The sequence below is a fragment of the Catenulispora pinistramenti genome (genome assembly GCF_018274385.1).
Taxonomy (GTDB): Bacteria; Actinomycetota; Actinomycetes; order Streptomycetales; family Catenulisporaceae; genus Catenulispora; species Catenulispora pinistramenti.
Genome location: NZ_JAAFYZ010000061.1, coordinates 1 through 49,536, shown reverse-complemented (window position 1 = coordinate 49,536; position 49,536 = coordinate 1). Strand labels below are relative to the sequence as shown.

The following is a 49,536-nucleotide window of genomic DNA, read 5'->3' as shown; positions in this document are numbered from 1 at the left end:
ACGCTGATCCCATGCCCGCAACCCCGCCCGGCCCCGAAGCGGACCGCCACCGCCTCGACACCGCGACCGCCGCCCTGGAGCCGCCGTTCGCCGCGGTCGATCTGGACGCGTTCCACGCCAACGCCGCGGACCTGACCCGGCGGGCCGCCGGCAAGCCGATCCGGGTGGCCAGCAAGTCGGTGCGGTGCCGGTCGCTGCTGGCCGAGGTGCTGAGCCTGCCCGGGTACCGGGGCGTCCTGGGGTTCACGCTGCCGGAGGCGCTGTGGCTGGCCGGGAACGGCTTCGACGACATCGTCGTCGCCTACCCCTCCACCGATCGCGCCGCCTACGCCGAGCTGGCCGGGGACCCGGCCGCGCTGGCCGCGGTCACGGTCATGGTGGACAGCCCCGATCACCTGGACCTGATCGAGAAGGCCGTGGCCGGGGCGCCGGACGGGCCGGCCGCGCCGATCCGGGTCTGCATCGACATCGACGCCGCCTTCCACGCCGCCGGCGGCCGGGTCCGCATCGGCGCGCGCCGCTCCCCGCTGCACACCCCGGCGCAGGTCGCGGCCATGGCCCGGGAGATCCTGCGGCGTGACGGGTTCAAGCTGACGGGCCTGATGGCCTACGAGTCGCAGATCGCCGGCGTCGGCGACGCCCCTCCCGGGCGTCCGCTGCGCGGCGCGGCGATCCGCGCGATGCAGAGCCGGTCGGCGCGGGAGTTGGCGGCGCGGCGCGCGGCGATCGTGGACGCGGTCCAGGCGCTGGCGCCGCTGGAGTTCGTCAACGGCGGCGGCACCGGCAGCATCGAGCGCACCACGGCCGAGGAGGCCGTCACCGAGATCGCCGCCGGCTCCGGGCTCTACCAGCCGTGGCTGTTCGACTCCTACCGTGCCTTCCGCGGCCGTCCCGCGGCGCTGTTCGCGCTGCCGGTGGTGCGGCGTCCCGGTCCGGAGACCGCGACCGCGCTCGGCGGCGGCTACCCGGCCTCCGGCGTGGCGGGCAAGGACCGGCTGCCGCAGCCCTACCTGCCGCCGGGGCTGTCCTACGACCCGAACGAAGCGGCCGGCGAGGTGCAGACGCCGCTGCTCGGGAAGGTCGCCGCGACGCTGCGGGTCGGCGACCGGGTGTGGTTCCGGCACACCAAGGCCGGCGAGCTGTGCGAGCGGTTCGACACGCTGCACCTCATCTCCGGCGACGAGGTCGTCCGCTCCGTCCCGACGTACCGGGGCGAGGGTAAAACCTTCCTGTGACCGCGGAACCAGAGCCTTTCCATCGCAAGATCGTCATGATCTCCGGCGCCCCCGGGGTCGGGAAGACGACGATCGCGCGGCCACTGGCCCGGGCCCTGGGGATGCCGCTGTTCGCGAAGGACAGCATCAAGGAACGGATCCACGACGTGCTCGCGGACAACGGTCCGGTCGAGGTGGAGTGGTCCCGGCGGCTCGGGGCGGCGGCGATGGAGCTGCTGTGGCTGTTGGCCGCCGATGCGCCGGAGTGCGTGCTGGAGGCCAACTTCTGGCCGGGGCACGATCGACAGAACGACTCGCTACGGGTGCTGAGCGCGGGCGGGACACTGATCGAGGTCTTCTGCACGGCCCCGCGCGAGGAGATCCTGCGGCGGTTCCACGCGCGCAACGCCGCCGGAGAGCGGCACGCGGTGCATCCGGACCACGCGTTCACCCTCGACCGCTGGGAGAAGAGCTTCGGCGGGCCGATCGCGATCGGGCAGGTGCTGGAGGTCGACACCTCGGCGCCGGTGGACGTGCCGAAGGTCGCCGCCGAAGTACGAGCGCTACTCGGCTGACAGGGGCTGGGGAATCGCGGCCGCCACCGAGTCCAGGTGCGCGGCGATGATCTCCTCGAACGCGGCCTGCCGGTCGACACCGAGCGGCCGGACGTCGCGCGCGAAGTGGGCCAGGGCGGGGAACCGCTCGGGGTCGGCGCCCAGCACCGCGACGCGGAACAGCTCCATGCCCCGGTCGAACTCCTCCGACGTCAGGGTGCTCATCCCCGCCTCGGAGGCGATCAGCGAGGCGACCAGGATCGCCATCCGGTGGTAGCGCGCCGGGATCTCCTCATCGGGCAGGCCCGACATCCGCAGCGCCTGAAGCACCTCTTCCATCAGCAGCCGCGAGCCGGTACCGCTTGAGGCGTAACGCCCCCAGACCGCGGCGAGCTGGGGCTGGCTGCCGAAGGCCGCCCGCAGGCGCAGCGCCACGGCGGTGATGCGCTGCCGCCAGTCACCCTCGGGCTGGTAGCCGTCCATGGCGGCCAGCAGTATCCGGTCGGCGACCGCGCGCAGCAGTTCGGTCTTGTCGCGGAAGTGCCGGTACAGGCTGGAGGAGTCGGTGCCGAGCGCCGCGGCCAGCTTGCGCACGCTGAACGACTCGGCGTCCTCGCTCGTGCTCAGCAGCTCGGTGGCGGTCTCCAGGATCTCCTCGGTCGTCCAGCGCCTTCGGCCTGCCATCCCGCTCCTCTCGTCGAGCTCCAGCCTAACCTATGCATTTTCCGTTGCACTTGTTGTTGCGCTTCTCGTTGCGCTTGTCGTTGCACGCACCGCGTGCATAATGGGTGGCATGACTGAGACCACCGCCGTCCAGCGGCCACCGGCACCCGATTTCACGACACTGACGCACGAGGAGCTGATCACTTGGCGCACCGCGGAGAACCGGTTCCGGGCATCCGACGCGGCCCGGGCGATGCTCGGGGAACCCGATCCCGACGCGACCATCGGGTGGGAACAGATAGCGCTGCCCGGACGCGAGGTGCCGGTGCGGGTCTACCGACCGGCTTCCGGTACGGCATCTGAGGAGGCCGGCGCGGCAGCCCTGCCGCTCGTGCTGCACGTCCACGGCGGCGGCTTCGTGGGCACGGCCACGCAGTGCGACTGGGCCAACAGCCACCTCGCCGCGCACCTGCCCGCGGTCGTCGTCTCAGTCGAGCACCGGCTCCTGGCCCCGGACACGCCGCTGTCCGACGCCGTCGCCGACGCTTGGGACGTCCTCGAACTCGTGTTGCGCGAGCCCGCCCGCTGGGGTGTCGACCCGGAGCGGGTCGCGGTCTTCGGCGAGAGCTGCGGCGCGTTGATCAGCGCCCTGACGGCGATCCGGGCCGGACGCACCGGACTGCGGCTGCGGGCTCAGGTGCTGGTCAACCCGGCCGTCGACGTCACGGAGTCAGCGTTCGACTACCCTTCGATGACGGAGTACGCCGACACGGCGACGGCCGGCGTCGAGCAGATCCGCCTCGTTCAGCGGTTCTCCGCTCCACCGGGAACCGATCCGCGCGAGCTGTCGCCGCTGTCTGCGGAGTTGGCGAGCGGCCTGGCCCCGGCCCTGGTGGTGGTGCCGACCGCCGATCCGCTGGCCGATCACGGACGCCGCTACGCCGACCGGCTCTGGACCGCCGGGGTGGACACACAACTCACCGAGTACCCCGACGCCCCGCACGCGTTCCTCACCCTTCCGGGGCTGGTGCCGCAGGCCCTGGCGGCGCGGACAGAGATCTTCGATTTCCTGCGCTTGAGCTTGACGTAACGGCAACCTCTAGCCTCGGTCGGCTCAGCTGGGGGTTGGTCGGCGGAGTGGTTCAATCAGCCGCCGGTCAGCCGCCCATCCCCGTGGCCCCGTCGATCGTCTCCCGGATGATGTCCGCGTGCCCGGCATGCCGGGCCGTCTCCTCGATCATGTGCGTCATCACGTACCGCAGATCCCGCTCAGCCACCTCCGGGTGGTCGCACTTCTGCCCCAACGGGAACGTCGCACAGATCTCGCGCGAGGCCTCGATCTGCTCCCGGTAGTAGGCCACCCACTGCTGGATCGCGTCCCGCTCGTCCACGCGGAAGTCCTCGACGTCGGTCGGCGGCAGCCCCGGCTCCGGCCACTCCCCCGGGAACCTGCGCCCGGCGAAGATCACCTGGAACCAGCGGCGTTCCCACAGGGCCGAGTGCTTGACCAGCCCGAGCAGCGACAGCGAGCTGGCCGTCGGGGCGCGCCGGGCGTCGTGGTCGGAGAGCGCCTCGAGCTTGCGGATCAGGCCCTCGCGTTGCAGGTCCAGGAAGGCGCCCAGGGAAGCGCGCTCGGGATCCGCCGTCTCGCCCGCCATCTCGCCCGCCGTCTCGCCCGCCATCTCGCCCGCCGTCTCGTCCGTCATCTCGCCCAGAGTCTCGCCCACCCGATCAGCGGTCGGCATCAGAAGTCCCCGTAGTCCACCTGCCAGCACGTCAGCCCCAGCCGCCGCCACAGCGCCACCACCCGCGACCGGTCGTCCAGCACCACGCGGACGGCGAAGCGGTTCCGCACATGCGCGTCGAACAGCTCGCTCTTCACGATGTCGTCCGCGCGCGTGTCCTTCGCCGCCCGCATCCACAGCTCGTCGTACGCCACACCGTGCTTGGCCAGCCAGCGCTCCGTGCCCTCGCGCACGTCCTCGCCACGGCCGGACATCAGGATGACGCGGTCGCCGCGGGCGGCGAACGCGGCCAGGGCGTCGGCGGTGGCGACGATCAGCCCGTCGTCCTCCACCTTCAGCCAGTCGTACGGGCCGCGGCCCTTGTTGTCGGCCAGGGTGCCGTCGATGTCGCACATCACCGCGGCCGGCAGCGCCGGGTCCGGGACGTAGGTCTGGGCCGGGGCGACGTCGTTCAGGTCGGCGGCGTTCAGCTTCCAGCCCGAGGACTTCGTCGAGGCCAGCCGCAGCGCCATCGCCCGGATGTGCTCCTCCCCCACCGGGTTCGGACGCTGCGCGTCACGCCGGACGCACTCCTCGACGTCCACGTCCGTCAGGTCGTGCACCTCGAAGGCGGCGCGCCCGCCGAGCAGGTTCTTCAGCCGCTTCGGGATCCGCGAGACCAGGTGGGTGTTGTCCACCACGATGTCGAAGCCGCCCTCGACCGCGGCCAGCACCACCGCGTCCTGCACCGCCAGCACGGTCTCCTCGTGCCGGCGGCCCAGGCGCTTGGAGCCGTCGTTGTCGTCCAGCATCCGGCGCAGCTCGTCCAGACTGACCCGGCGCATCCGGCCCTCGGCGGCGGCCATCAGCTGCCGGGCCACGGTGGACTTGCCGGACGCCGGCAGCCCGCGCATCAGGTGCACCACCGGCTTGCCGGGCTGCACCCCGGGGCCGGAGGGCACCGGATCGGGGCCGGCGCCCGGATACACGTCGTCGATGTAGTCGTCTTCCATCAACCCTCAATCCTCGGTGGATCAGTTCTCGTCGTCGTCCCGGAACGTCTCACTCGCCTCCGGCTTCACCGCGCGCCACACGTGCATCGCGATCGGCCGGCCGTCCAGCAGCAGGAACATCCCCGCCCGCACGAACGGGTCGAACCCCTTCGCCGCCCTGGCGTAGGCGCCGCGGTCCCCGGTCAGGTGCGCCAGCGAGCGATGCCCGTCCTCGATCTTCGCAGTGAGCTCCGCGGCCCGGGTCTTCAGGTCATCGCAAACACCGCGTACCCAGGCGTCGTACTCGTCGGGCACGTCCTCCAGCAGCGGCGCCAGCGGCCCGCCGGGGATCCGGCGCATGCCGACGACCTCGTTCGTCTGCAGCCCGACGGCCTGCGCGATCTGCACTTCGGTGGCCTCCGGGTACAGCTGCACGGCCATCGCACGCCACAGGTGCCGCGGCCCGATGCTGGTCAGCCGGTAGTGCAGGGAGACGTAGCCGGTGAGCTTGGTCTTGGTCCGCACGCCGGAGGCGAAGCGGATGACCCAGCCCTCGGCGTCGGTCCCGGTGGCGTCGGCGCCGTCCAGGTGCTGGTTCTTCTCGGCGAGCGCGGCCAGCACCCCGAAGGTGTCGGACCAGGCGTAGGTCCGCACGACGCTGCCGACACCCGCCCAAGCCGGGGCGGCCTCGGGAAGCGGCAGCTCGGTGCCGTCGGCGGCGAACGCCGCGAGCAGCACCAGATCGCGGCGGTCGCCGTAGTTCACGACGATGCGGTTCTCGGGGTAGACGATCTCCGCGAGGTAGGTCACCGACGGGTCCAGCGCCGAGGTGTCGGCCTTGGCCAGATACCGACCGGCCCAGGCAGCCTGGTCGGAGATGAAGGAGCCCTTCGACGCCACGTGCCAGGCGCCGTCGTGGTGGAAGACGATCCCGAGCGAGCCGTCGACCTTGTCGTAGACCTCGAAGGGCTCCTCCGGCAGCGGCGGGGCGTAGTCGAACTTCCCGTGCTGGCCGTGGTTGAAGAACTTCGGCAGACACCAGGCGGCCACCCGGCCGGTGATGTCGTCGACGATCAGGCCGCGCGTGCGGGTGGTGATGGGCGTCCAGTACTGCTCGTATGGTTCCCAGTTCTGCTCATAATGGTCCGCATAGATCTGACTGGCCGACATCAACGGCACCTGAGCAGGGATTTTGTCTCTGAGCTGCGCCGGAAGGACGTCACCCTTGTGACGGCCACCGTGACAGATCGTGCCACATCGTTGTGTTAAGCAGTGCGATAACTGTGTTACGGGGCTGTTTTTGGGCCCGCTGTGTTAGACCTGTGTTGGCCCGAACAGCTGAATCGCCGCGGGTTCACGCGGCGGTTTCGCGTTTGGCAGCAGGCCGGACCCTTGTTTGACCTGGCTCAACAGAAGGAAGCGTGGTCCGCTCCCGGAACGGTTCACCTGTCGCCGTTGGGGACCGTCAACTCCTGGGACCTGTCCACGGGGGTCGATGGCCCCGGAACCCGGCGTACTAGGTTCACCCAGAACTGCCCGCTCCGCTGCCTGTAGTGCTCGAACCCGGAGACCTGGCACAAGCGCGACGGAGGCTTCCGGTGCCGCGCCGACAGCCTGATCGCCCAGGCCGGCTCCTACGTCCCCTTCAGCCATGGCGGTCAGCGGCGGCGAGCCGCTGCTCCGGCCGCACTTCGTCAGCACTTTGATGCACGCTTCAAGTACCTCAGACTGCTCTACGCAGCACTGGACACCTCCGGCTTCCTCGGCGCCCGCGCCGACGACCGGCTGCTCGCCACGACCGACCTGGTGCTGCTCGACATCAAGTCCTGGGACCGGCAGCCGTACCGACGGCCGACCAGCGCCAGCTGGATCCGATCCTGGTTTTTGCCTGGCGCCTGGACCAGCTTGACGTCCCGGTCCACGTCCGTTTCGTTCTGGTGTCCGGGCTGACCGACCACGTGGCGAACATCGACGGCGTCACGGCCTACACCGCGTCGCTCGGCAACGTCGAACGCGTCGACGTGCTCGCGCTGCACAAGCTCGCAATCGCCCACAACGAGAATTCGACATCCTCTACCCCGTGGCTGACAACCCGACGCCGACCCGCGAGCAGATCGAGGACACCCGGGAGCGGTTCGGGGCGGTCGGGCTGAACGTTGTTTGACGGCAGCCCGACGGCGGCACCCGACCCGCAGGCGGACGCGGCGAGACGCATGCGCCACGGTTCGCCGGGTGCCGTCGATCTGGCGACGCGGCGGCGGACCGATGTCGCCGAGGCCCGAGCGACCCCACCGTCAGGCCGGCCCATTCGGCGCCAAACACCAAGTCGCAGGTCCCCTGACGCACGCCAGCTGTCGGCTCGGCGGCGACAGCAAAGCCGTAAGCACTCGATCGGAGAGAGTGCTAAAGTCGAGTCGTCGCCAGTGACCAAGGTCACGACGCAAAAGACTTGTAACAGCTATGCCTTTTATGCACGACGTGACATCCGTGTGCCGTCAGCCGAACGAGCTGAGGCCGTGTCGCGTGACGTGGTGGCGCTCCGCCGACGGGCGATGAAACCACCGCTTTTCCTCCGGCCCAGCCGATTGACGGCTCCGCCGTGCCCAGAACCAGTCGAACGGAAGACAGTACGTGGTTCCTCACATCACCCACCGCGACCTGGTGGCGTTCGCGGAAGACAAAGTGAACCTCACCAAGGCGGAGGTCGACGCGCAGCGCGCGCAGGTCAACAACCTCCGGGAACGCATCGAAGCCAAGATCGCGGTGACGCCGGGCTTCGCGTTCGTCAAGGCCCTCAACGCGGGCTCGGTCGCCAAGGGCACCGCGCTGAGCAACGCCAAAGATCGCGATCTCGCCGTCTACGTGCGCGCCGAGCTGGCGCCCGAGGAGCTGCCGAAGCTCGTGGAGTGGGTGCGCGACCGGCTGGTCGAGATCTACCCGACCATGTCCGAGGACCAGATCGTCGCGAACACGCACTGCGTGACCGTCCGTTTCAGCGTTTCCGGGCTCGACGTCGACGTCGTGCCGGTGCTGTATATGGGCGAGGCGAACGACGTGGGCTACCTGGTCAGCAAGACCGACGACGCCCTGCACAAGACCAGCGTCCGCCTGCAGTTGGACTTCATCCGCGGACGCAAGAAGATCCACCCGCGGGACCTCGCGCAGCTGATCCGGTTCACGAAGTGGTGGGCCCGCCAGCAAAAGAAGCGGGACGGCGATTTCAAGTGCCAGAGTTACATGCTCGAGCTGATCTGGATCCACCTGGCCGACCACGGTCTGGTGCTCGACGACTATGTCGACGCCCTCGAGGCGTTCTTCGGCTTCATCGTCGACGGCGGGTTCGACAAGCAGATCGCGTTCACCGACTTCCACAAGGCCGCCGACCTGCCCGACCGCGGCACGTGGCCGATCCAGGTCCTGGACCCGGTGAACTTCGACAACAACGTCGCGGAGTTCTATGAGGCCGCCGACCGCGACCGGCTGGTCGCCGCCGCCCAGGACGCGTTCGACGCCATCACCACCGCCCGCTACGAGCCCATCAAGGGCATGGCCGTGCAGATGTGGCAGCAGGTCCTGGGCACGGCCTTCAAGGCGGCTTACTGATGACGACCAGCTACACCTACGCCGACACGTTCACCCGTGCCCACGCGCGCCGGCTGGCCGGACGGGTGGCCACTGACCTGCACCAGAGTCGGATGTTCTACGGCCAGCCGGGGGCGGCGCAGGTCGAGGACTTCTTGACCGAGCTCGAGGAGCTGCTCACCGGGGGCTACGTCGAGAAGTACCAGTTCGGGTTTGAGAAGGACAACCGGGTTCTGTGGGCACTGCGCTACACCGTCGGTCCCGACGGCTCGCTGACCGGCAACGCCGGAGGGCTGACGCGTGGCGTCGACATCGCCGGCGGTCAGTGGTTCAACAGCCTGACACCGTCAGGCACATGGTGGCGGCTGTCGGCTGGCGCGCGGGAAGCGGTGAGAAGCCGGATTCCCGTCGTCCGTACCACCGGCAAGCCCCCGAGCGACTCCCACGGGTACTGGGACACCGACCGGACCTACGCCAACGGCGGTGTCGGCCTCCAGCGTTCGACTTTCAGGAGCTACTCGTGACCCAGGGCATCGAAGGCCTCTTCGCCCGCACCGAGGAGTTCCCCAACCCTTCGGCGCAGGCCCGAAGCAACGCGCTCGTCGGACTGGACGCCCTGATCAACCGCCTGGTGAACGACGCGGTCGTGCTGGCGAACCCGACGGCCCTGATGGTCTGGAGCCAGGAGGTGCACGGCGAGGCGATCGCCGCGCTGGACGCCGTGAAGGACCGCACTGCGCTGTTTGTCTTCGCTGGCGACGTGGGCGTCGGCAAGACCGAGGTCGCCGAGGTCCTGGGCCAGGTTATCGCCGTGCGCACCGGCATCGATGTGACGTTGTACCCGTTGAGCCTGACCGCGCGGGGCCGCGGCGCGGTTGGCGAGATGACGACGTTGCTCACCTGTGCCTTCGAGCGGATCAGCGCCGACTTCGCCAAAACCAGGCGAGCCGACGGCATCGCGGCCAGCCTCGGGATCCTGCTCATCGACGAGGGCGATGCCCTGGCCCAGTCCAGGGAACTCGCCGCGATGCACCACGAAGATCGTGCCGGGGTGAACGCCCTGCTGCGCGGTATCGACGGCATCCGGACCGACCGACTGCCGATCTTGACGATCGTCTGCACGAACCGGCTCGACGCGCTCGACCCGGCCCTGCGGCGCCGGGCGGCGGTCGTCGAGGTCTTCGAACGCCCTGACCACCACCAGCGCGCCGCGCTGCTGTCCCGGCTGCTGGCCGGGACGAAGCTGACCGCCGACGACATCACCACGCTCGCGGCGATGACTGGGGCCGCGGACGGCCGCCCTCACGGCTACACCTACTCCGACCTGCGGCAGCGCCTGGTCCCGGAAATCGTCCTGGAGGCCTACCGACGGCGTACCGCGATCGACGCGGCGATCGCGGCCGAAGTCCTCGCCCGGACCCAGCCGACCCGGCCGTTCGATGCGGCGGTCCGTTGACGTCCCGCGCGCCCAGCGGAGCCCGGCTGCTTGGCGACGACGTCCAGCATCTCATCACCTGGTACCACGTCCTGCGCAGCCAGCGGGCCGACTCCACCATCGTCACGCTCGCCGTCGAGGCCACCGGGGCCGGCAACGTCGACGACGTGACGCTGTTGGGCACCGGCGACGACCCGGACGAGTACTGGCAGATCAAGGCATCGGTGGACGCCACCAGCCCGCTCACCTGCGAATGGCTGCTGAAGCTGCAGGGCAAGCACAGCCTGCTCCAGCGGCTCCACGCCAGTTGGACCATGCTCAGGCTCCGCCGTCCTGTGCCACCGAAAATCGTCCTGGCCACCACCAAGGCGATCGACAGCACCGACATCCTCCTGGGACCGCGGGCGACGACCGACTGCCGGATCGTAGAGACGATCCGCGACGCGACAGGACCCGTCGCGCAGGTGCGCCGTGACTGGGCCGACCACCTCGGGATCGACGAAGCCGAGCTGATCGAGTTCCTCGAGTGCCTGCAGATTCGGCACGGCCAGTCCGAGGCCGAATGGGAGGAGAAGGTCAACGACGCCGCCGTCGGCGCCCGTACCCGCACCGGTACCGAAGCGGTCGCGGTCGGACTCCGGCAGATCCGCGAGTGGATCAAAGCACCCCGCCAGTCCTTCACCCGCGACCAGCTGACCACCGTTGTGGACGGTCTGCATCTGCGTGCTCCGGCAGCCCGTGCCCTGTTGGTCGTCGAAGCGCTGGAGGAAGACCCGAGATCGTCCAAGGCGGCATACGCAATCGACTGGACCGGCCTGATCGAGGGCGATCATCCGGACAACCGCCGGTCGTTCGCCGATCCGACCAAGGCACGTCGTCAGGTCGCAGCCGATCTCGCCGCTGCCCGGAGGCGGTTCAGAGACCTGGGGATCACCGACGTCGAAGTCGATGGGAGCATGCGGCTGCCGATGTGGTTCACCGTGGGCACCGCGCTGTCCAGCACGGCGGGTTTCACGGTGGCCGCGCGGTCGCGCGACGGGCTCTGGTCCTCGACGGCGCGCCCCGGCACGCAGCGAGACCTGGAAGTGCTGCTTCCGGCGGATGCGAGTGGTATCCTCCGGGGATGTCCGTGGGCTGTGAGCGTCAGCTTCGCGTGCGACATCACCCCGGACGTCGACAAGTTCATCGCGAAGTCACATCCAGAGGCGCGCCACATCACAGTACGGCTCCCGGCCCCTGGGCATTCCGCGATCCAGGGCGTCTCCCATGCCAGGGCGCTGATCTACCAACTGCGCGAGGAACTGCGCACGCTGGCGAGTGAGCATGAGCCCACCGAGATCCTGCTGTTCCTGTCAATGCCGCACGCGTGCGCGTTGCTGCTCGGCAACGCCTGGGACCGGATGCCGACAACGACCGTGTTCTGGGACATGGGACGGACCGGGAGCTACGCGCCGGCGCTGCGTGTTAACTGAGCGCTGGCGGCGACGGACACCGGTCCTGGGACGGTCCCCGTCGACTGCGACACGCTCATGCTGACAGATCGCGACAAGGACCTCGTGCTGCTCAGCGCGCCACCCGGATCCTCCGGCGCTGAGGTGATGGCTCCGAACGTCCTCGGAGCCGAGGCTGGTGACTACCTACGCTGGGTCGCACGCCATACAGCGACCGGCGTACGGCGTTCGTAGTCGCGTGCACAATGGCCACGCCGGGTGGTCTGCGGACCACCGGTGGCTGGTTTCGAAGCCCGCAGATTCAGGTGAATCTCTCTAGCCGCGACAGCCACCGTCTACGCCCCGGGCTAGCGAGCCTACGTGGCCTGATCTTCAAGGATCTTGAGGTACGTTTCATACTCTCCATCGACATAATCCTGACTTCGCACGAAATTGCCGCGTTCCATACGGTATGTCCGATCGGGAGAGCCTTTGAAAGACAGCCAATTGAAGCTAGTGATGACGCAGACATCATCGAAAATGAGGACCTTCGCGTGCGTGTTCTTTAGGCGCGTCACCATCAGCAGATCGGGATATCTACGGGCCAGCCGTTCAAGCTTGTCGATCGCGCGCTGGTCGGACTTCGATCCGTCCTCATAGCCATGCGCGATGTCGACCCTCACCTTTCTCTGAAGACGCCGTTCCAACTTGGCGAGGAAGTCCGTCGTGATGATCGATCCCATGATCCACGGCGAGCAGATAAAGATCCTCCGTCGCGCGCCGATGAGTGCCTGATGGAGTAGCGGCGGGTGTTCGTGTGTGTCGAGGCTGCGAACCTCGATGGATGGCGTCGGCACCGCTGCCTTGTCCACCGGTTGCTGACCGCTCAGCGCAGGCGCGTCTTGTCCGCTCGCCGTGGCCTCACGAATCTGTTCAAGCTCGGGGTCGAGTGGCGGACGCGGCGCCGGCGACTCCACGGCGATGCCTAGGGCGGACACGCCGCCCAGGCGCTCGAGCGCCCGGTCGTGGTCCGGGCTCAGCTCGTTGTCGATGGCGATGCCGACCTGGACTTCGGTCGCGGTAGAGTCGGCGAAGATGAGCAGCTTCGCCGGGAGAAACCGTCGGGCCTTGTCCAAGACGATCTTCTTGACGGTCAGGACCTCTACACGCGACTCCTCCGCGCTTCCCGACTTCAGCAGTTCATTGATTCCGAATGGGGTGATGTCAGCCAGTTCGACGCGTGACGTCTTCGACGGCGGAAGGATGATCATGCCGGCCTCATCGGCCTCGTGTTTCGAGATGAGTTCCCGCCGATTGAACCGGCGGATCTTCCACGCGAGCCGGTCGAACAAGACATCGTAATTGTCGCGGACCGGCATGACCGACGCGAGCGTCTCGACCGAGCGGCGTCCCTTGGCGGTCAGGCGTACCGCCTTACCGCTCGCCCGCAGGTCGCGCTCCAGGGTGTCCGAAGAGAATTGGTCTGCGATGGCCTCGGCGACGAGGCCCTCCGACAGCCCCAACACCGCCGCCACATTGTCGTCCTCCGCGACTCCGGCTGCGACCATCCGCAGCACGAACTCGTCGAGCAGCGGAAAGCTCTTCCGCTCCTGCGCCAGAACGTCGGCGCTGACGACCGTGACGGGAACGGCCGCGTCCTCAATCCTGATGAGGGACAGTCCGGGCCGTTCGTGCCCATAACGGCGGGCTAGCAGGGTGTCGTCATCCTCAGGAAGCATCGCGGATCTCGCAGACGTCGCGGTGGTCGGACATGTAGTTCAGGACATCTTGCAGCGCGCCCGGCTGCGCTCGACAAAAAGGTGCGTCGCCGACAACGATCAGCCCGAAGCGCGCCCGTGACAGCGCTACGTTGATGCGTCGCCAGTAGTCCTTGCCGATGAAGCCCATGATGCCCTTCTCGTTGCTGCGGGTGACCGAGAAGATCGCCAGGTCGCATTCCCGTCCCTGGACCTGGTCAACGGTCAGGGCCGCTGCGGAGACGTGGGCGAGTTTGACTCTGTCGAGCTTGCGTTGGATCTCCTGGACCTGCCGGCTGTACGGGGCGATGAGCAACACTTCAAGGTCGCGCCCTTCGGGAACGGCCACGATGCCCTGGCCGATAGCGCGGGCGACGACCTCAAGCTGTTCGTAGGCGATGTTGACCTCGGCCCGGTTCACGATACTCGTGTTGCCGCCGGTGCCTCTTGCCTCACGCCGGTCGGCGCCGCGCCCGCCGGTGTCGAGCCACAGCACGGGCTTTGCGAGGTGCCCGTACCCTGCCAGCCCCTCGATACGCGGCGAAACCAGCTGGTCCTGGTAGAAGCACGCGGAGATCATGTCGCCGATCGGCTGGATCATGCGGTACTGCTCGCGTAGCAGATGCTTTACCGGCGCCGTGGTGCGGTCGGCGAGGTACTGGAACAGTGTCGTCTTCACAGAGTCTGCATTGACGTCGTGACTCTGCATCAGCCTTTCGTTCCGAAGCAGATCCTCGTCCACTGGAGGCAACTGCCGTGTATCGCCGACGAAGACCCACCGCTTGGCGCGGGCCATCGACACCAGTGACTCGGTGGCGGTCGCCTTGGAGGCCTCGTCGAAGATACAGAGGTCGAAGGTGAGGTCGCGGACGGAGCGGTGTCCGAGGAAGCCTATGGCCGTTCCGGCGACGATGCTGCGCGTCTTGAGGAAGCTCTCAGTGAGGTGATCGTCGGAACCGATCCGCTGGAGCCACTCTCCTTGCAACTTGAGGATCTTGGTGAGCTTCACGGCGTTCGGCACGCCCGCAAGAATCGTCTCAACCGCGGCGCGGGCGTCAGCCACCGTGAGCTCGTCACGCATCGTCAGATCGCCGGCAAGGGCCGTGCGCACCTCGGCCAGCAGCTCGTCCTTGATCTCTTTGAGCTTGTCGAGCCGCTCGCGGGCCGCCAGCAGGTCCTCGCCAGGGCCGCGGCTAGTTTCTGCGGCAACCCTAATCGGACCCGACGCCAGCGACGCCACCAAGCCTTCGACGTGGTTGATATCTCCGAGGGCGGCGATCAGCTGCTCGAGGACGAGCGCAGCCTGCAGATGGCGCGTGTCGACGCCGTGCTGTTTCGCCAGCTCCGTGATGAACAGGTCGGCCCTTTGCTTGACCTGCGCGATCCACTTCTTCACCTGGCGGTCGAGAAGGAACTTTTGCGCCTCGGCGGCCACCTTCGGGTCCTGCGGCCGGCCTAGCCTGACGATGCCGTCGACCCCGGCCTGTTCCAGGCGCACCAGGGCGTTGTCGATCGCGATGTGCGTCTGACTCACTATAAGAATCTTGGTTCGCGGACTCTTACGCAGGGTTTGCCCGACGATCTCGGCGATGACCGTGGTCTTGCCTGTTCCAGGTGGCCCTTCCACCAGCACGAGGTCTTGGGTGCCTAGTGCGTGGCGCACGACCTCCTGCTTGCTGCGGTCCAAATCCCCTCTCTGCCACGTTTCGATCCTGCTGGGCGGCCCGACTGAGAGACTGGCTGGGTCCGCGAGGATGGCCCCGAGCGCGGAATTCGCCGCCTCGTCTGCCTCAATCTTCGCCAATGCGTCACGCTGCCGCTTGAGCGCAACCCCTGACGGCCCAGTTGACGGAACGAGGACACCGTTGGTCGGCAGCTCGCCCGGTCGCCTGAACCTGATGGTCACGGTGTCGTCATCCTGCTTCACCACGTCGCCGCGCGCACACAGCCGTTTCGACGTGTCATGGACCTCCCACTCCTGGTCCAGCAGGTCTTGGTCCGACTCCCCCACAAGGTTGAAGATCACGACACCGTTAGTGCCGGTCCGGTAGCCCTGATACTCGACTGGACGCTGGCTTCCGCGCGCCAACTCCTCCCTCGCGTCCAGCACTCGGCGCCAATCCTGCAGCAGCCGCTTGAGGTCGTCGGCGCCTGCCTGCTGGGAAGCGCGCTCCTCGCGGACAGCCGCGAGATGCTCATCGAGAACCTTGAGCAGCGCTTCAGTGCCCTCGTAGGCCGCCTTTGCAGACGGCTCATCGAACGTCCATGTGACGATAGGCGGAAGCGGGCACGCGTGCGTCTGCATGCCATGACGCATCTTGTCGTCCAGCTCGCGGGCCGAGATGATCACATGCCGGTCATCACGGTCACTATCGGGCACCATGACGTAGCGGAAACGCTGACCATAAAGCTGGATCTGGTCCTTGTCTGCCTGACGTGTCTTCGGATCGAAGCCGAACTCCACATAGGCCCGGCTGGCATTCAGATCTTCCATGACTGCCGCTTCGGCCGCGCCGAAGTGCTGACGAGCGTCGGTGCCGAGCACTGTCGAAGCGGCGCGGGCCCTCAGCTTGAGCCATACCTGGTTGTGCCGCCGGTCCTCACGAGCTCCGCATGCCTGCAACGCCTCGATGAGCTCGGCCTCCAGGACGGCGCAGTTCTTGGGGCGAAGGTGCGGATCAGCCGAGACACAGCTGTGGAGGAATCGGCGAAGCTCCGGCGGGAGCCGCTCTATCTCATCGAGCGCGACGGCAACATCGGTCGGCGAGGAAAGTTGGGCCGCACTCATCGACCGGACCGCCAGCACTCCGTACGCGTAAACATCACGAACCCACGGGACCGCACCGTCGACCTCGGGTGGAGAATACAAGGCCGTGCGGTAGTCGGAGACGGTCTGCTCAGGGTCCGACAGCTTGTCACGGAGTTTCGCGATCCCGAAGTCGGCCAGCTTGACAACATTGGCCGAACTGATCAGAACGTTGCGGGGCTTGACATCCCGATGCTCGATCTCGTGCAGGTGTGCCCACGACAGCGCCGATGCAAGTGGCAACCCGATCTCGTCAAAGAATCCCTGCCACGAGAGGTGGCCACGGGCAAGACGCTTCTCGAGATCGTCCTCCACCCACTCCAACGCGACGAAGTGGCGGCCCGACGCGGCGTCTCGGCCAGCGTCGATCAGGCGAACGACGTTCGGGTGATCAATCGCCCGGAGCGCGTCGGTCTCCCGTTCGAAGAAGACCTTTACGGCATCATCATCATCGCGGATCCTGAGAAACTTGACGGCCACGTAAGCGCCGTCGGGAGACCAAGTGTCCACGGCGCGACGGATCTCGGCTTGACCGCCGACGCGGGCCTCGCTGCCCACCAGGAGAAACCGCTGGTTGACCAGCTCTGGCTCCGACACGTTCCACCCCTCGACGAGATCGACCCCCTGCCGCACCGGCTGAGCCGGCAACGGACAAGGCACTATCTTTTCGACAGCCCGGCCACCTGGCAACTGCCCGTGACAGGATCCTCACGAAGCTCATCAGACGTTGACAGGTCTCGGGCATTGAACGCGGTGAGCCGCTGGCCGATCTTTCCCGCACAGGCGCCTGAACGTTTGCGTCGCGCCTTTCCATGGGGGCCCTGGCACAGCCTCCGGATACACAGACCGAGGGCGAGCAGTCATGGGTCGGTTGGATCGCTGGTAGATGACCAGGCTCGACTAAATCGCCGTGGAGATCAGCAAGCCATGAACAGTTGTACGTGAACGATAAAGTACAGCTCCCTCACCTTCCTTCGAACATGAACGGCATGATCGAAAGGGACCCGGGCATGGGCACCAGGTTGCCACCTGCCGGGCTCCTGGCGTGGCAAACACAAGGCGGCCCACCCGCGGACAATGTGCCTGTTGCCCGACGGCGGGAAGCCTCGGACGGTCCGCCATACGAAACTCCCACAGCTGGTCTCGACGACTCGTTCCAAGGTGCCAACCCGGACATCAGCTAATACTTCGTCTTCGGGGACCTTCGAGTCCTCACGCCGACCGAGATCACCTGCTTCAACACCCAAGGCACCAGAGAACGCCGGTTCCTACTATTTTGTCGAAGCCTGCCACACCCAACGGATCACGCACGAAGGACATCTTCGAAGACGTCTCAGTACTCGAATTGACCAAGCGGTGCGGATCGGCCCTGGGCGGCGATGGCCCGGCTCGGCATCTCGACCTCGACAATCGCCGCAGCCTGACCGGCATGCCTGCCAGCCGACTGACCGCCCGCCACCACGACGGGTCACGTGGTCAACACTCAGCGTCTGCCAGACTCCCCCGCCTCGTGCCAGACTATGTCAGAGTACGAAGAGAGTCACGGCTTCGGCCGGGGGGAGGAAAACGTGAGTGGGGATCACCCGTGGGCTGTCGTCTTTGTGGACGGCGAGGACGAGTACGCCGAGCGCATGACCCGTTCGCTGGGCGCTGAGCTTTCCGCGATCGACGGAGTGGATGCCGTCTTCGCCTACGAGGGCCGGGCCGACGCCCGTCCAGGGACGAAGGGCGGCGGGGCCGAACTGCTGCGCTTCACACTGGAGTTGGCGTGGCCCGTCGTCGCGCCGATGGTTCCCGACGTGGTGAAGGCGATCCACCGGTGGAGTAAGAACGCCGCGAAGGAAACGATCGTCATAGCGGTCGGCGACATCGAGATCCGGGTCGAGGATGGACTCACTCCGGAGCAAACGAGAGAACTGGAGGAATCACTCGGGAAGCTCTCGGAGTGAGCAGGCCATCACGTCGGCGTGCCCTGCTCATCGGCATCGGCGCTTACGACGACGAAACCTTCGCCGCCCTGCCCGGCGCGACGGCCGACGTCCGGGAGTTGGAAAAGGTACTGCGCGCTCGCGACATCGGCGGGTTCGACCCGATTACCTGCCTGAACGATCTCACCGCGCAGGAGCTGCGGCAGGCCGTCCACAATTTCCTCGCCGACAGTGAGCGCGACGAGCAGTGCCTGATCTACATCAGTTCCCACGGAGTACGCGAAGCGGCGACCTCGGAGTTCCAATTCGTCGCGCGTGACACCGTCCCCCACGACCTGGCGCGCACCGCGGTGCCGGCGAGCTTTCTCAACGACCGGCTGACGCTGTGCCGGGCACGGGAACGAGTCGTCATCCTGGACTGCTGTTACAGCGGAGGGTTCGCTGTCGGTCTGCGCACCAAAGGTGAGCAGCCTTCGGCGCCAGGGCCGGACCAGCCGCGCGACGTGCGCCCACTCGAAACGAACGGCGTCGTAGTCATCTCTTCCTCCCAGGCATCTGCCGCGTCCTACACCGGGACCGATGAGAACGGGCCTTCTCTGTTCACGGAGCATCTGGTCCAGGCCCTCGCGACCGGGGCGGCCGATCAGGATCGCGATGACCAAGTCTCCGCGATGGAATTGTTCTCGCACCTCAACAGCAGGCTGCGAGCGCAGGACCGGGACCGCTGGCAGGCTCCGGTGATCTCGGCGGCCAGCGTCGACGGGCACATCTACGTGGCCAGAACCCCGCTGAACCGGTCACGACGGGTCGGGCCGTCACGGCCGTCCGACCCACGCGGCACCGCCGCCACGCCGCGCAGGGCCAAAGTGGGCGATGAGCCGACGTTCAAGGACCTCATCGGTTACTACCGGGACTGTGTCCGTGGCGAGTCCGAGGTCGACGACGGACAGCTAGTGTTCAGCCAAGGCGCGACCCACTACGCATGCATGTCCGGTGCCGAGCAGATCCTGAGCGCCGCCGACGCCGAAACAGACGGGCTGCTGGACATTCCAAGCGAGCTGAAGGAGCTCGCGATCGGTGCGAATGCGGACGACTGCGAGTTCGTGTATGGGTACCCGGTCGTGGTCCTCCACAGTGATCGGGATGGCAAACCTCAGAGGGCGCCTCGATTCGCACCGCTGCTGCTGCGCCGAGTTGAACTGCGGACAGGCAACGGCATTTTGCAGATGCGTCCATACGGCGAGGTAGAGGTCAACCCAGAGTTCGCCAAAATATGGGTGGGCGAGGAGGAAGCCGAGGTCCTGCGCTCGACCTATCGGCTGGGCTGGACTGCTGGGGATCGGTTCACGATGGCGCGCGACATCAGAGTCCTTCTGCGTAACACCTTCGAGCTGGAATGCGTGCAACCGTTGCATCCGGAGAGTCTTGAGGCAGTCATCGAGACGGACATGGCGCTCAGCGGGGCTCGCAACTCCGCAGTCATGCTGGCGGTCAAGGCGCAGAACAGAGCCAACACCAAGCTTCTCGAAGACCTCGACCAGATCATCGGCATGGCCGGCAACCCGGCAAAACTCCGGAACACCGCGTTGGCCGCGCTCTTCGGTTTCGCAGAACCACTGAGCGAGTCCAACGCGAACGAGGTGATGTTCAGCCCACTGAATCCAGCCCAGCGCGACGTGCTCGCCGGTGCGATGTCGCAGCGGCTCACCGTCGCCACCGGCCCGCCCGGGACCGGCAAGACCGCCCTCGTCGTCAGCGTGGTCGCGACCGCGGCGGCCGCCGGGCAGAACGTGCTGGTCGCGTCTTCCAACAACCGGGCCGTTGACGAGGTTTGGGAACGCTGCAACGGCAGCGTGCCCGGGCTTGTCGTGCGAACCGGCAGCCAATCCGGCGAGCACGACAACCGTGAGCGCGAACGGCTGGGTCTGACCCGGCTGCTCGCTTCAGGCACCCCGCCGATGAACCAGGCGACGTGGTCGGCCAAGCATCGGGGTGCTCTGCGCGAACACCGTGGCGTTCTGGGTCGGCTGGACAAACAGGCACGCGCGGAACGCGAACTTCTCAACGCCGGCAGGAACCGCCAGGAAGCCGTGGAGCGCCTTCCTCCGGCCGCCAAGGCTGCGGCGGCTACCGTGGCATCCGCCGAGCTGGCCTCTCTCGCCACCCTCGAGGCCCGATGCCGCAGAGCCTGTCGCGCCAAGATTTTCGGCAACGCGCGACGGGCACGACTGCTTCGCTCGTTTGGTACGGAAACATTCTCCGACCCCGGAGAGGCGAAGCGGGTCTGCGCGGCGATACTCGAACTGATCGGTGCTGAGTCCCGCTGGCGCAGGATGCGGGGGACGACACTTGAGGACGACGCGGCACTGACTTCGGCTCTGTTGCAGGCCGAACAACGAGTGGTGCGGACGGGTATCGGCCTGGTCGACGCGGCGGTTCGCGAGAACGCCGCCGCTGGAAGGTCCCAGCTCCAGGGGCTCCTTGAAGTGATGACCACGCGCGGGACAAGTGACTGGGGAGCCCGCAAGGCGGCCGTGGGCATCGTTCGAGCCTGGGCAGTGACCTGTTTCTCGACCAGGACCTGCTTCGTTCCCGATCCAGGGCTGTTCGACCTGGTCGTCATCGACGAGGCGAGCCAGTGTTCGGTCGCGGCGGTCATTCCGTTGCTCATGCGCGCCAGACGAGCATTGATCATCGGTGACCCGCTTCAGCTTCCGCCAGTCGTCAAGATCTCGCCGACCACAGATGCGGACAGCCGCGAACAGAACAACGTAGGTTCGCAGTGGCTGGTCTCCCAGCACGCGGGACACCGGGACTTCTCGGCATTCACCGCTCTCGAACACGCGGCGGGCGGCAGCATCCTGATGCACGAGCACTACCGCTGCCACCCTCAGATCGCCGCCATCTCCAACGAGCTGTTCTACCGCCCGCGGAACAAGCCTCTGACCATCTTGACCAGGACTTCAGGGCTCCAACGGCCCGATGACGAACGAGCCGTTCGATGGGTCGACGTTCCCGGCAGGGCCAATCCCGGCCGACACGGTTCGTCCTGGGTCAACGAGCAGGAGGCCTCGCGCGTCCACGACGCTGTCGAATGGCTCCTGCGGACTTTGCCGGGCGAAGCCACCATCGGGGTGGTCACACCATTCGCTCAGCAGATGGAAAGAATCGCCCGGGACTGGGCAAGCGCGCCTCGGGTACGCGTTGGGACGGCCCACCGATTCCAGGGCGGAGAGTGCGACGCCATCGTGTTCAGCCTTGTAGCCGCGCCCGGAATGAGCCGTTCCGGCCTGGCGTTCCTGGATCGCAATCCCAACTTGTGGAACGTCGCCATCACACGCGCCCGGGCACACCTGATCGTCATTGGGCACAGGGGGTATTGGACGAACATCGGTGGGCTCGGGCGCAGACTCGTTGAGCTCGCTGCACCTGCCCCAGACGGACCCTCGAGCACGGACGATCTCGTGCCTGGGATCCCCGACGACGTGGTCCTCGAACGTCTGGAATCGAAGACCGGCGGCGAGGCCCATCGAGCGGTTCCCAGCGCCGGGTACGTCGCCGACGTAATGCTCGTGCGGGGAGAGCGCCGCACCGCGTTCCTGATTGACAGGGCACCGGCCGAATCCGAGCCCGGCGACAGACATCTGCGTCTTCAGCTGGTCAGGACCTCGCTGTTGGCCTCGCCTCAGGACGGAATCCGCGCCCAGCGGTTGCCGGCTTGGCGACTGTTCGACGAGGACTGGCACCCGGACAACCGCTGAACAGCCTTGAACAGCCCCAAGACTCGGGAAAGGACCGGAGGTCGTGACCAGCTTCTCCCCCACCGGACTGCCTCGCGCGATCCCCAGCGTCGCCGAGGCTGGCGCGCTGCTGACGAGGTGCAGGCGCGTTCTTTCAACGTTCGAAGATGTCCAAGCCGCTGACAGCCGCTTTCGCGAGAGGGTCGCCGAGACCTACACTTCCCGGCGCGAGGCCCTCCTCAAGGAAGAGCTGTTGAAGCTGCCGTTGGACAGCCTCAGGCAGGTAAGTGAGTCCCGATTGGTCCTCGGCGGCCTGGACCGGGCAGGGATCGACTCAGTCGGCGCGTTGTTGGGCTACACGTTCCATCAACTGACCGCACTCGACAAAGTCGGCCCGGCGATCGCGGAATCGACGCTCGCCGCCGCGGCGCGATTGGCGGACGCGAGGCGCGAACATGTCGATGCGCGTATCGACTCCGAGAGCGCGCGCGGCAACGGGTGGCCGGTCGTCAGCGCGCTACAACGATGCGTCGCACTGGGCGACACCCTCACTGACAGCACCCGTGGACTCGAGCTCATGGTCAATGAGCTGGGAGCCGGCGTCGAACCGCTACGGTACCTGGGGAGCCGTGTTCGCAGATTTGCGTCCGGTGCAACACGCCGAACCCAAGCCGCTGAGGCGGCTGCGCGGGTCGAAGCGGTGCTCCGCCGGGCCGAGGCGGCCGGCCTGCTCGAGGCCTTGGACGCGGCCACCACTGTCATCGCTGCCACGCCGCCTCCGCGTCAGAGTGTTCTCGACGACTTCGAGCGCCGCGCTGCCGAATACCAGTCCCTGCTAGGCGAAATCGTCGGTCTGGCGATAGACGCCAACGCGGCACACGGGTATCTGCCCGAGCACGAAGTGGACAAAGTCGAGCGCCAGAAGCTCGTCATCGACGAGTTGCGCACGCACCTTCGGGTGTACCAGGTCTTCGGCGCCAGGTTCGCGCTCCAGTTCAAGCGAGTGATACTCGGCGACGAGATGGGCACCGGCAAGACCCTGCAGGCAATAGCCGCCATGGCACATCTGCAAGCTACGGGCAAGTCGCACTTTCTGGTCATCTGCCCCACGACAGTACTGATCAACTGGCAGCGCGAGATAGAGGCGCACAGTCTTCTGCGTTCGCACCTGGTGCACGGCGAGTTGAGGAAATCGGCTGAGCGGGTCTGGATCGACCAGGGTGGCGTCGCGATCACCACGTTCACCACCGCGCGCAGCCTCACCGTACCGCGCGAGGTCCGGGTCGCGATGCTCGTGGTCGATGAAGCACACTACGTCAAGAATCCCCACGCGAAGCGCTCGCAGAACGTCAGAGAGTGGACGAACCGCGTCGATCGCGTGCTGTTCCTGACTGGCACGCCGATGGAGAACCGGGTCGAAGAGTTCCGTAATCTCGTTGAATATCTGCAACCGGCGATCGCCCAACGCGTCACCGGCCTGGACGGGGCCGGCGGCGCACGATCCTTCCGACGCGCGGTGGCACCGGTCTACCTCCGTCGGAACCAGGAAGACGTACTTCCCGAACTACCTGACGAGATCCGGACCGACGCGTGGGAGCCTCTCGGCAATACACAAACCGCCGCTTACCGAAGAGCAGTACTTGATGGCAAATTCGCCGAGATGCGTCAAGTGGCGTATACGGCTGGCGCACCGAAGGATTCCAATAAGCTGAGACGGCTTCGGGAAATCGTGCAAGAATCCTTTGAGGACGGCCGCAAAGTTCTGGTCTATTCGTACTACCGCGAAGTCCTGGACATCGTCCGGCAAGACCTTGAACTCGCTTTCGGAAAAGCCCCGATCAACGCCCGCGTCCTCGGACCGCTGAACGGCTCGGTGCCGGCCGGAGCCAGACAGCGGCTCGCCGACGAGTTCACTCGGACGCGGGGACCCGCAGCCTTGGTCGCTCAGATCGAGGCCGGAGGCACCGGGTTGAACCTCCAGGCCGCCTCGGTGGTCGTGCTCTGCGAACCGCAGCTCAAGCCCTCGGCCGAGGAACAGGCGATCGCCCGGGCCCGCCGAATGGGCCAGGTGCGGCGCGTCACCGTACATCGACTCCTGACCACTGAGAGCGTTGACGAACGTCTGGTTGAAATCCTCCGGGAGAAACAGAATGAATTCGACTTGTACGCTCGGCACAGCGACACCGCCGACAGGTACGCCGCAGCGAAGGACACCAGCGAGGCACAGCTTCGAGCACTGCTCATCAGCGACGAGCGTCATCGCGTAAGGCAATGGGCTGACAAGTAAGAAGAGCACGCCGATTAGGGCGTGGACGCCAGGTACTATCTCGCAGGATGTCAGGCGTTGGAGTCCGTGGTGACCGACGGATGCCAGTCGGGTTGTGGCGCGGCTGTTGACGGCGCTGGCTGCTGAGGCCGTGCCGGTCGCGGCGCGCATCGCGATCGCCTCACTGCGACTGGATCCCGTGTCGTAGCTGTCCCAGACCGAGAGCCCGGGCCTGGTCGACGCAGTACGCGCGGCCGGGGAGCAGTACGCCTTGCCGATGGATGCGGAGCTGTAGGCCCTCGCGCGCGACGGTTCGCCTACTGAAAATGCGCCTGGATGCCGCAGCAAAGCTACCGCCGCTGGCCCGCGCCGAGGCCGAGGCCTTGTTACTCGGCACGCCACAGTCTGAGGACGAGGCGCTCGCCTCGCCGGTGCGCGGCGGTCACTGAAGCCTAGCGGCGTATCGAGGCCGGACTCGCCGCCTGCGCGCCCGCCCTGCTCGGCGGACTCGGCACGCCAAGCACCCCGTCGGAAATCCAGGTCGCCGAGGCGACACTTGGTTACCGGCTGCCGGAGGACTTCGCCGCGTCCTGTCTCATCCATCGCAGCGTCACCATCTCGGGCACGGACTGGGACGACTGCATGCACCTACGTCGTGCTCGACCTCCATCCCGGACGCGTCCCGGGCCAACTGCTGTATTCCGACCAGGGCTGCGATCCCGGACCCGGAACCGTGCGCGCCCGAGTTGGCTCGCGGTCCTGGAGCGCTTCGCCGATCACCTTGAATCCGGCCGCTATTCCTACCACGTCTATGACGAGGCGACCGGGAGTGCTCAACTTCTGTAGAGGCAGAAGCCTGCACAGCACCGGCTTGATGGGGCGCTCGGCGGCGGGATGGAATCACGTTCCTCGTGGCGGCCGAGCCGGCGGTGAAGGTCGCGGCTGAACCCGCTGCGGCACATTACCTGAAGGCGATCAGGTTGAATCGCTGCAGCAAGCCTTCTTCGGCATCGGCTCTCACTGTGCCGCAGTCCCCGATAAGACCCGACGTTCAGAGGACCGGCCAAGCAGTCTCGTCGCCGAACAGCGGCCCCACGGCTGGCGAGCGATGGCCGCCGCTACTTGCGATCAGCCCGTCTCAGGGCCTCGATCAGCCTCGCGGCCACCGCCTCCTCATAGACGGCCACGCCGAGCTCCGCCATCGCATCGGCCAAACCCGGCGCCCACGGTGTCCGCTTCGGGTTGCCCCGGAGTCGGATGGCGTCGTCGGTGACGTCAGCGTGTTTCCGGTACTGGTCTTCGGTCATGTGCCAGGGTTCGGCGTGGTGTCGGGTGATGATCTGGTTGGCGATGTCGATGCCGTCCCAGTCGTAGTCGCCGTGATAGCGCAGTCGGGCGCCGGCGTCCGTCAGCTGGTGGGCCATGCGGTGGAATGCCGCCGAGGGCCTGCCTTCGGTGCACAGCATTGGTGGGGCGTCCGGTCCGAGTTCGGCGGCGGCCTGGCGTAGCACCGCAGGGTTCTCGCAGACGAACACGTCAGCGCCTGCCACGCGCATCGGGTGGACCGTGAGCTGATGAAGAGTGATCTGGAACGGGGTGCCGTAGCGAGCCGCACCACTGAGCCATTCACCGAGTCCGTCGCCGGTGGCGGGCAGGTTGAGGACGAGGACGCGGCTGGCCAGATCGTCGACGACCACCCCGCAGCGGTCCCACAGCTCTCTAGTACCTTCCGCCCTGGTGGGCATCGGCGTTCCGGTTCGCAGAGCCAAGGCGCGAAGCACCAGGGTCGCGGTCGGTTTGCCGCGCCCGAGCGCTTTGGTGTCGCCGGTGGCTTGTTCTGCGAGTGCCGGCAGCAGGAGCGGGAGGTTTTGTTCGGGGCGTTGTTCGATGGCCTCGAGGACTCGGACCGCTGCTGCCAGGCGGGCGGTGGTGCCCTGGTTCACCATCTTGGTGATCGCCGGTGCGAGCGCGTCGAGCCACTGCTGAAACCACGAGCAGGCCGGGTAGAGAGGGCTGGCCTCGGCCAGGGAGCGTGCGGCGGCACGGGCGGTTTCGTCGCGTGCGCGTTCGTCTGGCTTGTGACGCAGGGGCTTGCCGACGATGGCCGCCACTGCCTCGGGCAGGGGCAGACCGGTCGCAGCATGGACGACCTCGTCCAGACGGGACAGGCTCACCGTGATACGTGCGACGCCCGCTGGGCGGTATTGCCCGGTCAAGCCGATCAGGGCTTTGCGTTCGGCCTCGTCGAGTGAGCCGACGCTGACCTGTCCGGTCAGATCCGACCCGGTGCGCTCCAGCGAGCGGCGTACCGCGGCAAACAGCCGCTGGTACTCCGGGCCGCGGAACGCCTCCAGTCCGCTCACAGGTCATCACCGGTTTCGGGCTCGCCGTCGCCCTCGGAGGCCGGCGGTAGCAGCCCGTCGTCGGTCCCAGTGATCGGTTCGCGGCGGGAGGGGGTGAAGCCGAGCAGTTCGGCGGCGATATCGTCGTTGCCGCCGAAGCCGGCGCCGGCGTCGATGAGTTGCTCGCCGTCCCACAGAATCAACAGCGAGGACACGGTCTGGCTGTGCTCGTCGTGCATCATGTCGTAGTGGGCGATCATCGGCACGGCCGGGGTGGTGATCCACAGCTCGTGGCCGGTCATGAACAAGTCGAGGTCGAACTTGGTAGTCAGGCCCAGCAGGTCGGGCATGAAGTTGCCGTCGATGCCGGCGAACGCCTCATCGAGGGCGACCATGCGTGGGCAGGTGGGTTTAGCTGAAGAGTAAATGGCGTTGGCGGCGGCGAATAGCGGTAGGTGGATGGCGGCGGATTTCTCGCCACCGGACATGGAACTGTGGCGTTTGCGGGTGAGCTGTTCGGTGCGGCCGCCGGGGTGGATGAGCTGGATGGCGAACATGAACCAGTCGCGGTAGTCCAGGACCGTGGCGAGGGTTTCGCGGTAGGTGTCGCGCGGATTGCGAGCTTTGTGGTCACGGATCATCTCACGCAGCCGCTGGCGGAGCTGGGCCAGGCCGTCGGCACCGAGGGCGGCAGTGTTGTGCTGGAGCTGGGTGGCTACAGCGTTCTGCAGTTCGCTGATCTTGTCGGAGCGCACCCAGCTGATGCCGATCGCCATCCCAGAGGACATCGGCTTGGCGCGGGTGTCGGCGTCCATCTCTTTGACCAGGTCCCTGGCGGCCAGCACACGGTGGTGGATCTGCTGGGCCAGCGCGGTGAGCAGGGTGTCCTCCAGTACCTCGTGCTCGCGCTCCTCCAGCAGCACTCCCTGGGTCTGGGCTTCCTCGGCGATGCGCTGGGCGAAGCGGGCGACTGGTTGGCGGCCGTCATCGGCGGTGACGTCGACCATGGCCGGCACGCCGAGGCCGAGGGTCACCTCGTATCCGTCCTCCAGGCCACGCAGCACCCTGTCGAATTCCTGGTAGGCGCTGGTGAGTCGGTCGCCGGCGGTGTCCAGGGTGGCTTGGACGACTGCGCGGCCGCCCGAGGTGGCTTGGCGGTAGGCGTGTAGCAGGGTTTGGGATTCGGCCGGCATGATCCGGCGGACCGCGGTGTCGGGGTCCGTCTCCGGCTCGGGGTCGGCCAGCAATGTTTCGACCCGTTCAGCCGCCTCGGCGGCGGGAATCCATCGGCCCGACGAGGGCCAGTGCGCGCTTTCGGTAACGCCGAGCAGGTCGCGCAGGTCTGGGTGGGCGAAGGGCGCGAAGGCGTCAGCTCCCTCACTGAGCGCCTCCATCGCGGCCAGCAAGGTCGTGCGGCGGTTGTCCAGGTCGCGGGTGGCGCCGATACGGTTGTCGTGTTCGGTGTTCTTCAGGTTCTCGGCCCTGGCCAGCTCGGTACGGACCGTACCGAGTTCAGCATCGAGGCCGGTGATGGTCGCGAGGATCTCCTCGTATTCCTTGTCGATGCTGCCCTTGGCCGTCTGCCATGCCGCCTTGGCCGCTTCGAACTCGGTTTCCTGCTCAGCCAGCTCTGTGGCTGCTTCCAGGTAGTCTCCTTCGAGTTCTACGATGCGGGCCCGCCGAGTCGTCAGGTCAGTGTTCACCTGTCGCGCCTCGCTCTGATCGCGCGCGAGCATTTCGATGGTCAGCTGGACGTCGGTGACAGCCTGATCGACTGCGTCCACCTCGTCGGTGGTGTGGGGCATGTTCCGCGTTCCAGCTACCTGGCGGAGTGTGCGTTGGCGTGCGGACAGCTCGGCGGTGGCCACGTCCAGTACCGCGCTGGCGTCGCGTAATACGCCCTCGGCATCACGGTGCAGCGCCGCGGCGGTGGCTAGATCCCCGACCGCGGTCAGCACCGCGCCGGTGGGAGGCAGCTTGGCGGCGTTCTCGATGTTCTCGATCGCCTCCAGCACCTTGTCGAGTACGGCTTGCAGCCCTTCATGCGTGGCACCGAGTTCGGCCATCCGCGCGTCGATTTCGGCCAGGCGGGCACGGCGGCGCGCTGCGCGGGCAGTGGCTCCGATGAATTCCGGCTCGGTCTTGGGCCGAGCACCGGTCTGGACGCCATGGCCGTATTGCGCCGAGGTGGTGATCCAGACCGCTGCCAATCCTGCTTTCGGCGGAGTATCGGTGACCTGGATCGACGCCAGGATGGCCCGAATCGTTTCCGGCGCGACGAGGTTCTGCTCGTGCTCGGGTTCGAGGAAGTCGGCGAGGGTCGCGTCGGCCGGCCGATGATCTTGGGGCAGCGGGATCAGATAGCCATCGGCTTCGGCGGCTGCCACGGCCGACCGGGTCAGGTCCGCGTCCGGGTGCAGCCAGGCGGTCAGGGCTCCGGAGCCATACAGTGCGCCTTCGATAGCGGCGGCCTGCTCGGGGTGCACGTGGTCGGCGAAGCGGACCAGTTGCCACAGCGGCGCGCCGGGCCGATCGGCGCGGTCGGCGGGACGCAGGTCGTTGCCAGGCGGTGCCTCATCGCGCTGCTCGGCGACAGCCGTGCGCTCGGACTTGAGTCCCTCGATCACGGTTTCGAGATCGGACACGTTCCGTTTGCAGTTTTCGCGCCGTGTGATCAGCTCGTCGCGACGCCCGGCGGTGGCCTCGGTGTAGGTCTGCTCCAGTGACGCCGCGTCAGGTTCGCCGATCCGGGCCGCCGCCGCATGCAGTGCTTCCGGCAGCCCGTCAGTAAGGACGTCGGCGTCGGCCCAGCGCAGTGTCCAGGCGTTCAACGCCCCCGACAGTGCGGCGCGGGCGGTGGTCAGCCGACCAGCCGTCTCGGTGACCACCGCGCCCAGACGCTCTGCTTTTTCGCGCGCCTTGCCCAGGTCTTTGTCAGCACGGGACCGTTCCTTCTCGGCCTCATCAACTCGTCCCAGTTCGGTCCGCACGTGCTCGATGTCGTCGCGCCGGGACGCGACCAGAGCGGTGACCACCGTATCCCGATCGTGGTCCTGAGCCTCCAGGACAGCCGGATCCCATTCCAGGGCCGCGGCGTCGGCCGCTGCGAGGATGGCACGGCGGTGCTGCTCGCCGGCCCGGTCCAGCTGTCCGGCCCGGTCCTGCAACCCGTCGGCCTCACCGATCAGATCGTTGATATTCCGCCGATCCTTGGCCAGCTGTGCGCGGTCCTTGTCGAGCTGTCTGCTGGCCTTCTCGACCTTCTCACGTTCCTGCTCGAGCCGTTCGTGGTCCTTGTATGCCTGGCTGTTGACCAGCGCACCACGCTCAGCATCCAGTTCGCGGCGGCGTCGGTCGCAACGAGCGCGGGTCTGCTCCGCCCGCGCCTCGGACCTGGTAGCGCGGTCGACTTCGGCGGCGGCATCCCGCACGGCGCCGGCGTGCCCGGCCGCGTCACCGATCAAATGGTCGAAGCGGTCGAGCTGTGACTTGGTATGGGCCCTGACATAGGCGGTGTACTGGGCCAGAAACGCCTCGACGGCTCCGGAAGCGGTGCTCAGGTCGTCGAAACGGCGCTTGACCGCCGCCAGGTTGTCGAAGTCCCGGGCAGCCTGCTCGACCAGTTCCTCGTCCACGGGGCTGAGCCCGGCGGACAAGGTGTTGGAGACCTTCACCGGGTCCAGGTCTTTGGCCAGCAGCGGACGGCGCAGAGATAGCAGCAGATCCAGCAGTTGGATGTAGCGGTCGGTCCCGAGCCCGAAAAGCCTGGCGTCCACCGCGTCCCGGTAGTCGCCGCGCCGGTCCTTGAAGCACTCCGACACATCCAGCTTGGCGGACAGCTGGTTGGCGGTCAGCGGACGCGAATCGGCCGACAGCAGCCCGATGTCGACCCCGATCCGCTTACCGGTCACGTAGTATGCGGGCGTGACCTGTTCCCGGTGTTTGTGCCCACTCAACCCGATGATCAGCGTGACGACCTCGACCGGTTCGCCGTCGTGCGCGAACTCCATCCACACGTAGCCGTAGGCGGCGTCCTGGCCGCGATACAGGAGGTTGGATTTCATGGTGCGGTTCTCGCCGCTGAACGGGTCCAGACGGCGCGCGCTCAGTGAGCCGTCCAAGACGAACGGGAACAGTACCTCCAGAGCCTTGGTCTTGCCCGAGCCGTTGTGCCCGCGCAGCGCCAGGCGGCCGTCGGCGAAGACGAACTCCTCGTCGATGTAGTCCCACAGGTTGACGATCCCGGCCCTGGTCGGCTTGAACCTGCTCACATCTGTCCTTCCGTCAACAGGTCCGATAGGTCCAGCGCGAGCTGGTCGTCACGCCAGTCGCGCCGCGGCACCGCGGCTTTGATGTTCCGGTAGCGCGCGGCGGCCGGCAACACCAGGACGCCTCCGGGCACCCGGTGTACCAGCCCCAGATCGGTCAGCAGGACAACGGCTTCGGCCAACAAACCGGACGTGTCGTACTTCCACTGCTCGGTGAAGGATCCGGCGCCGAACTCCTCGTACAGCTCGCGCATCATGGACTCCAGCACCGCGGTCTCGACGAACGGCGCCTCCCAGGCCGGTGTGCGCTCGCCACCGGATACCGCGGCCGAAGCCGACACCGGCAGCGAATCCGTCGTGTGCCGACCCGCGTCGATCCGGGCGATCAGATCGTCGAGGACCTCGGCGGCGGTCGGGACGGTCATCCGGCGCACTCCTGGCCCGCTGTCCGGATCCTCCAGCAGGTCTGCGATCTTGGCCAGGATCAGCCCCGCCGCTCTGGCGACCGCACCGCCGCGGCCCGGGAACCTGCGGTCGGTGAACCGGCCGGAGCCGTCCACCAACGCGACGCCCTCAGCCCTGCGCTCCACACTCAGCCCGGTCATCCGTGCCAGGTTCTCGGCCAGTTCGGCCGAGCGCAGAGCGGCACCCGTCGCTTCGTCGACCTGCCCGAAATAGACGACGGGGTGCTCCACCAGAAGCCGCCGGGCGCGACGGGCTGCGGCTTCCCGCTGCACGGACCTGCGGGCGGCTTCGGTCTGCTCCACGTCCAGCAGGCCGCGGGCGCTGTCGACGAACTGCAGCGGGCGCAGCGGGCGGAACAGCGTGGTGCAGATGTCGTGATCGATGTCATACAGCGCATCGCCGTGCTCGGAGTCCTTGGCCCAGCTTTCCGCGTCCCCGTCCGACAGGCGCAGCGCGCCGCGCTCCACCAGCCAGTCCACGACATCCACCACCGCGCGCTTGTGTTCGGTGACGGTGGCCTCGAACCCGAGCCCGTCAATGGCATTCGCGCTCGGCCCCAGTACGGTCACGAGATCCACCAGGTCGATCTCAGTGCGGGAACGGTGGAAGGCAGCAAGCACCAGGCACAGATAGGCCAGGCGGCGGCGATCGAATGACCGCCCGCTCTTGGCCGCGAACAGACTGTGCTGTGTGCCGTCCAGCAGGTCCAGTCGCCGGATCAGGCGGACATGGTGCGCGGTCGCCTCCAGCCGGTAGCCCAGCAGCTCCTGGAAGTCCTTGGCCATGCGGTCAGCCCAGGCCAGCACCGACTTCAACGCGGCGGCCGTCGGCCGCGACGCGGTGATCACATCGTTGGTGAGGACCAGGCGTACGGCGTGCTGGTACGACTCCAGATCGCTGGGGGCCACCGTCTCGGCGGCCATGGGCTCGGCCATCAGAGCCCTGCTTTAGCGCGTCGGCGCAGTGGGGCGAGTTCGAGTGCGTAGCCCGGCAGGTGAAGCACACCGTGTTCGGTCTGAACCGCACTGCCGCCGGGTGATGGCACGAGCCGCATGGTCAACACATCGTTACTTCCCGACGCTGTGACGCGGCCGGCCACCATCGAACGGGATTCCAAGGCCCGGGTCAGCAGCTTGAGGAGCACTCGCAGCTCGGCTGCGTCCAGAACGCGGCCATGGACCCCAGCACCCAGCAACCGCGCCGCCGAATCACGCTCGGCGGCGCGCGCGGCGGCCTGCTGGGAGCGCAGGTGCTGCCGGCTGCCGCGCTTGTCGACGACCGGTTTGGGAACGCCCGGTGTGGGAGCCTTGCCCTTGGCGAACAAGGTCATCGAGACCTCGACCCCTGGAGCGTCCCACCACGTGCTGCGAGAAGAGATCAGCTCCTCGTCCTCATGCACCGTGCCGAAATGCCGCGCCGAGCGGAGGTTGAACGCCGCCGACATCAGAGCGTGCGCCGCTTCCTCATCTGCCGTGTCCACCACCCATGCGGCCAGGTGCTTGAGCTGTGTGCTGCGGTTTACACCGCTGCGCTGTGCATCGGTTATCTGCCGCAGCAAGGCGATCACCGCAGAGACCGCCATGCGAGCGGTGTCGCGGACCTCGACGGCCCGAGGCGGTGCCGCCACCACAGCATCGGCCGCAGACTGTCCCGCGTCCGGAATCGCGAACCAGGCTCGAAGCGCGGCCCAGCGCCGCGCCCAGTCCTCACGGATTCGGTCATGCCCCAGCAACGGACGCTCATCGGCCATGGCCGCACGGTCGAGCAGCGTTGCCACGCCGGTCTGCTCCACCGCCGCGACCGCCGATGTGAGGCGGGGCAGGTACCGCTCCAGCTCGACGACAAAATTGTGCAAGTGGCTCAGCAACGCGTCCTTGTGCCGCAGGAACACCTCAGGAGAGGTGTCGGTGGTGCGAGTGATATCGCCCAAGGTCAGATGGAAACGCGCAGTGCGCTGCGCCATGTCCTCCACGACCCGGTCCAGGCTCGTCAGACGCCGCACGATCTCATCGGCATCGGCATCCCGGTTGGCTCGAGCCAGCCCCTCGAAATCACGCAGAATGTCGGAGAACACCAGCCGGGACAGATTCGCGTCCTCGATACGTGCAGCCAACACACCGCTGACCGCGCGAAACGCCAAATACCCCAGCTCGCTGAACTGGTACACCGACTGGCGATTCCGGTAGGCCGACAGCTTCCCGGCCCGCGCCGGATCCTCCAGCCGGTGCAACACACCGTCCTCGGCCAGATTGTCCAGGCGCTGACGCAGGTTCTCGGCCTCGGCGGGCGCGTCCTGGTGCTGGGAAGCCAACTCGGCGAGCGCCGTCGCGACGTCATCGGTGTGCGCCTGCGAGACGTGCGCGAACCGCAACCGGTCCATCGCCCGGAGCACCCACAGATACAACAGCTGGTCGTCACGCCGCACGAAGCCGAACAGCCGCAACCGGGTCGCGGTCTCCAGGCCGTCCAGATCAAGGTCGGCACCGGCCTCCGCACCGTCGGCGAGCCCGTTCTCAGCCATTTCCGCTCACCTCCCGCGACCCTCCAACGGCATCAACCTCATATCACGCCCGTCGGGGAACGATACCGGCCATTTCCGTGGTGGCGACCATACCGGCACGAAGTCACGATCATAAACTTCACCTGGCACGGAGCGGCCGGATACGACTACACAGTGTATGGGACCATCAGGCTTTGGTGTGTTCATCCACCGCCACAGCTCGCGCGGCCTCGCCACGCGGTCAGCGCCATCGCTTTCCTCTGAGGCAGCCGAAGAGCATCCCGCAATAGCAGTATGTGCCGCCCGGGGAAGGACCGTAGTGCCCCATCGTGATCCGGGTGTAGGCATGGCCGGCCAATACCGCGACGTATGTGGCATCCAGTTTCCATCCGCCAGGAGCACGCAGCCGTCGGAGGGCAGCAGCTCGGGGCCGAACTCCAGCATCAGCACCGGATTGGCGACGCCGCAGGACACGTGGACCCCGCAACGGCCTGCCCAGTTTGCCCGCCAGCCACAGGCTCGCCCAGACGACGCTTCACACATCTTTGTACCCGCCGACAGCAGCGAGATGAAGATCTACCGACGGCGGTGTGACTACGCGAAAATCCTCGACTCAGAACGATCAAGCTGACGTTAGGGAAAAGCATGAGACGTCATCGCACAATCAATAGGCACTCGTCATGGGATCGTTCGAGTCCTGCCGGTTCGCTCTTTCGAGTGATCGGTGGCCTGGACGCCGGATGCGGCCCTGATCTCTCAACCAGGCTGGGACACAGGTCAAGGGTTGTCACACTCCGCGACCGGCAGCGACCGGTCGGTCTTCGAATTGGACGGGTAGCTGTGGAAGCGGTCCAGTTTCACACCCTCCGCACCATCGCCACCCACAAGGTCCAAGCCCCAGTCGCCCGCGGTAATCGCGTCCGGCCTGCCGATGGCCGAAGTCCTCGCACAACTCGTGCGAATCCAGAAGCACAACCCCCTGGTGCCCAGGTTAAGCGGTATATGCCAGCTGCCGGGAACTCTGCCCCTGAAGTGACTGCGCAGTTCGTGCTCCGGCACGTCAGCTGAGGAAAGGGATGCCCGGTGACGCGCAAGCGGCTCAACGACCAGCAATCGAAGATCCTGCGATGGATCGGCCAGGGCTGCCCCGACGGGGAGCAGCCCGGCGCCGGCTACAAACTGAGTGCGCAGGCGCTGCAGAGTCGCAGCCTGGCGAAGGTGTCCCGACGGCAGGGCATCTGGACCGCAGAACTTACCGACGACGGCCGACACTACCTGGAACACGGAGACTATCCACCAGCTCCGGCAGCAACGGGAGTTCGCAAGACCACTACCGCAGCGCAGCCCGGGGAGAAGCCGGCACCGAATCAGCGCCTGGATGCTCCGGTTGAGACAACGGCTCTGGTCCACTCGTCGCCCGCCAAACCGAAGGTCCGGCCGGCTCCGCCGCCGAACCAGGGAGACCTCCTGATCACCGAACTCCTCGCGGCCGGCGGTCGCATTGTGGTCCGCCAGGAATACGGACCGGGCGCCCCCAGCTGGTCTGCCCGCATCGCGTCTGCAGCCCGGTCCAAACTACTTCCCGACGGCAAATACATTTCCCACGACTGGATCATGGTCGGAGGCGACACCGAGATCACCCTGAAAGACATCCCCGCGTGGCGCACCGAAGTCCTCGCGCCGATCGTGGTTCCGGAGCGTCTAACGAATCCCCATCCCGTCGTGGCGGCCTTCCGCGACGGGAAGCGGACGTTGCCGCTAACCAAGCCAGTCCTCTCCCGGGCACTGCGCTTGCTGCAGGCTCTCGTTGCGGAGTCTGAACCTCACGGCTACAAGGCGAGACTCGCCCCCGACGACAAACCGCGTTACAAACAGGGTCGCCTCCAGCTCATCGACCAGTTCACGGTTCAGACGCCTGAAGTCGCCATCGGCGTCGCCATCTCCCAGCAGAATGATCGGGTCGAGCATGATCCCACCGCTCGCGAACTAGCGGACGCCGCAAAGGGCTGGGGAAGGAGAATTCCCCGCTACGACCACGTGCCGTCTACGCGTCTGTCGATCCGCCTGACCGGCGGGCAGTCGCACTGGGGAACGGAGTGGTCGGACAACAAGGCGGCGGTACTCGAAGACGCTCTGCCGCAGATCCTGCAGGAGATAAGGCTTCGATCGACAGCAGCTGAGGCGAAGCGGAAAGCCGATGAGGAGGCCGCCGCTCTCAAGCGTCGGCGATGGGAAGCCGCAATGTCCCAGGCACGAGTTGCCTACCAGGAGTCATACAAGGTCAAGGCTCTCCACCAGCAGATCGCCAACTGGCGGAAGGCGCAGGAGATTCGAGAATTCCTCAGCCATGCACAGGACGTCGTGACGAACATGTCATTCGGGTCCGATCGCGTCGCGGCCGAGGAGTGGTTGGCGTGGGTCGCAGTCTACGCCGGCGAGCTGGACCCGCTGGCCGGGCTATTGCGCATGCCGGACATCCCCGAGCCCAGTCCGAAGGATCTTGAACCCCATCTGAAGGGCTGGACACCATATAGTCCGTGATCCCACTGCCACGCCGTCACGCTCGCGCCGAACGTTCCGCGTTCCTCATCGGCGTGGAGAACGGCGAGTTCGATGTGTTCGCCTGAAAAGGTTTCGTCTCAGGGCCCGGATCCGACGAGGCCGGCAGCGTGATCGGCTTCCCGCCGAGTACGGTGGAGCAGCCGATCGGCACGATTGACCCAATCCGGTCGATGCTCCCCGTGCGGACCTGCGTAAAGCGCCCTTCGACCGCATCCGCGAGTGTGACAACCACCTGCTCGAACAGCCGTCCCCCGCCTTCCCCAAGATCGAGTTCCTGGCCTGACCTCGAGCCGGTTTCCAACGAGCGGTAGACCTCGATCGGGGATATGTGTTCAGTTGATGGATATAGAACGCGATTCGCGATCGCAGGTTCAATCGCTCGTTTCCCTGCGGTGCGTTTCAGCGTTCAGCTATGGTGAGACCTCTTTTCCACTGAAGCAGCGCACTGAACCGCTTGGGGGTCCCACCGTTGAAACTTCTCCACGCCGCAGACCTGCATATAGACAGCCCGTTGCATGGCCTGGAGAAGTATCCGGACGCGCCAGTTGACATGATCCGCGCGGCCACGCGCCGGGCGACAGAGAACCTGGTCGCACTCACCCTGGACGAGCAAGTGGACGCGGTGCTGCTCGCGGGCGACGTGTACGACGGCGACTGGCGCGGCTATGACACGGGATTGTTCTTTCAACGCCAGCTAGGAATACTTGGGGATGCAGGGATCCGGGTCTATTTGGTCTCCGGTAACCACGACGCCCAAAGCCAGATCACCAAGAACCTTCGCCTCCCGAATAACGTACGCAAGTTCGATACCCATCAGAGTCAGAGCATTGAAGATCCCCATGTGGGGCTTATCGTGCACGGGCAGGGCTACGCGCGCCGTGACGTGATGGAGAACCTCGCCGCCGACTATCCCCAGGCAGCGCCCGGCATGTTCAACGTAGGTCTACTGCACACAGCTCTCACTGGCCGGGCCGGCCACACCAAATACGCGCCGTGCAGTGTCGAAGAGCTCGTGTCTCGCGGCTATGGATACTGGGCCCTCGGGCACGTCCACACTCGCGAGGTGGTCTCCGAGGAGCCGCATATCGTGTTCCCCGGCAACATCCAGGGACGCAGCATCCGCGAGACCGGCCCGAAGGGCTGCACCCTGGTCACCGTGACCGACAAGGGCTCGGTAGCCGTGGAGCACCGTGACCTCGACGTGGTGCGGTGGGCTCATCTCCGCGTCGACGCCGCGTCCGCCGATGACCTCGACGACGTGTGTGAGCTCGTCCGCACGCAACTCGCCGCGGAGCGCGATCAGAGTGACGGTCGGCTGGTGGCGGCACGGGTGACTGTGACCGGTCGTTCGGCTGCGCACGCCGAGCTGTGGCGAGAGCGCGAGCGTCTGACGGTCGAAGTCCGCTCCATCGCGGTGGACCTCGGCGAGGTGTGGGTCGAGAAGGTCGGCCCTGGAACGAGCCCGCTGGATGTGGGGACCGGTGACGGTGCAAATGACATCACCGACATGATCGCAGGGCTGCTGCGCACCGCGAAGGAGCTCGGCACCGACGAGGACGCGGTACGCAGGTTCGTCGAGAAGGACCCTCTGTGGAGCAAGCTCAGCGGTGATGTGCGCGGCGAGGACAGGCTGAACAGCAGTAGCGCCGAGTGGTGCGCACAGCTGCTCAGCGAAGCATCGGATCTGCTGGTCTCGATGCTGCAGGAGGGCGCCCGATGAGGCTGGACCGATTGGATCTGGTGAAGTACGGACGGTTCACCGACCACGTTCTCGATTTCTCCGCTCCCGGAGTACACCTGGTCGTCGGCCCGAACGAGGCCGGCAAGTCGACGATGCGCAACGCCGTCACCGATCTCCTGTACGGCATACCGGCTCGCACGACCTACGGCTATCTGCACGGAATGCAGGATCTGCGGATCGGCGCCTTGCTCCGCGCAAGTGACGGCAGCGAGCTCGAGATCGTGCGCCTGAAGAAGATCAAGGATCCTCTGCGTACTGTCGGCGACAAGGTCCTCGATCCCCGGGAACTTCAGTCGATCCTGGCCGGTGTGACGAAGGACGACTTCACCGATGTGTTCGCGATCGACCACGAGGAGCTGCGCGCCGGCGGAGCCGCGTTGCTGGCGGGCAAGGGCGATCTGGCCAAGGCGTTGTTCGAGAGCCGGTCGAGCGCTCAGCTAACGACGTTGCTGGCTCGTCTGAGGGAGGAGCACAGCCAGCTATACGTACCGCGTGGCAGGATTCCCGTCCTCAACGCCGCCATCGGCCCGGAGGGGTCCCTGTCGCAAGCGCGCCGGGAGCTGGACGAACAGATCCTGCGGCCTGAAACCTACCGGGAGTCAGAACGCGCCGTCGATGATGCGACGAAGCAGTACGAGGGGATCAGCGAGGATCTGAAGCGGGCCCGTGCCGAACAGTCGCGGCTGACCCGCATCAAACAGGCTTACGCGGGGATGGAGCAGCGTAGGCAGTTGCTGGAGGAGCGGGCTCAGCTGCTGGCTGCGGGACCCCTGGTCGCAGGAGACGTCGGCTATCGGTACGACACGTTGCGCTCGGAGCGGAGAGAGGCCGAGACCATTCTCCGAGGCTTCGTAGACGATGTTCGGGAGGTCGAGGACGAACTCCGCGAACACAATCCGGACCTCGCAGTGCTGGCAGTGGCCGAAACGATTACGGTGCTTCATGCAGATGCCAATGGAGTCGAGAAGGCGGAGAAGGCAGGGCTGAAGGCAGCACGTTCAGCCGACGAACTGCGCGGCCAGGCATCATCGAGGCTTGCACGGCTGCGGCCTGACGCCAGCAGGGCTCCAGAGGTCGAGACAGTAGCGCCGACCTTGCGTGCGCGGGTGGGCGAGATGATCAACGAGCAGACAGTTCTGGCTACCGAACTGGGTGCTGCGCGCAAGCAGGTGAAGAGCAGGAACCGTGCCCTGGACGCGGAGTTGGCAAAGCTTCCGGCGGACACCGAACCGGTCGATCATGCGCCGCTGGCGGCCGTCGTCAAGGCCGTACCCTCATCTTTGTCGAGTCAGATCCTGGCCCTGGAGAAGCAGTACACGGTCGCACAGGCGAAACTTGCGAAGGCACGCAAGCGCTATGCGCGCTTCGCACTACCCGAGGATGTCGGCGATCTGACGGTACCCGGCGCCGAGGAGATCGCAGCGTACAGGAAGCGCATCGACGACACCGACAAGGCTGTGGCCCGCTGTGGAGAGCGAGTAGCGCTTCGCACGACCGAGCTCGCCGGGCACCGCCGCGATCTAGAAAACTTCCTACGCCAGGATCCGCCTCCAAGCGAGACAGATCTCGCAGCCAGTCGTGCACACAGGCAGGAGCTTTGGGGACAACTACACTCCGGGCTCGTCGATCCTCACTCGGCGAGTACTGCTCCGCTGCCAGTCAGCGAATACGAGACGGCTGTGGCCGCCAGTGATGAGACCGTCGACCGGATGCGCCGCGACGCTCAGCGGATGGCCGAGCGCTCGCAGCTCGAAGAGGCGGTCGAAAAGACCGAACGCCTGCTCTCCGAGGCGCAGGAAGAACACAAGGTCACGGTCGAGGACAGACAAGCCCTTGAAACGCGATGGACAGAACTCTGGACCCCCAGCGGTCTACCCGTTCCCGCAGTCGAAGCAGCTACCGACCTGCTCACAGCCTTACAGACACTACGCGAGCAGACCGATGAACGCGACGCCCTGCTTCTAACCCTCGACTCTGATCGTGCCGCCGCCAACGCCCATGCGACGCGCTTGCGTGAGGCGCTTGCAGATGCTGGCTACTCTGCCCCTCCGGAGCCAGCGTCCCTCAACGAACTGATCGAAGCAACCAGCGCCTTTCACACAACACTCGCCGAGACGGCAAAGAAGCGGGCCAGGATCACCGCAGCTGCAGAGAACCTCCGCAACGAACTCACCGACGCGCAATCAGAGGTCACGGGGCTGGAAACCGAACTCGCGGACTGGGACGAGAAGTGGAAGCGGCAGCTCGCCGACAACCAGCTCACCGGCACCCCCGCCCAGGTGGCCGAGTCTCTGAGCGAGCTCGACGAGATAGCTCGCCTCCACGCAGACGCACTCCGCTTCCAGGAGCAGGCCGACGAAGCCGACAACCAGGTCTCTACATTCACCTCAAGACTTGACCAAGCCCTCGCAGACGCCGGGCGGCCGCCCCTCACCACACCAGACCGCCGATACGCCGTGGTGCGCAGCCTCAAGGAATACCTCGACCGCCAGAGCGCGTCGCAGGATGAGATCACCCGGCTGACGGATCGGCTCGCCACGCTGCGCGGCAAACTGGAAAGCGCCCGGAACAACCGCGCCGAGGCGGACAAGAGCGTCGCCGTGATGCTCGCTGAGGGCTTGATGCACTATGAGCATGAGCTGGTGGAAGCGATCGAACGCACTGACGCGATACGGGGGCTTGATAAGCAGCTTAAAGCCGTTGAGAACTCCCTCGCTGGGGCTGGCGTCGGCATCGCTCAACTCGAGCAGGAAGTAGCAGACCACGATCCCGACGAGCTCACGGCTCTCATCGCCGATCTCGATGCGCGGATCCTTCAGCTGGAGGGCGATCTCGGCACCAGGGCCGCCGGACTCGCGCGTTGTAAGAACACGTTGGAGCAGATGAACGGCTCCGACGCCGCGGCGATCGCAGCAGACGCCGTGGAAGAGCAACGCGCTGGCATCGTGCACCACGCCCACGACTACCTGCGACTGCGCCTCGCCGAGCAGATCCTCCTAAAAAGCATCGAGACCTACCGCCAAGAGAATCAGGCCCCCGTCCTGCGCAAAGCCCAGCACATCTTCACCCGGATCACCCACGGCGAGTATCCCGAACTCGTCGACGACACTGACGCCGACGGCAAAGCCGTGCTACGAGCCCGTCGCGGGTCCGGACCGCTCGTAGACGTGGAGGACATGAGCGAGGGCACGCGCGACCAGCTCTACTTGGCGCTGCGCCTAGCGTCACTCGACCGCTACGCCGACGAAGGCCGCGCCATGCCGCTACTGCTGGACGACGTGTTGATGACATTCGACGATGGACGCACTGGCGCCGGTCTGAGCCTGCTCGATGAGATGGCGGACCGGTTCCAGGTGATCGTGTTCACCCATCATGAACACATCGGCCGGATCGCACAGGACGCGCTGGCAGCAGGGCGGATTCATGTCCACGACCTCGTCCCGGCTTCCGAACGCTGAGAGCGAAGCTCAGAATTTCTCACACACCCTGAACAGGGGGCAGAGCGTGCCCTAATCCGTAGCTGGATAAGCAGTTTTCACTTCGCGAGGGGAGCTTCATCACACTCGGCGAGCAGCCGTTCTAAGCGTCGCACCTCTTTGGGAGAGCATTTTGACTTCGGCGGCGTGTTCGCGCTCGCGCTAATCTGGCTTCTCCCGCGGAGACCAATCCTGCCACCACTTCTCTGGAGCGTGCCCCTTGAGGCAGTCGAACCCCGTCGAGCATTCCCGCTGTTCCGCAATGCCTTACGTACAGCGGACCGAACGGCGAGCCCATGTTCCTCGGCGTGTTGAACGAGCCTAGGGCGACCTCAGCCCGGCAAGCTACCTCCTGACAAGGGCCGACCCTGGACTGACGAGTTGGCCACCGCCCAGACCGAGATTCAGGATCCCTCCTGCACCCCTTCTCCCCTACGTCCAGGGACCGATCGAGAACGCCCGCGCTGGTGGGCCAGGCAGAGACCCAGGCGGCGCCGGCAGACATTCCATGCCGAGAACTCTCTGTCGGCCGCGAGCCAGGCGCTGGAGCTTACGTGAGACTACGTCTACAGGGTCTCGGTGGGCGAGGCCTGACCTACGCGCGGTACCGGACCGCTTCGGTCGCCCGGTACCGCACCTGCACGGATCAGGGATCAATGTCCCAGAAGCGCTCAGCCTCCACCCTCCAGCCGACGGGAGAGCGCCGCCAGAGCCACGGCTGCCACGCGAGTCGCCGTCGCGCCTCCTCGGGCGAGGCGCCCTACAACGCCTGGTCGCGTCGGCCAGACCGCCGGGTCCGGCACCGGCCTACCGAGCAGTTTGAGCAAGTCCTCGCGGCTTCGCGGTGCCATCGGGTCGGCGATGCTCGTCACCAGCGGATGAATACCGTCCTTTTCCTCCGCCCATTCCTGCGGCTGTGGCGCGACAACCGTGGACAATAGAGTCAATGCACGAAGGATCAGCGCCGCGTACCCGGGACCGATCCTGGTCACGAACCCGTGAGCGATCTCGTTCCGAAGGTTCGGGCCTTCGGGCGCGGCCAACAACCAGCGGAGGAAGTAGGCCCACGACTCGTCGAGGGCCAGCTCGTCCAGCTTCTTCAGGAGAACGTACAGTCCCGGGTATCCGCCCGGCGTGTCCGCAGCCTGCGTTCGATAGATGCCTTCGTCGAGCTCTCGGAGTAGAAGCCGTGCCGCGGATTCGAATCTTGCCGCCGCGATATGAACGCAGGCTTCGTAATCTTCGTTCCAGAAATGGATAAATGCCCTCGCCACGCTTGCCGCCATCGTCGGATCAGCCGCGCCGCGACGCGAAAGCGCCACCATGAGTTCCGACTCGCTCGGCACCCCGTATCGATCCGCCATGCGAGCCAGGCCCATTGCGAGAAGCCGGCCGCGATTCGTCGCATAGTGCTTCGCCGTCTCGGCAAGCCGATCCGCGTATCCTCCCTCATCCGGCGTCGAAGTCCATCGGGGAAGGCCATCGGCGTTCAACTTCATGCTGGAGATCGCCAAGAGAAAGTCGGTGGTCTTGGCGGATTGCTCGGTTTGACTCCTCAAGGTCGCGAGATCACCGGAAGGACAGTCCGTCCTCAGGAAGTACTCGAGCCCGAAGCGCCAATCCGAGTAGGTGGTGAAAGGCGCAAGCCACCGCTCGATGTAGCCAGGAGGGATCGATACGGACGTGGACATAACCACGAGACCCAGCTCAGCCTTGGGGATCGCCTGCATGAGAGCGGTCGCACGTTCGACCAAGTCTGTCAGCCCGTAGTCGCGCGCGACCTGCACCGCAGACTCAAGGATAGAAAGCCGGACAAGGACTGGACGGGACATTGCTTCATCGATATACGCCTGAGCCTCACGCCGATTGACGGCCTGGTTCTCATCCGGCGTCTGGACACGCCTACGCAAGTAGTCGGCAAGTTCAGACCGAAGCCAGCCCTCGTCATAAGTCCGCCACGCCTCCTCCAACAAGGCGTCGACACGTGCGTCATATCCTGCACGGGCCGGGCCACCGCGCGAGGCCTTCTTGGATTCCTTCGGCTTGGTGGATAAGGCTCCCAGAAGCGGCAGCACGACACCGGGCCACTTCGACTCACCCTTCATGGTGTTCTCAGCCGCGCTCAGCATCGCGCCCCGCACCGTGACCTCGCGAGCCAGGTCACCGACGCTGCGAGTAAGGTCCCAGGCGCGCACGAGACCCTGTGCTTGGGTCAGATCCGCTTCGGCGGTGACATCGACATCAGCCATGTACGCGTCGATCGCTGCCGTGGCCCGAATGTACGGGTTGCCGTCGCGTCTCAGGAACAGCAGGTCGTTGAGACGGGCCTTGGCGCCCGGATGCTGCACCTTGTCGGCAAGGTCACGCCAGAGCGAGACGACCTCATCGTCCACGTCCGGCACGGCCGGCGGGTAGGCGTTCGCGCCCGATCCCGACAGCGGGCCCAGAGCACAGCCCGACGGCTCGCCCCTGGCCGACAACCGAAGACCGTAAGCGGTCGCGAGTACCAGCTCTCTGATCTCCGGGCCTTCCGGATCCAGACCAGCGCCTGACGCCTCTCGCCGAATATCATCGACGACGTTCCATCGCAGAGAGCTCGTCGCATGCGCGCCGTCAAGCACCAAAGCCAGTGTTTCGACATTCTGTCGGTCGTGGACGTACGACTCAAAGGATCTGTCTGTGATGCTGGCGGGCTCAGCGTAAGTGAATTCCTCGGAGCTTTCGTCCATAGCCAATCGTAGCTTGCCGTCCGGCGCCGGCGATGCCTTTTATCAGGCCGCCGCCGAAGCCTGTGCCCTCAGCAATGGTTCCGCATCCCAAAGGGCGTGCAAACACCTAAATGCGCGCGAGACTCGACCGTCCCCTCGGACCCCCGAGCACGGCGGCGGCCTGCCGCGCTGTGATGTCGGGGTAGTACATCTCGAACAGCGTCGCCCGGTGGTCGGGGCTGAACCGCCATAGCACCACCCGCACGTCGCGCACCTTCGCGACCTCCTCGAGGTCGCCGACCGCGTCGGCCAAGGCGGGAGATGTCCTCGACGATCACCTCGGCCGGGCGTGCCTAGCGGGCCCGGACCGCTCCGATCGCGACGCGGTGGGTACCTAAACAGCCACGGGCGCACCGTCCAGCACGGCGGTATTCATAGCGGTGGTGATGGCGGTCATGTCAGATACCCCTCCCGTGCGCAGATACGGACTGCCAGGAAGCACGGGACTGCGAAACGCCCTCATTGGGGAGACCGACGATCCGCTAGGAGGACCCGTCCTCGTTCTGGCATTCGCGAGCTTCATCGTCGAACAGGCCCTGGGGTAACACACCTAACCCGTCGGCGATCTTTAGGAGCGTCAGCACGCCCGGATTACGACGTCCGTGCTCGATATAGATCAGTCCACGAAAACTCAGGTCGCTGAGGTGGGCGAGCTCCTCCAAACTCAACTGCCGTGCGTCGCGAAGCTTCCGGATGCGCAGGCCGAGCGCCAGCAGTCGCGGGTCGGGTGGTTCGCCGGCAGATGACACGACTCGACTGAATCGGCGCGAAGATCAGCGAACCATGAACAGTTGTGCATAATCGATCCGACGCGGCTCCCACGTCGCGGTTTAGATGCGAATGCACGACCGAAAGGCTTCCGGGACATGGACACCACGCTGCAACCGCTTTGGCTGCCGCGACAGTCTCAGCGCGACCGCCGTTCGTCAGACCATGTGCCCGTTGCGGGACTGCAGGTGTCTGTGGACCGTCCCCTACGTGAATACTCCGCAGCAGGTCCTGACGAAGCTCAAGCGGTTACCCCGGTTCGTCGGCGCGCTCCCACACGTCCAGAGGTGCTCGACATCGTCGGCGGGAGGCGCACAGTGAGCGGCATCCGAAGCGTCAGCGGGATCATTAAGACCCTCGATGGCATCACTGTCTATCCCCCAGCACAGCCTGGCGACCCGTGGCGCGCCGCTTTCTACGATCGCGACGGTAAGCGTAAGTACCGTCAGGCCGCGGACGAGGACGGCCTGGCACGCAAGCTCGATCCAGTCAAGCGCCGGCTCGCAGGCCTCCCCGACCTCAACCGCTTCGAGACAGCATCAGGCGCCGACCTCATCGCTTACTACCTTTCTCCAGACCGGCTACCGGCTGACAGGCAGTGGTCAAGCTCCTATCGAGCAGATCAGGAACGATTCGGCAGGAAGGCACTCGAGGTGATCGGAGATGTACCGTGCCGAGCCATCGAAACGTGGCATATGCAGCAGATCGTCAACCGCGCAAATACTGCCACATCAGGCGCCCGGCTGCGGACGTTCATCTCAGGATTGATCAAGATCGGCGGCAGCATGGGTTTCCTCACTGAGCCATTGCCGGCCGTCGTCCACTGGCAGGCCGGCGATCGCCCTCGCCCGACCCTGAAAGCGCGGATTTGCGGAGAGAGCACCGACTTCATCGACATGGCCTCGCTACCGCGCCATCGGGATGTGTCGGCACTCGCCTGGGCCACACAGCAAAAGAGGCTATGCCGCTGGTGGCGTGAGTTGATGCCGTACGTCGCGGCCTACTCAGGTATCCGGCGCGGAGAAATGCTCGCGCTTTCGGCCGACGATGTGGATTCGACAAGACGCACGATCGCGGTCCTGCGGAAGGTCATCGAAGTCAATGGCAAGCAGACCGTCGAACTGCCGAAGAACGGCATCGTCCGCACGACCCTGTTCCCCGAGGTCGCGCCGGACGGGTACCGGCTCGCCGAAATGCTCACCCGTCGCATCGGCGAGGCGAGAGCTGAACGGGACGCCGGTTCCAACCCCAACGCGCTACTTTTCCCCGCCAGAGGCGGCAAGTACATGTACGCCTGCAGCTTCTACTCGTCCATCGCAGAGCCAGCCTTTGCGGCGGCGGGATGGCGCACTCCCGAGTCAGGCAGTCGTTGGACTTGGCACACACTGCGGCACGTCTTCTGCACCACCGCGCTCGTCGAATGGAAGCTCGATCTCACTGACGTTTCCAAGCTCGCCGGTCACTCCACCATCCGCATCACAGCGGACAGATACGTCGGTGCTGTGGCTGGGACACTTGAACGAGCCTTCGAACGAACTGGAGTCAAGCACACCGTGGGATGACAAGGTGCCGACGCCAGTTCAGTTCGACAATTAGTACTGGTCGGATTGAACACTGTTTCGCCACCTGCATGAACGTTCGAGTTTGCAGCTTTGGGCTGCCCTGATGTCGTCCTCACTTGTCGTCAGCGGTAGCCGTCGGTCGATCTTTCACGGCCCACAGACGGCCCGTGTGCGACGTGCAGATCCGTGCTTCGATCCGTTTACTCAGCGCTGCCGTTCGCTCCCTCGCCGGCATCAGCCTCTGCTGGCCAGTCGGGAAGCGGACCGCGTTCAGGCTGGAGGCTGTGCAGCTTCCGCATCGCGGCGACCCGGCTCCGGGTTTCGCTGAGGGCTTGAGTTGGCGTCCAGATTCGCATTCCACCTGAGCCTGACAAGTTCTGGATGGCGGAGCCCTTCTTGACAAGCTTTACATCACTGGTGACGAAGGCGTAGCCCGCATAGCGGATCGCCGTGGAGACATGCATTGCGTCCCGCAAATCGTTCTTAGTTGCCGCATTTCGGTCCTTACTCGGAAACAACGTCGCGAATACGACCTGAAGTCGCTTCTCGTCTTCCCCGGTCTCGTAATAGCTGCGGTCCCACCGCGAGTGGCCCCATACTGCGGGTCCGTACGTCTCTGGGAAGTCAGCCGTCTCAGCCAGGCGTTTCGCGACAGTCTGGTCATCTTGGCCATCGGTGCGCTCGGTGTCCACAACGTCAGTACGGGCTAACCCAATCCAGCCTTCGGTCCAGAACCTCAGGAGGTTGGTGATGTCCGACGGGGTCTGAGTATTGTCTAGGAAGTCGATGAGGACGTTGCTGTCGAGGTAGTACTGAACTCCGACAAGGTTCTGACCGCGCTCGAATTTTGTCACTGCCCCAGTATCCCACCAATACAGATCAGAATCAGGAGTAGCATCCACAGGATGCGACGCCTCGTGCTCGATTCCAACGCAATCGACCCCATCGCGGACCGCCCCGGAGCTTACGAGCTGGTGCGAGCAGCGATTGACAGCGGCGATCTTGAACTACTGATCACGCACGTCAACATCGACGAGCTTGCTGCCATCCCGGATTTGGAACGGCGCAGCTTCTTGATACTGATTCTGTGCGACCTGGGCACACTCGTCCCAACGGGCGCAACGGTCCTCGACTTCTCACGGCTTAACTTCTCTCGCCTCGGTGAAGATGCAGACGGTACCGAAGCACTCAGGTCCGGCAACATCGATCACACTCGTGACGCCTTGATCGCCGTAACGGCCGAGTTCGAAAAGTGTGCACTTGTCACGAATGAACGCCGCCTGACCAACCGTGCTCGAGATCGAGGGATCGAGGTCATCACCACCGATACCTTGCTTACTGATTTGGGCTACCAGCAACCCTGAGGCTGTCTGGAGCGGCGTGTTCAGCGCGCGTCTAGACCTGCCGATGCCCTGCCCTGTGGCTACCGCCACATGGTGCGGGCTGAGGTTCTGGGCATTCTGTCGGACAGGCAGACTTGTCCCTTCCGGGCCGCGCCGGGGGGCAAGGCATGTTCTTCACCTTGCACCGCCAGCGAGGCCCGGAAGTCGCATCGCGATGGCTGTCCGACGGAATGCCCAGAACCGACCGACGTCCGCATACCCAATCCGCCGACTTCCTGCTCGACTGGATTCGATAATTAGTCCTGCTCGTACTGGCAGGCGCGGCTGTAGGAGTAGATCGACAGCGGCAGGGTCGGGTGCGTGCGGCGCGCGACCTTCTCCGCCGCGATCTCGCGCGCCAGCTCCTCCGGATCCAGGACGTCGGCCAGCAGGGGGCGCTGCCCCACAGTCGTCTGCTCACTCATATTCGGTCCCCCCGCTTCGCGTCACGTACTCCGCCGACACGATCTTGCCGATCGTCCGGCTCCCCACCACGTCATTCCCGTGCTCCCGCTGCGAGCGCACCACGATGCCCTCCCGGATGTGCGCGCCCGTGCCGCTGACGGTCTCCTGTCCGGAGGCCAGCGCCAGCAACAGCGCCTCATCGTAGGGGCCCTCATACAGGACCGGCACCTGCGGGACGCCGAATCCGGTCTCGGCCAGCGCCTTCGCCCACTCCGGCGCGCCCAGCCAGCGGACGACGCCGTCGACATCCACGCAGACGTCGAAGGCGGCGAAGCCTGGGACCTCCTGCGCGCTGGCACCGTAGGCCAGGTCCTGGACGCCCTTCCCGTAGACCTCGCCGTAGACGCCGACCCGCCGCGCGCCATACATCTCGGCGATCTTCGTGGCGGCCTCCGGGACCCGGTGCGCTCGCATGGCGCGCCAGTACAGGTTCTTGTCGGTCTCGACCAGAGCCAGGTACTTCGCCCCGAAGCCCTTGGACGACACCAGCGGCTCGCCGGTCTCGGCCAGATAGGTCAGCAGGCAGCAGGTCCCGTGCACCTTCTCGGTGGCGGACACCGGCTCGCCGGGCTCGAAGATGCTGGGATAGCGCGCGATGTTCTCGATGTCAGTCCAAGGCAGCAGATCGGCAGCGGAGACCACGTCCCCTGACATACTGACCGGCACCGGCGGCACCCACTTCACAACGCCCAGCACCTCGGCGAAATCCTCCCCGGCAGCATGCGCGGCGGCCAGATCGACCCCGTCCAGCGCCTTCGGCCGGCACACGATGCCCTGCGACAACTCGCCACGCAGCCGGATCGCGCGCACCCGGTCCTTGCCAGACCCGGCCAACCGCCCGCTGAGCCCCAACTCCTCGATCAGGTCAGCGGGAACCACGGCCTGCTCGGGGATGTATATCGCGTAGTCACCGGAGCGGAACGCGCCCTTGCCCACGACGGCCCGATACAGGCCGACCTGCGCCAGCTCCAGCGCATCGGCGTTGGGGTGGACATGGATGGTCAGGGGTTCGGCGGTGACACGCAGGGCGGACATGGCCTTCTCGTCTCGTGGGAATCAGTGCCCGGAGTCGGACTCGACGACCGTAGGGGACGGGGAGTGGCTGCGTGTACTGCTTTTCCAGTGCCGTATCAGGCAGCCTTTGCG

General features: G+C 66.1%; 33 protein-coding genes. 17 read left to right on the top strand and 16 right to left on the bottom strand.

Annotated elements, in window-relative coordinates:
* The first annotated feature begins 11 nt into the window (after positions 1-11).
* Complete coding sequence (locus tag KGQ19_RS19340) at positions 12-1,235, top strand: amino acid deaminase/aldolase (protein ID WP_212010600.1); 1,224 nt, start codon at positions 12-14, stop codon at positions 1,233-1,235.
* Complete coding sequence (locus KGQ19_RS19335; protein ID WP_212010598.1) at positions 1,232-1,789, top strand: P-loop nucleotide/nucleoside kinase family protein; 558 nt, start codon at positions 1,232-1,234, stop codon at positions 1,787-1,789. The genes KGQ19_RS19340 and KGQ19_RS19335 overlap by 4 nt, the downstream gene beginning before the upstream one ends.
* Here the strand turns inward: KGQ19_RS19335 and KGQ19_RS19330 are convergent.
* A complete protein-coding gene (locus tag KGQ19_RS19330; RefSeq protein WP_212010597.1) occupies positions 1,778-2,452 on the bottom strand; it encodes a TetR/AcrR family transcriptional regulator in 675 nt (224 codons plus the stop codon). The genes KGQ19_RS19335 and KGQ19_RS19330 overlap by 12 nt on opposite strands.
* 109 nt (positions 2,453-2,561) lie before the next feature.
* Between KGQ19_RS19330 and KGQ19_RS19325 the strand changes: the two genes are divergently transcribed.
* Positions 2,562-3,521 (top strand): alpha/beta hydrolase, encoded by a 960-nt coding sequence (locus tag KGQ19_RS19325; RefSeq protein ID WP_212010596.1) that lies wholly within the window; start codon positions 2,562-2,564, stop codon positions 3,519-3,521.
* 67 nt (positions 3,522-3,588) lie between these two features.
* Here KGQ19_RS19325 and KGQ19_RS19320 read toward each other — a convergent pair whose 3' ends face one another.
* Genes KGQ19_RS19320 through KGQ19_RS19310 form a run of 3 tightly spaced genes read right to left on the bottom strand, consistent with a single transcriptional unit; the run spans position 3,589 to position 6,317 of the window.
* Positions 3,589-4,137, bottom strand: coding sequence for a DinB family protein (locus tag KGQ19_RS19320; RefSeq protein ID WP_212010595.1), 549 nt, complete (start codon positions 4,135-4,137; stop codon positions 3,589-3,591).
* 38 nt (positions 4,138-4,175) lie between these two features.
* Positions 4,176-5,168 (bottom strand): phosphatase domain-containing protein, encoded by a 993-nt coding sequence (locus tag KGQ19_RS19315; RefSeq protein ID WP_212010594.1) that lies wholly within the window; start codon positions 5,166-5,168, stop codon positions 4,176-4,178.
* Positions 5,169-5,189: 21 nt separating this feature from the next.
* Entirely contained in the window at positions 5,190-6,317 is a 1,128-nt protein-coding gene (locus tag KGQ19_RS19310) for an RNA ligase (RefSeq protein WP_230418933.1), read from the bottom strand.
* 767 nt (positions 6,318-7,084) lie between these two features.
* On the opposite strand from KGQ19_RS19310, the gene KGQ19_RS19305 reads away from it, so the two are divergent.
* From KGQ19_RS19305 to KGQ19_RS19285, 5 genes are all read left to right on the top strand, one after another.
* Positions 7,085-7,300, top strand: coding sequence for a hypothetical protein (locus tag KGQ19_RS19305; RefSeq protein WP_212010592.1), 216 nt, complete (start codon positions 7,085-7,087; stop codon positions 7,298-7,300).
* Between the two features lie 478 nt (positions 7,301-7,778).
* Positions 7,779-8,750, top strand: coding sequence for a CBASS oligonucleotide cyclase (locus tag KGQ19_RS19300; RefSeq protein WP_212010591.1), 972 nt, complete (start codon positions 7,779-7,781; stop codon positions 8,748-8,750).
* Positions 8,750-9,253 (top strand): HORMA-1 domain-containing protein, encoded by a 504-nt coding sequence (locus tag KGQ19_RS19295; RefSeq protein ID WP_212010590.1) that lies wholly within the window; start codon positions 8,750-8,752, stop codon positions 9,251-9,253. The genes KGQ19_RS19300 and KGQ19_RS19295 overlap by 1 nt, the downstream gene beginning before the upstream one ends.
* On the top strand, positions 9,250-10,185 hold the full coding sequence (locus tag KGQ19_RS19290) for an AAA family ATPase (RefSeq protein WP_212010589.1): 936 nt from the start codon (positions 9,250-9,252) through the stop codon (positions 10,183-10,185). The genes KGQ19_RS19295 and KGQ19_RS19290 overlap by 4 nt, the downstream gene beginning before the upstream one ends.
* Positions 10,182-11,636 (top strand): SAVED domain-containing protein, encoded by a 1,455-nt coding sequence (locus KGQ19_RS19285; RefSeq protein ID WP_212010588.1) that lies wholly within the window; start codon positions 10,182-10,184, stop codon positions 11,634-11,636. Before KGQ19_RS19290 ends, KGQ19_RS19285 begins: the two co-directional genes overlap by 4 nt.
* 335 nt (positions 11,637-11,971) lie before the next feature.
* On the opposite strand, the gene KGQ19_RS19280 is transcribed toward KGQ19_RS19285, so the two are convergent.
* Positions 11,972-13,333 carry a phospholipase D-like domain-containing protein gene (locus tag KGQ19_RS19280; RefSeq protein WP_212010587.1) on the bottom strand — a complete coding sequence of 454 codons (1,362 nt, stop codon included), beginning with the start codon at positions 13,331-13,333 and terminating at the stop codon, positions 11,972-11,974.
* Positions 13,323-16,754: a serine/threonine-protein kinase gene (locus tag KGQ19_RS19275; RefSeq protein WP_212010586.1), complete on the bottom strand. Its 3,432-nt coding sequence runs from the start codon at positions 16,752-16,754 to the stop codon at positions 13,323-13,325. Before KGQ19_RS19275 ends, KGQ19_RS19280 begins: the two co-directional genes overlap by 11 nt.
* A gap of 923 nt (positions 16,755-17,677) precedes the next feature.
* Here KGQ19_RS19275 and KGQ19_RS19270 point away from each other — a divergent pair.
* The 4 genes from KGQ19_RS19270 to KGQ19_RS51125 all read left to right on the top strand — a co-directional run bounded on the left by KGQ19_RS19270 (position 17,678) and on the right by KGQ19_RS51125 (position 24,540).
* A complete protein-coding gene (locus KGQ19_RS19270; RefSeq protein ID WP_212010585.1) occupies positions 17,678-18,106 on the top strand; it encodes a hypothetical protein in 429 nt (142 codons plus the stop codon).
* Complete coding sequence (locus tag KGQ19_RS19265; RefSeq protein WP_212010584.1) at positions 18,103-21,846, top strand: caspase, EACC1-associated type; 3,744 nt, start codon at positions 18,103-18,105, stop codon at positions 21,844-21,846. Before KGQ19_RS19270 ends, KGQ19_RS19265 begins: the two co-directional genes overlap by 4 nt.
* A gap of 43 nt (positions 21,847-21,889) precedes the next feature.
* A complete protein-coding gene (locus KGQ19_RS19260; RefSeq protein WP_212010583.1) occupies positions 21,890-24,112 on the top strand; it encodes a DEAD/DEAH box helicase in 2,223 nt (740 codons plus the stop codon).
* Between the two features lie 305 nt (positions 24,113-24,417).
* The gene (locus tag KGQ19_RS51125; RefSeq protein WP_268907885.1) at positions 24,418-24,540 is read left to right on the top strand and encodes a hypothetical protein; all 123 of its coding nucleotides are present in this window, start codon (positions 24,418-24,420) and stop codon (positions 24,538-24,540) included.
* 669 nt (positions 24,541-25,209) lie between these two features.
* Here the strand turns inward: KGQ19_RS51125 and KGQ19_RS19255 are convergent.
* From KGQ19_RS19255 to KGQ19_RS19240, 4 genes are read right to left on the bottom strand one after another with little or no spacing between them, the layout of a single operon-like run.
* A complete protein-coding gene (locus tag KGQ19_RS19255) occupies positions 25,210-26,454 on the bottom strand; it encodes a TIGR02679 family protein (protein WP_212010582.1) in 1,245 nt (414 codons plus the stop codon).
* Positions 26,451-30,704, bottom strand: a complete 4,254-nt coding sequence (locus tag KGQ19_RS19250; protein WP_212010581.1) for a TIGR02680 family protein — start codon at positions 30,702-30,704, stop codon at positions 26,451-26,453. The genes KGQ19_RS19255 and KGQ19_RS19250 overlap by 4 nt, the downstream gene beginning before the upstream one ends.
* Positions 30,701-32,101 carry a DUF2398 family protein gene (locus KGQ19_RS19245; protein ID WP_212010580.1) on the bottom strand — a complete coding sequence of 467 codons (1,401 nt, stop codon included), beginning with the start codon at positions 32,099-32,101 and terminating at the stop codon, positions 30,701-30,703. The genes KGQ19_RS19250 and KGQ19_RS19245 overlap by 4 nt, the downstream gene beginning before the upstream one ends.
* The gene (locus KGQ19_RS19240) at positions 32,101-33,687 is read right to left on the bottom strand and encodes a TIGR02677 family protein (RefSeq protein ID WP_212010579.1); all 1,587 of its coding nucleotides are present in this window, start codon (positions 33,685-33,687) and stop codon (positions 32,101-32,103) included. Before KGQ19_RS19240 ends, KGQ19_RS19245 begins: the two co-directional genes overlap by 1 nt.
* A 1,062-nt stretch (positions 33,688-34,749) precedes the next feature.
* Between KGQ19_RS19240 and KGQ19_RS19235 the strand changes: the two genes are divergently transcribed.
* The 3 genes from KGQ19_RS19235 (at position 34,750) to KGQ19_RS19225 (ending at position 41,427) form a co-directional block, all read left to right on the top strand.
* Positions 34,750-36,207, top strand: a complete 1,458-nt coding sequence (locus tag KGQ19_RS19235) for a hypothetical protein (RefSeq protein WP_212010578.1) — start codon at positions 34,750-34,752, stop codon at positions 36,205-36,207.
* A gap of 490 nt (positions 36,208-36,697) precedes the next feature.
* A complete protein-coding gene (locus KGQ19_RS19230; RefSeq protein WP_230418931.1) occupies positions 36,698-37,948 on the top strand; it encodes a metallophosphoesterase family protein in 1,251 nt (416 codons plus the stop codon).
* Positions 37,945-41,427, top strand: coding sequence for a YhaN family protein (locus KGQ19_RS19225; protein ID WP_212010577.1), 3,483 nt, complete (start codon positions 37,945-37,947; stop codon positions 41,425-41,427). Before KGQ19_RS19230 ends, KGQ19_RS19225 begins: the two co-directional genes overlap by 4 nt.
* 689 nt (positions 41,428-42,116) lie before the next feature.
* Here KGQ19_RS19225 and KGQ19_RS19220 read toward each other — a convergent pair.
* The 3 genes from KGQ19_RS19220 to KGQ19_RS19210 form a co-directional block, all read right to left on the bottom strand.
* Positions 42,117-44,174, bottom strand: coding sequence for a DUF7380 domain-containing protein (locus KGQ19_RS19220; protein WP_212010576.1), 2,058 nt, complete (start codon positions 44,172-44,174; stop codon positions 42,117-42,119).
* Between the two features lie 106 nt (positions 44,175-44,280).
* Positions 44,281-44,466 carry a sigma-70 family RNA polymerase sigma factor gene (locus tag KGQ19_RS19215; protein WP_212010575.1) on the bottom strand — a complete coding sequence of 62 codons (186 nt, stop codon included), beginning with the start codon at positions 44,464-44,466 and terminating at the stop codon, positions 44,281-44,283.
* A 229-nt stretch (positions 44,467-44,695) separates the two neighbouring features.
* Positions 44,696-44,962 carry a helix-turn-helix domain-containing protein gene (locus tag KGQ19_RS19210; RefSeq protein ID WP_212010574.1) on the bottom strand — a complete coding sequence of 89 codons (267 nt, stop codon included), beginning with the start codon at positions 44,960-44,962 and terminating at the stop codon, positions 44,696-44,698.
* Positions 44,963-45,268: 306 nt separating this feature from the next.
* On the opposite strand from KGQ19_RS19210, the gene KGQ19_RS51945 reads away from it, so the two are divergent.
* Positions 45,269-46,543, top strand: a complete 1,275-nt coding sequence (locus KGQ19_RS51945; RefSeq protein ID WP_212010573.1) for a tyrosine-type recombinase/integrase — start codon at positions 45,269-45,271, stop codon at positions 46,541-46,543.
* 200 nt (positions 46,544-46,743) lie between these two features.
* Here the strand turns inward: KGQ19_RS51945 and KGQ19_RS19200 are convergent, their stop codons facing one another.
* Entirely contained in the window at positions 46,744-47,397 is a 654-nt protein-coding gene (locus KGQ19_RS19200) for a hypothetical protein (protein ID WP_212010572.1), read from the bottom strand.
* 51 nt (positions 47,398-47,448) lie between these two features.
* Here KGQ19_RS19200 and KGQ19_RS19195 point away from each other — a divergent pair, with 51 nt between their 5' ends.
* Complete coding sequence (locus KGQ19_RS19195) at positions 47,449-47,907, top strand: PIN domain-containing protein (RefSeq protein ID WP_212010571.1); 459 nt, start codon at positions 47,449-47,451, stop codon at positions 47,905-47,907.
* A gap of 275 nt (positions 47,908-48,182) precedes the next feature.
* On the opposite strand, the gene KGQ19_RS19190 is transcribed toward KGQ19_RS19195, so the two are convergent.
* Both KGQ19_RS19190 and KGQ19_RS19185 read right to left on the bottom strand, forming a co-directional pair.
* A complete protein-coding gene (locus tag KGQ19_RS19190) occupies positions 48,183-48,350 on the bottom strand; it encodes a hypothetical protein (RefSeq protein WP_212010570.1) in 168 nt (55 codons plus the stop codon).
* Entirely contained in the window at positions 48,343-49,425 is a 1,083-nt protein-coding gene (locus tag KGQ19_RS19185; RefSeq protein ID WP_212010569.1) for an RNA ligase (ATP), read from the bottom strand. Before KGQ19_RS19185 ends, KGQ19_RS19190 begins: the two co-directional genes overlap by 8 nt.
* Positions 49,426-49,536 lie beyond the last annotated feature (111 nt).

Excerpts from the sequence above, each read along its gene's own strand:
- KGQ19_RS19340 (WP_212010600.1), top strand. The coding sequence starts at position 12 with ATGCCCGCAACCCCGCCCGGCCCCGAAGCGGACCGCCACCGCCTCGAC.
- KGQ19_RS19330 (WP_212010597.1), bottom strand. The coding sequence starts at position 2,452 with ATGGCAGGCCGAAGGCGCTGGACGACCGAGGAGATCCTGGAGACCGCC.
- KGQ19_RS19325 (WP_212010596.1), top strand. The coding sequence starts at position 2,562 with ATGACTGAGACCACCGCCGTCCAGCGGCCACCGGCACCCGATTTCACG.
- KGQ19_RS19320 (WP_212010595.1), bottom strand. The coding sequence starts at position 4,137 with ATGACGGACGAGACGGCGGGCGAGATGGCGGGCGAGACGGCGGGCGAG.
- KGQ19_RS19315 (WP_212010594.1), bottom strand. The coding sequence starts at position 5,168 with ATGGAAGACGACTACATCGACGACGTGTATCCGGGCGCCGGCCCCGAT.
- KGQ19_RS19310 (WP_230418933.1), bottom strand. The coding sequence starts at position 6,317 with ATGTCGGCCAGTCAGATCTATGCGGACCATTATGAGCAGAACTGGGAA.
- KGQ19_RS19295 (WP_212010590.1), top strand. The coding sequence starts at position 8,750 with ATGACGACCAGCTACACCTACGCCGACACGTTCACCCGTGCCCACGCG.
- KGQ19_RS19280 (WP_212010587.1), bottom strand. The coding sequence starts at position 13,333 with ATGCTTCCTGAGGATGACGACACCCTGCTAGCCCGCCGTTATGGGCAC.
- KGQ19_RS19270 (WP_212010585.1), top strand. The coding sequence starts at position 17,678 with ATGTCAGAGTACGAAGAGAGTCACGGCTTCGGCCGGGGGGAGGAAAAC.
- KGQ19_RS51125 (WP_268907885.1), top strand. The coding sequence starts at position 24,418 with ATGCGCCTGGATGCCGCAGCAAAGCTACCGCCGCTGGCCCGCGCCGAG.
- KGQ19_RS19245 (WP_212010580.1), bottom strand. The coding sequence starts at position 32,101 with ATGGCCGAGCCCATGGCCGCCGAGACGGTGGCCCCCAGCGATCTGGAG.
- KGQ19_RS19240 (WP_212010579.1), bottom strand. The coding sequence starts at position 33,687 with ATGGCTGAGAACGGGCTCGCCGACGGTGCGGAGGCCGGTGCCGACCTT.
- KGQ19_RS19225 (WP_212010577.1), top strand. The coding sequence starts at position 37,945 with ATGAGGCTGGACCGATTGGATCTGGTGAAGTACGGACGGTTCACCGAC.
- KGQ19_RS19220 (WP_212010576.1), bottom strand. The coding sequence starts at position 44,174 with ATGGACGAAAGCTCCGAGGAATTCACTTACGCTGAGCCCGCCAGCATC.
- KGQ19_RS19195 (WP_212010571.1), top strand. The coding sequence starts at position 47,449 with ATGCGACGCCTCGTGCTCGATTCCAACGCAATCGACCCCATCGCGGAC.
- KGQ19_RS19190 (WP_212010570.1), bottom strand. The coding sequence starts at position 48,350 with ATGAGTGAGCAGACGACTGTGGGGCAGCGCCCCCTGCTGGCCGACGTC.
- KGQ19_RS19185 (WP_212010569.1), bottom strand. The coding sequence starts at position 49,425 with ATGTCCGCCCTGCGTGTCACCGCCGAACCCCTGACCATCCATGTCCAC.